Origin of the sequence: Tenacibaculum piscium (assembly GCF_021390715.1) — a bacterium.
Lineage (GTDB): Bacteria > Bacteroidota > Bacteroidia > Flavobacteriales > Flavobacteriaceae > Polaribacter > Polaribacter piscius.
Map to the genome: position 1 here is coordinate 57,672 of NZ_JAJGWT010000009.1, position 57,671 is coordinate 115,342.

Below are 57,671 nucleotides of genomic sequence, written 5' to 3' on the forward strand. Positions count from 1 at the left end.
AACCTTTGACTAATTGCGTATGATTTTGTGTGAGCATCGTTGGTACTTGATCCCATTTTGCGGAAAATTCTTTTAACGTAAAATAATCTACTTCTTTTTTGATTTTTCTTTTTCGAGTCATATCGATGGATGAAAATTCGTAGGTTGTTGGATTTCTGATTAATTCAAAATCTTTAAAAGCGAATGTTTTATCAAAATTTATTTTTGATTGATAATTAGGTTCTGACGCATCTCCATCAAACATTCCTTCGCAAATATCTACGCCATCGGCGGCTAAAGCAATATCAAAACTATCGGTTGCCGAACACATAGCGAACATAAATCCGCCACCGATTACATAATTTTTAATTTTTTTAGCAACAGCGCCTTTTTCTTCGGATACTTTTTTGTAGCCTAATTTTGTGGCTAATTTTTCGGCATCTTTTTTCTGTTGGATATACCAAGGAGCGGTTCTAAAGGCACCATAAAAGCGTCCGTATTGTCCTGTAAAATCTTCGTGATGCAAATGCAACCATTCGTATAATAAGAGTTTATCATTTAAAATTTCTTCATCATAAAGTACATCAAATGGAATTTCGGCATAGGTTAATACCATAGTTACGGCATCGTCCCAGGGCATTTTTCCTTTTGGAGAATAAACGGCTATTTTGGGTGCTTTTTCGAGCGTTACGGCTTCTTGATTTTTAGATGGTGATGAGATTTCTTCTAAAATTAATTGTGCTTTTGTATCTGAAATTATTTGATAGGAAACGCCTCGAATTTTACATTCTTGGGCGATTGTAGTATTATTTTCGAGTAAAAAAGCACCGCCATCATAATTTAATAACCATTTTGATTTTAAACCATTTTCTAAGGCGTGATAAACAATTCCGTAAGCTTTTAAATGATTTTTCTGATTTTCATAACTCATCGGAATATAGACAAAAGATGCCCAAAGTGAGTTTGAAATCAATAAAAATAATATGATATGTAGTGTTTTTTTCATCTTCTTTTTTATGAAATTTTTCATCAAAAACTAAAATACACAATTACGAAGTAGCAATTGTGTATTTTATATATTTTTATATTTTATTTAAAATTTAAAACGGTACATCATCATCGCTAGGTCCAAAGGCATCTTCTGCAGATGCGAAACTATTGGAAGCTATTTCGTTGTTAAAACCATCACTACCACCGTTCATACTCGATTCAAATTCACTACTAATTCCTTCATCTAAATCAGAAAACAAGGCTAAATGTCCTGTAAATTTCAAACGAATATTATCCATTCCACCGTTACGGTGTTTTGCTACGATAAACTCTCCCTGCCCTTCACATGGCGAGTGGTCGTCGTCGTCCCATTCGGTCATTCCGTAATATTCGGGACGAAAAATAAACGACACAATATCGGCATCTTGCTCAATTGCTCCAGATTCCCGTAAATCGGAAAGTAACGGACGTTTTGAACCTCCACGAGTTTCCACAGCACGTGACAACTGCGATAACGCAATTACAGGAATACTTAATTCCTTTGCCAATGCTTTTAAATTTCGTGAAATGGTCGATATTTCTTGTTCACGATTTCCTCCTGAACCTCCTGCGGTCATTAATTGTAAATAATCAATTACAATTATTTTCACATTATGTTGCGATACTAATCGTCGTGCTTTTGCTCGTAAATCAAAGATTGATAACGCTGGTGTATCATCAATAAAAATAGGCGCATCAGAGAGTTTTTTAACCTTTACATTTAGCTGTTCCCATTCATGAGGTTCTAAATTTCCTTTTCGTAATTTTTCTGATGTTAGGCCTGTTTCCGAAGAAATCATACGGGTAATTAATTGTACTGATGACATTTCTAATGAAAAAATAGCGACTCCGTGTCCAAAATCAATCGCCATATTTTTTGCCATCGATATTACAAATGCCGTTTTTCCCATACCAGGACGGGCGGCAATAATAATTAAATCGGAAGGTTGCCAACCTGATGTTAAGGCATCTAATTTTGTAAACCCTGTTTGCAAACCGCTCATTCCTTCTTTTCCAGAAATTTCTTGAATTCGGTTTATGGATTGTTGCACTAATGAATCGGCTTTTTCGGCTCCTTTTTTAAGATTTCCTTGTGTTACTTCAAATAATTTCCCCTCGGCTTCGTCTAATAAATCAAAAACATCTACGGTTTCGTTATAGGCATTTTCTATGATTTCCGAAGAAATAGTAATTAATTTTCTCTGGATATATTTCTCTAAAATAATACGAGAATGGAACTCAATATGTGCCGAAGAAGCTACTTTTTGCGTTAAACCGATTAAGAAAAAATCACCTCCAGCGAGGTCTAATTTCCCATCTTTTTTAAGTTGTGTTGATACTGAAAGTAAGTCAATCGGTTCGGAATTTTGGAAAAGCGTATAAATCGCTTGATACACTTGTTGATGTCTTTTATCATAAAAAGAATCAGGACTTAGAATATCAATAACCTCATCAATTCCTTTTTTATCAATCATCATTGCCCCCAAAACCGCCTCCTCTAGCTCTAAAGCTTGTGGTGGTAATTTTCCTTTCTCAAGGCTGATAACTCTAGCCTTCTCATTTTTTGTTCCTCTAAAAGATTGAGTTCGTTCCATGGTGCAAAGATAATTTTTTAAGCTGATATTTTTAGTAGCGTTTTGTAACTTTTCTTATGACTTAGCTTAAGATACAAATAAGCGCTAATTTTAACAAATAAATAAGGTTCTTAAATTATAAAAAAACAACGAACTTTCTTACTTTTGATGCGTATGCAAAATTATAAAAAAAAGTTATTTTTAGCATCAACCTTGCCTTTTCAAGTGATGTTTGTACAATTTTTAAGCCAAAATCCCGCATGGATAGAAGTTTTTTATAGCAACGGATTTTATATTTATATTGCTAATTTTTTGCGTATTATTTTAGGTTGGATTCCCTTTTCTGTGGGCGATATTTTAGGATTATTCTTAATTTTTTTACTGATAAAAGGAGTTTATCATTTTATTAAAAAGTTGTTTCACAATAATTTAAAAGAATATTTTAGTGATAATTTAAAAGAATATTTTAAAATTATAAGCTTACAATTTTTAAATTTGATTACGATTGTTTCAGTGCTTTATTTTTGCTTTTATGCCTTTTGGGGATTGAATTATTTTCGAGAACCTTTAGCTAAAAATTTAAACTTACAACAAGCAACCTATACGACAAATCAACTTGTTGAAACGACTCAAAAAATTGTTTATCAACTCAATAAAACACATTTTGAAATCACTAAAAATGATACGCTAAAAGTTCAAGTTCCGTACAATACAACAGAAATATATGATTTAGCAACAAACGGTTATCAAAATTTAGCTAAAAAATATCCGCAATTGGCGTATAAAAATCCTTCCATAAAAAGTTCTTTGATTAGTATATTGCAATCCTACAACGGAACGGCTGGATATTTAAATCCAATTACGGGCGAAGCTCAAATAAATAATCAAATTCCGAAAACAAGTTTCCCTGCAACAACTTGCCACGAAATGGCGCATCAAATTGGTTGGGCTGCCGAGAATGATGCTAATTTTGTCGGGTTTTTAGCATCGGTTGCCAATAATGATTTGTATTTTAAATATTCGGGATATCGAATGGCATACATATATTGTATCAACGAAATTTATAAACGAGATAAAAAATTATCAGAAAAAATAAAAAACACCGTACATAAAGGTATTTACAAAGATTTTCATGTCAGTTTTTTACATTGGAATCAGTTTAAAAATCCGATTGAACCCTATTTAAAAAAAGGATATAATTCCTATTTAAAGGCAAATAAACAAGAAAAAGGAATAAATTCGTATAGTTATGTAGTCGATTTACTTATTGCCTACTTTAATAAAATCGATAAAAACAACTAAAAAATTATCTTTAAATGAACTCTTTTTCAACTTTTTCAACACTTTTTATAAGTCTTATTTTAGGTCTTTTTATAATTACTTCTTGTGATTCTTCTTCCGAATTACAAAAAGATTTTACTTGTCAAAAAGAAACTTTCTACAACGAAAACATCCTTAAAAAACAACAAGATTTTCGAAAATATTTTACAACATATTTTCCTGAAAATTGGAAGGTAAATTTATATTATGATACTAAAAAAACATCTATTTATGCCGCAGACACGACTGTTTCACTAACAGAAACAACACTTATAGACGTAACATTAGTACACAAAACTATTTTTATTGATAATACATTTGCTCAAAAAATAACGGAAGACAACAAAAAAATGGGCTTCACAGAACTTAAAACAAAGCACTTACAATTCTTGAAAAAACCGTCTTATTACAGTTATGCCAAAGGAAAAAAAGGCAACCATTCTTATCATATTTTAAATACCTTTACAAAAATAAATACCGATAATTTTTTACACGTTAAAACCGAAGTTTATGGCGATTCATTAGTTGAAAAACGATTCTGTAAAGCCATCGAATTAATCGAGAAAATTAACATCAATTAAAATATCAAAAAAAAATAAATTAAATATAACATGAATAAACAACACATCATCAACAGATTTTTAAAATATGTAACCATTGATACCGAAAGTAATCCTGATAATCCTGCGTTTCCAAGTTCTGAAAATCAATGGGATTTAGCAAAAGTTCTTGAAAAAGAATTGAAAGAAATAGGTATGGAAGATGTCGAATTAGACGAAAACTGTTACATAATGGCAACTTTACCAAGTAATATCGATTACGAAGTGCCAACCATCGGTTTTGTAGCTCATATTGATACAAGCCCTGATTTTACAGGAAAAAATGTAAAACCGCAAATCCATGAAAATTACGATGGTAAAGATATTATCTTAAATAAAGAACAAAATATCGTTTTATCGCCAGATTATTTTGAAGATTTACTAATCTACAAAGGAGAAACACTCATTACAACCGACGGAACAACACTTTTAGGTGCCGACGATAAAGCAGGAGTTACTGAAATTGTTTCGGCAATGGAATATTTAATTCAACATCCTGAAGTAAAACATGGTAAAATTAGAATCTGTTTTACACCTGATGAAGAAGTTGGAAAAGGAGCACATAAATTTGACGTTGAAAAATTTGGTGCAAAATGGGCATACACCATGGACGGAAGTCGAATTGGAGAATTAGAATACGAAAGTTTTAACGCCGCAAGTGCCGTAATTACTGTAAACGGACGTATGGTACATCCTGGATATGCCAAAGGAAAAATGGTGAACAGTATGTATATTGCTCAAGAAGTAATCGGAGGATTTCCTGCGTTAGAAACGCCTGAAACAACAAGTAAAAGAGAAGGTTTCTATCATCTTTGCGACCTACATGGAGAAGTTGAAAAAACCGTTTTACAATATATTATCCGTGATTTTGACAAAGAAAAATTCGCCGATAGAAAAGAATTTGTTCGCAATTTAATTAAAGAATTAAATGAAAAACATGGAAATAGTATTACTCTTGAAATAAAAGACCAATATTATAATATGGGCGAAAAAATTAAGCCTGTAATGCATATTGTCGATATTGCCGAAGAAGTAATGAAAGAAATGAATATTACGCCAATTATTAAAGCAATTAGAGGAGGTACAGACGGTTCTCAATTATCATATAAAGGATTACCATGTCCTAATATTTTTGCGGGAGGTCATAATTTTCATGGTCGTTATGAATTTGTATCTGCGGAAACAATCGTAAAAGCATCGGAAGTTATTGTCGGTATCGCCCAAAAAGTAACCGTGAATTTTAAGTAAATTTTATCTTTAAAACAACTATAAACAAGTAAAATGACCTAAAGTTTTTTAAGCTTTTAAATCATTTTACTTGTTTCTTCTATTTTTTTATTGGTTAAGATTTCTTCACATTCTGAATTACAGAAAGCGCCACATACAATATAATTATTAAAGGAATCGCGACTAATTTTAGTACAATTAATAATAAAACACAAATTGCTAAAAACATATATTTTAACGCATTTTCTTTAAATCCGAAGGTTTTGAATTTCAACGCAAATAACGGAATTTCAGCATTCATTAAAAAAGTCAAAACAGCCGTTATCATCACTAAAAAATAAGGGTTATTAATTAAATCAACAAAAAAAACTTGATTTGAATATTCCGCAATTAATGGCAACGAAATTACAAATAACGCCATTGCAGGAGTTGGAAGTCCTATAAAAGAATCTGATTGGCGAGTATCAATATTAAAATTAGCCAAGCGATAACAAGCTCCCAACGTTAATAACAAACCGATATACGGCAAATTACTACCCGTTGCTCCGTAAATATCTACGCCAAAATAACCCACTGCATCAACATCTAAAGCCGTTACGAAAAGTTGTAACATCACAATTCCTGGCACTACGCCACTAGTCACCATATCTGCTAAACTATCTAATTGCTTACCCAATTCGCCCTGAACACCTAATAATCGAGCTAATAATCCATCAAAAAAATCAAAAACAATTCCCAAAATAACTAAAATAGCTACTCCAAAAAAATCACCTTTTATCGCAAAAATTGTTGCTATCGTACCACATAATAAATTCCCTAATGTTACTAAATTAGGAATATGTTTTTTAAAATTCATTTTCAAATATTTATAGCGAAAATAAGAAACTTATATCATTTTTGAGCTTTTAATTTTGATGCTGTTTTTATAAAATTTTTATATTATTTTTGATAAATTCCTTTATTTTAAACTATGCCCATTCTTTCTTCCCACTTTACGACTACTTTTACAAATAATTTTAATGATGCTGTTATTACTGATTTCAAACCTTCTTTTTTACTTAGAAATGCCCATTTTAACACCATATATCGTCCGCTATTTGCAAAAGATGCTATAACATATCAACGAAAAAGAATTACCACTTGGGATGCCGATTTTATCGATTTAGATTTCTCTATAATAAATTCTATAAACTCACAAAATTCAAAAACGCTAGTTTTATTGATTCACGGATTGGAAGGAAGTTCGCAATCTAATTATATAATTACGACTTCAAATCACTTAAATAAAGCAGGGTTTGATACCGTTTCCATGAATTTACGAAGTTGTAGCGGGGAAAATAATTTACTTTTAGAAACCTATCACAGCGGAAAAACCGATGATGTTCATTTTATAACAGAATATCTTGCTAGTAATTATGCTTATGAAAATATGATTATCGTTGGTTTTAGTTTGGGAGGAAATTTAACCCTAAAATATTTGGGTGAATATGAAAATATTTCATCAAAAATAAAAGGAGGAATTGCCGTTTCTACACCGATTGATTTAACAAGTTCACAAGCAGAATTATCAAAATTTAAAAACAGGCTCTATTTAAAGGAGTTTTTACGAACCTTAAAACCAAAAATACTCGCTAAATCTCGTCAATTTCCTGACTTTAAATTAGACAAAAAAAAAGTGCAAAATGCCACCAAACTTTGGCAATTAGAAGCACAATATACCGCACCAATATTCGGGTTTAAAAGCCCGCAAGATTATTGGACAAAAGCAAGTTCAAAACCGTATATTAAAAATATTACGCTTCCTACATTACTTCTAAATTCACTTGACGACCCTTTTTTATCCGAAGCATGTTTTGCTTTTGAGGAAGCCAAAAATATGACTAATTTTTATCTATCGACTCCAAAATATGGCGGACACGTAGGATTTATTTCTTCTTTTAAAACTTCAAAAAATAATAAAAACATCAAAAATAAATGGCTCGAAGAAACTATTCTGAAATTTATTCAACAAAAAATAGGCGTTTCTTCTTAAAATAATACCTCCACAAAAATGACATTTTTTTAATCTTAATTAAGATATTTGTAAAACTTGTGAAACATACAATTTACTCTATTTGCTTAATTTATGATGATGAAAAAAAACACACTTATTCGCTTTCTTCTTTTCTTTTTCCTTTTCTTTTTCGTTGGAATTACTTCTTTTTTCGGACAAATCAAACAAATTGAGAAAATTGAGCCAAAAAAAACGTTCAAATTATCAAATAACGCACAAATAAGTATCATCACTTCAGGACCTGGCGAAGCGTTATATGAAAAATTTGGACATACCGCAATTCGTGTAAAAGATCCTATTTTACAATTCGATTTAATTTACAATTACGGAATTTTTGATTTTGAAAATCCTACTTTTTATGCCGATTTCACCAAAGGATACATGAAATATAAATTGGCGAAATATCCATTTTATTTGGCTTTAAAAAATGCACAACATGATAAACGCTGGGTAAAAGAACAAATTTTAAATTTATCACAATCGCAAAAAAATGATTTTTTTACAATTCTAGAAATCAATATTTTACCCGAAAACGCAGGCTATTTATACGATCCATATTTTGATAATTGTGCTACAAAACCTCGAGACATTATCAAAAAAGTTTTAGGCAAAAATCTAATTTTCAAAGATGATTTTGTTACGCAAAAAGTGTCTTTACGTCAATTAATGAACAAAGAAATTCATCAAAATACTTGGGGAAGTGTAGGAATTAACATCGCTTTAGGAAGCCGATTGGATAAAATTACAACGCCAAGCGAATACCTATATTTACCCGATTATGTTTTTGAAGCCTTGGAAGTTTCCAAAATTTTAAAAGATGGAAAACAAGAAAATATCAGTTCAAAAACAACTATTTTATTAGATTTTGATGAAAAAGAATCAAAAGAAGATAAAATTAGCCCTTTTTTAATCTTTTTAATCATTGCCATATTAGGATTAATAATCACCTATAAAGATTATAAAAATGCTACAAGAAGCAAATGGCTCGATTTTATCATCTTTTTTATATCAGGAATAACAGGCGTTTTAATTGTCTATTTATGGTTTTTTACGAATCATTCAACCGCTCCGAATAACTTTAATTTCTTATGGGCTTTTGCACCAAACTTAATTATTTCTTTCTTTTTAATTCAAGAAAAATTACCAAAATGGCTTTCAAAATATATGCTACTTTTACTAGTCTTTTTAGTGATATTAGTTATTATTTGGATAACAAAAACGCAATTATTTGCACTTCCTTTGCTTCCTTTATTCATTTTATTAGCCGTACGTTATTGGTTTTTACAAAAAACTTTGAATCGCTAAATGATAACTTTTCAAACCAAAACCTAAAATTACACCTTTCGCATTTGCCGATAAATAACTTTTATGACGAAACGATTCACGAGCGTGTACATTTGAAATATGCACTTCAATAACAGGTGTTTCGATTCCTTTTACAGCATCGGCAATTGCAATTGAAGTGTGAGTGTAAGCTCCTGCATTTAGGATAATTCCATCATATTGAAAACCAACTTCATGTAATTTATTAATAAGTTCACCTTCAATATTCGATTGAAAATAATGTAATTCAATCGTTTTATAGGTTTCTTTTAATTCTTTAAAAAAATCTTCAAAAGAACTCGTTCCATAAATTTCTGGCTCCCTTTTTCCTAATAAATTTAAGTTTGGCCCATTTATGATTATAATTTTTTTCATCAGAATATATTTAACTATTTTATTCGGTAAAAATACTATTTTAACTTTTAAGCATAAAAAAAAGGAAGCTAATTGCTTCCCTTTTTAATATATAAAATTTTGTGCTATTTTATATTCCTATAAAGAAAAAGAATATGTTGCTCCAATTCCAAAAGAAGAAAGTGTTGCGTTATCAAGAACAACCGCTGAGTAATCAATGTGTGCTGTAATTTTTTCAGTTACTTTATAACCAACCATTGGTCTGTAGTAAAAACCACTTTCAGTGTTTTCAGATGGTCTAACCCCTATCCCATATCCTAAATCTAATCCTAAAGAAAATTTATCTGATACCGTAAAACGACCTGCTGCTGCTATTGGTAAAAAAGCTGCATCTGCACCATCTCCTAAGAAGTGTATGTGAGAAATAGCACCCCCTACTTTAAACTCTTCTGAAACTTTAAATAAATAATTAACTTCAATAGCACCTGTTACATCAGCTTTTGAATCACCAGAAGGAATACCAATAGTACCACCAACATTTAATTCGGTATCTGTAGTTCCAACTACTTTTGTTTCTTGTGCATTTGCTGTAAAACCTGCAGCAACAATAGCAATAACTAATAATACTTTTTTCATTATTTTTTATTTAAATTAAGTTTAATTTTGTTTTGCAAACGTAGTTTTTATTTTTGTAGTAAAATCATTTTATCAAAAAAAAAAAAATGAACTGGCAACAAGCAACAACAGATTATATCAATTATTTAAAAATAGAAAGAGGACTTTCTAAAAACTCTATTGATGGTTATTCAAGAGATATAAAAAAACTAGTATTATTTGTTGATACACTCGAAAATTATAGCACTCCAATTGATATTACTTCGGAAATAATTAAGCAATTTATATACGATAGTGGGAAAAATTTAAATGCAACAAGTCAAGCACGATTAATTTCAGGATTGCGAAGTTTTTTTGATTATTTAATTTTTGAAGATTATAGAAAAAACAATCCTACCGATTTAATTGAAAGCCCAAATACAACACGAAAACTGCCCGATACGCTCGAAAAAGAAGAAATTGACAACCTAATTAATGCTATTGATTTGAGTCATCCGCAAGGCGAACGCAATAAAACCATTATTGAAACCATTTTTAGTTGTGGTTTGCGAGTTAGTGAATTAATTAATTTACAATTATCTGATTTATTTTTCAATGAAGGTTATATTCGAGTATTAGGAAAAGGAAATAAATATCGTTTTGTACCGATTCACAGCACTACTATTTCCCGCTTAAATTTTTATATAAATGATATTCGTCCAGCAATAACCCCGAAGGAAAAAGAAGAAGATATTATTTTTTTAAACAGACGTGGAAGCCGATTAAGCCGTCAAATGATTTTTATGATTTTGAAAGAGTTAGCGGTAAAAACAAATCTTAAAAAAAGTATCGGACCACATACTTTGCGTCATTCTTTTGCGACTTATTTATTAAAAAATGGTGCTGACTTGCGTGTTATTCAACAACTATTAGGACATGAAAGTATTACAACCACCGAAATTTACGTACATTTAGATACCAGTTATTTAAAAGAAGTCGTTGACTTACATCATCCAAGAAGTGCTATGAATATTAATGATCAATAAAAATTTAAAACTGTCAGTTCGAGTGATTTTTTTCCTTCAAAAAAATTGTATCGAGAACTTTTATATAAATTAAAATTTAATCGAATTGATAAAAATAAAATATTGTAAAAAAAAACTCTAATAAGTTTTAGATAAATAATTTAGATGAAATAAAAAAATAAGGATAGTTAAAGAAAAGTAAAACGAGAATAGAAGGCACAAAAAATGGCAAGCTACCTACATCACACTGCTACAACCTAATACCCTTGCTGCGTTCCCGCCCTGGGGGATTCAAAGGGAGCTAGTTGTGTAGGACTTGCCGAGGCAAATTTACACTCTTTTTTGAAACTAACAATATAAAAAAGAACTTTTTTTTGTGAATTTTCTGTAAATTTACAGTAACTTTTTTAACTATCTGACTACTAATATATTGTTTAGAATCTTTTTTTTAATAATTAGAATCGAAAACAAAATAATATATTTGTAGCACTAATTACATAAATGAAATGGAAAATCAAGTACAAAGTAGGCGTATTATTTTAAATTACGGATTGGTTTATGGTGGTATTATCGTGTTTATCAACTTATTAATTTACGCTCTAGGTATGACTTTTGATACCCTTGGAGGAATTATTAATATGATTGCACTAGCCGTTTGTATTATAGCACTGCCTATTCTAGCGATTAAAAAATTTAAAAAAGAAAATAACGGTTTCTTAATTTGGGGACAAGCATTAAAAATAGGCGTTGGTATCGTTGCCGTTGGAGCAGTTATCAGTATTGTATATACGCATCTTTTTACAGGAATTATTGAGCCAGATTTTTACAATCAACTTACCGAATTTCAAACTGAAAAATTTTTAGAAGCAGGATTAACAGATGATCAAATTGAAAGCCAATTAGCGATGCAAGCCAAATTTCAAGGAACAATTATTGGCGATTCTTTAGGCTTATTATTTTATGTTTTCTTAGGATTTATTGTATCTGCAATTGCTGGTGCAGTTATGAAACACACACAAGAAGATGAATATTAATTGATTTTTTGTGTATATTTTCACAAGAAAAGATAGCATAAAACACCAATAATATGGATATATCGGTAGTTATACCACTTCTGAATGAAGAAGAATCTTTACTAGAATTACACAATTGGATTGCAAAAATTATGCAATCCAATGCTTATTTATATGAAATTATTTTTATTGATGATGGTAGCTCCGATACTTCTTGGCAAGTAATTGAGCAATTATCCGAAGAAAATAGCGCCGTAAAAGGAATTCGTTTTCAAAAAAACTACGGAAAATCGCAAGCTTTAGATGCTGGTTTTGGTTTATCAAAAGGAGACGTAGTGATTACTATGGATGCCGATTTACAAGACAGCCCCGATGAAATTCCTGGTTTATATGAAATGATAACAAGCCAAAATTTTGATTTAGTTTCTGGATGGAAAAAGAAACGCTACGACAATATTCTTACCAAAAATATTCCATCTAAATTATTTAATTGGGCGGCTCGAAAAACATCAGGATTAGAATTAAACGATTTTAACTGCGGATTAAAAGCCTATAAAAACGAAGTTATTAAAACCGTAAAAGTTAGCGGAGAAATGCACCGTTATATTCCTGTTTTAGCCAAAAATGAAGGTTTTAATAAAATTGGAGAGAAAATAGTACAACATCAGGCACGAAAATATGGCGTTACTAAATTTGGAATGGATCGGTTTGTGAATGGTTTTTTAGATTTAATTACGGTTTCTTTTTTATCTAAATTTGGAAAACGTCCAATGCATATTTTTGGATTCTGGGGAACATTAATGTTTTTATTTGGATTTCTAGCAGCGTTTTTTATCGGTTCTATGAAAATCTATTATTTATTTGCAGGCGTAAAAGCTATTTTAATCACCAATAATCCGTGGTTTTTTATCGCTCTAACTTCCATGATTTTAGGAACACTCTTGTTTTTAGCAGGATTTTTAGGAGAATTAATTATCAAAAGTAATCCGCAGCAAAAACACTACACAATTAAAGAAAAATTGAATTTTTAAAAGAATATTACACCGCTAACCATGTTAAAAGTGTTACTATTTTTTATATAACTTATTATTTTTATGCAAGAGATTTTAAACAATGCTAAAGTATGGCTTTCGGATATTTTTGATACCGAAACCAATAATGAAATTGAACAATTAATAAACGAAAAATCGGATGATTTAGCCGATAGGTTTTATAAAAATTTAGAATTCGGAACTGGTGGAATGCGTGGAATTGTTGGCGCAGGAACCAACCGAATTAATAAATATACTTTAGGAAAAGCAACCCAAGGATTGAGTAATTATTTACATCAAATACATCCGAAGAAAGAATTAAAAGTAGCGATTGGATACGACTGTCGTCATGACAGTAAATGGTTGGCAAAAGTTGTTGCCGATGTTTTTTCTGCAAATAATATTAAGGTTTTTCTTTTTGAAGACCTCCGCCCTACTCCTGAATTATCGTTTGCGGTAAATCATTTAGGTTGCGATGCTGGAATTGTATTAACGGCTTCTCATAATCCGCCAGAATATAATGGTTACAAAGTGTATTGGTCGGACGGAGGACAAATTGTGCCACCACAAGATACGGCAATTATAAATGAAGTAAATTCGTTGGATTTTACGGATATTAATTTTGAAGCGAAGGAAGAATTAATATCGAGTATCGGAAGTGAAATTGATGAAGCTTTTTGGCAAGCCTCTATTAAAAATGGAACTTTTAATGTAAAAAACCGTAAAGATTTAAAAATTGTTTTTACCAATTTACACGGAACTGCTATTAAATTAATTCCTGAAGTTTTAAAACGTGCTGGTTATACCCAAGTTCATATTGTAGAAGAACAAGCCGAACCAGATGGAAGTTTTCCAACTGTAAAATCTCCAAATCCTGAAGAACCTGAAGCTTTAAAAATGGCGGTTGATTTAGCCAATAAAGTAGGTGCTGATATTGTTTTAGGAACAGATCCTGATTCTGATAGAATTGGTATCGCGGTGCGTGATTTAGAAGGAAATATGAAATTATTAAACGGAAATCAGACGATGAGTATGATGACTGATTTTTTAATTAACGATTGGAAAAATAAAGGCAAATTAAACGGAAAACAATTTGTCGGTTCTACGATTGTTTCAACGAATTTAGTCAATGAAATTGCGAGTTCTTATGGCGTAGAAGCCAAGGTTGGTTTAACGGGTTTTAAGTGGATTGCAAAAATGATTAAAGACTTTCCTGAACTAGAATTTATTGGTGGTGGCGAAGAAAGTTTCGGTTATATGGTCGGCGATTTTGTGCGTGATAAAGATGCGGTAACCGCTGCTTTATTAGCTTGTGAAATTGCAACAAATGCCAAAGAAAATAACAGTTCTTTTTATCAAGAATTATTAGAATTATACACCCGTCATCATTTTTACAAAGAGCATTTAATTGCTATTGTTAAAAAAGGAATGGACGGTGCGCAACAAATCAAGCAAATGATGGCTGATTTACGCAACAATCCGTTTACAGAAATGGACAATGCTAAAGTGGAATTTTTATACGATTATCAATCATCAATAAAAAAGAATTTACTTACGGGTGAAGAAATACTTATGGATATTCCAAAATCGAATGTATTGATTTATCAAACTACCGACGGAACAAAAATGGCAGCCCGCCCAAGTGGAACAGAACCAAAAATAAAATTTTATTTCAGTGTAAGAACAGCATTAGATTCAATTGAAAATGCCGTTGAAATTGAACAAAAATTAGACACTAAAATTCAACGAATTATCAAAGAATTAAATTTATAAATGAATTATTTCAAACGCTTTTTTAACTATGCACGCCCCTATAAATCATTAGGGGTTTTAAGCATTATTCTTAATATTTTGTACGCTTTATTTACCACATTATCGTACGTAATTTTAATGCCTACTTTAAATATATTATTTGGAGAAACACCTAAAGAATGCGTAAAACCTATATACCCAGGCTTTATCGATTCTTTAGATAAAGACTATTTAAGTAATTTATTAAATTATTATGTTACCTACATCAATGAAACTTATGGACAGGAAAAAACCTTATTATATGTCGTACTATGTGTAATTATTGTCTTTTTATTGAAGAATTTATTTAGTTATTTAGGGCAATTAACCATGGTTTTTTTAAAAAACAATGTATTAAAAGACCTTCGAACTATTATTTATCAAAAAATAATAACATTACCGCTTTCTTTTTTTTCAAAACAGAATAAAGGCGATATTATAGCACGTAGTACCAATGATGTAAATACCATTAATAATTCGTATCTTAATTTGATTGTAACTTTTATTAGAGAGCCGTTAAATATTATTTTTACGCTTTTTGTGATGGTTAAAACAAGTTGGGAATTATCTATTTTTATCTTCACTTTTATTCCTGTTTCTGGTTTGGTAATTTCATTTATCAGTAAAAAAATAAAACAACAATCGGGTGAAATATCTGAAAAAATTGGTGGTCTTTTAGGAATTTTAGAAGAAAGTATTTCTGGTTTAAAAATAATCAAAGCTTTTAATGCGGAACAATTATTTTCATCAAAATTTAATAGGCAAACGGAAGAAATTAGGCTTTTATCAAACAAAATGAGCAAAAAAGAAACCTTAGCGAGCCCGATGAGTGAATTTCTTGGAATCGTTACGATTGCTGGGCTTCTTTGGTATGGTGGTAAAATGGTTTTAATTGATCATACTTTACTCGGTGGAACTTTTATCGGTTTTATGGCTGCTGCTTACAATATTCTTACGCCTGCCAAAGCAATAGCAAAGGCGAATAATCAGATTAAGATAGGAAATGCCGCTGCGCAAAGAATTTTTGAAGTTATTGACACGCAAAACAATGTGAAAGAACTCGATAATCCGAAAGAAATAACCGATTTTAAAAACGAAATTCAATTTAAAAATATCTCGTTTAAATATGATGAAAATTATGTGTTAAAAAACTTTTCATTAACCATTCCTAAAGGAAAAACAGTTGCTTTAGTCGGGCAATCTGGAAGTGGAAAATCTACTTTAGCAAACCTAATTACACGTTTTTATGATGTTAATGAAGGAGAAATTCTTATCGATGGAAATAATATTAAAAATATTTCTAAAAAATCATTACGAGGATTAACGGGAATTGTTGCACAAGATTCAACATTATTTAACGATACTGTTGCCAATAATATCAAATTAAGCAAACCTTCTGCGACTGATAAAGAAGTTGAAAAATCGGCAATTATAGCAAATGCTTCGGATTTCATCAATGATTTATCGCAAAAATACAACACCGTAATTGGCGATAGAGGAAGTTCATTATCGGGCGGGCAACAGCAACGAATTGCCATTGCAAGAGCGGTTTTAAAAAATCCGCCGATTATGGTTTTAGATGAAGCAACCTCAGCTTTAGATACCGAATCGGAACAATTAGTACAAGTTGCTTTAGAGAAAATGATGAAAAACAGAACTTCTTTGGTTATTGCACACCGATTATCGACCATTCAAAATGCCGATAAAATTGTTGTGATGAAAAAAGGCACAATCGTAGAGCAAGGAAAACATGAAGAATTATTAGCTAAAAAAGGCGAATATTATAAATTGGTTACGATGCAGTCATTAGCATAGATAATCACATAAAATAAAAGAGGGAAAGTTTTAAAAACTTTCCCTCTTTTATTTTATGTATATGTTTTAATTACGCTAATTCTAAGCCTATTTTTTTTCCTTTTGATATCATAAAATCGAAACAAGCTTTATGTTCATTAGGAATTTCACCTTCTAAAATGGCTTCTTTTATCGCTTCTTTTATCTGACCTATTTCTTTACAAGGTGTTAAATTAAACGCTTTCATAATTTCCTCTCCAGTAATTGGCGGTTGAAAATTACGCACTTTATCGCGCTCTTCAACTTCTTTAATTTTTTCACGAACAAGCTCGAAATTTTTATGATAACGGCTAAATTTCTTCGGATTTTTTGTGGTAATATCTGCTTCGCAAAGCGTCATTAATGAATCTACATCATCGCCAGCATCAAAAACCAACCTACGCACCGCAGAATCGGTAACATCGCTAGCCAACACAATTGGTCTAGAACTTAACATGACCATTTTCTGAACAAATTTCATTTTATTGTTCAATGGCATTTTTAAGCGTTTAAATAGTTTATAAACCATTTTAGACCCTACAAATTCATGTGCATGAAATGTCCAACCTTGTTTTTTATGATAACGTTTTGTTGGAGCTTTTCCAATATCGTGTAATAAAGCTGCCCAACGTAACCAAACATCTTCTGTGTTTTTGGCAATATTATCAACAACTTCTAAAGTATGATAAAAATTATCTTTATGTTTTTGACCTTCAACTTCCTCTACTCCTTTTAAAGCAATCAATTCAGGAATAATACGTTCTAATAAACCCGTTTCTTCTAACAATAAAAATCCAACAGAAGGTTTATCCGAAGCTAAAATTTTATTTAACTCAACAATTATTCGTTCTTTGGTGATAATATCGATACGCTTTGCATTTTTAGCAATGGCACTTAACGATTCTTGCTCAATAACAAAATTTAATTGAGACGCAAAACGGATAGCACGCATCATGCGCAACGGATCATCAGAATACGTAATATCAGGATCTAAAGGCGTTTTAATTATTTTAGCTTCTAAATCAGAAATACCATCAAAAGGATCTAATAATAATCCAAAAGTATCTTTATTTAAACTTAACGCTAATGCATTTATAGTAAAATCTCGTCTATTTTGATCGTCTTGTAAAGTACCTGATTCTACTTCTGGATTTCTACTATCTTCGGTATAAGATTCTTTACGTGCGCCTACAAACTCTATTTCAACATCTTTAAAACGTAACATGGCTGTTCCATAGGTTTTAAAAACTTGAACTTTTGGTTTATTTGGCAATAAAGAAGCTACTTTTTTTGCTAATTCGATACCGCTACCAACAGCCACTACATCGATGTCTTTTGCGGTGCCTCTTTTTAAAATAAAATCACGAACAAAGCCACCAATTACGTAGCTTTCTAGTTGTAATTCTTCGGATGCGTTGCTTATATATTGAAATATTTCGGCAGAAATTGCCTCTTTATAGTATTGATTTTGCATAAATTATTCTCTTATCACATTCACAGAAGTACCCACTACTTTTAATATTGTAGAAGATTTTTCGGTTGTCTTATCTTGGTGCAAAGCTACTACATAATCTACACTTTGTAAAATTGCGGTACTTATTTCTGAAAATGTTTTAGGAGTTGGTTCTCCACTAACATTAGCGGAGGTTGATACGATGGGTTTTCCAAAGGCTTTAATTAATTCTAAACAAAAATCATCTTTGGGTATTCTAATAGCAATGGTGTTATCGGAAGCAATGGTATTTTTTGCTAAGTTTTTAGGATTCGGATATATAATTGTTGTTGGTTTTTTAGCATTTTCAATAAGCTGAATTGCTAGTTTTGGAAGTACCTCAACATAATTTTTTAACATTTCTACGGAATCAACTAAAATAATTAAGCTTTTAGATTCAGCCCTATTTTTTAGTTGATATACTTTTTGAACAGCCTCAAAATTTGTGGCATCACAACCAATTCCCCAAACCGTATCGGTTGGATAGAGGATTGTTTTGCCTGTTTTTAACATATCAATTATTTCGTTCACTATTTTAATATTTTCAAAATTTATATTATTATTTTTAATTATATTTTTTATCTAGCCAATTTAAAATATACGTTAATTTTTCTTTGGGTGCTTGGTCTAAACTTTGCATATTTAGAAATAATTTATTTTCTTTTTTCGTGAAATTATTTAGTTTAAATTTCAGCCAAAAGAACGTTTTTTTATAATTTTGAAAGTATATTAATTGATAATCGCTTTTTAAAACGGCGGTTTTATTTTTTATTTCAATATGATTTGCCAATCCTTGTGGAGTATATTGGTCGGCATTTCTAAATTTATGTTTTATATTTAAAATTTCAATTGCTTTATTTTCTTTAAAAAAATTCAAAAAAGTTGATTTTCTTAACGCATACGGCACATGATGAAATTTATAATATTTTTCAAAACCAACTAATTTAGCACTTTTTTCTTGAGCTTTTTTATGTCCTGCTCGTTTTTTCTTTTTATCAGAATTAAACAAGCGTTTGTAAAAAATATTTTCATTAAACTTTAGCCATTTCCCTCTAATTACGGGTTTTCCATCTATAAAGAAATCTGAAATTTCAACTTTTCGAAGTAAAAACATATCGTCATTAAAATAAATAAAATGCTCTGATAAATTCGGGATATTATATAATTTTGTTTCTATCGGACGGCAATTAAATACGGGTAAAAATTCGGAATCTTCTTTAAAAATTTGCTCGTGATTTATGATAAAAACATTTTTATATTTCTCTTGGTTTTCTTGATTTTCATCTTGATTTTTCAGAAAATTCGGAATTTGATTATCGGTAACGATATAAATATTCCGAATAAAAGTAGCATATTTAAGTATCGAATTTACGGTATATTTTATTTCTTCAACTTGGTCGAATCTTGTTCGAAAACCTTTGTTTTTTACTTGTTTTTTATCTTCTAAAAAAGGTAGTATTTTTTGCTGATGAACCTCATCTTCTCCATCTACCCAAGTAATTACAGCGTCTATTTGCATGTTTTTAGTAAATTAGTTTTTAATAAATTCTGTAATTACTTTATTGTTTTTTAATTCAGGTAACTCGAACATATCACCAATAATTTTATTGTATTTTTCTGGATAAAAATCTTTTCGTCCATCCCCTGGGTAAAAAGTCATTTCGCCAAAAATTATATGATCTTTAATAGAATAAAAATCGACTCTAACAAAAGGCAAACCTGCCGATAATTTTTCAGAAAGTTGTATCATTTCTTGCAATGTATAGGGTTTTTCAAAATCTTCTGAAATAAGTGTTTCAACTGGCGAATCTGAAAAAGGTAATTTTTTAAAATCAAAATCATAAAAAGCACTCTTATGATTTTCTTCTCTATCTAAATGAACCTCAACAAAAGCAGGTTTTCCATTAAAACAATAAAATTTATAATCGGTTAAAGAATCTCTATTTTCATCTTTCATAAATTTTTCGGCAATAACACGAGGTTTTACGTCTTTATATGCCCATTCTTGCCCCGTTCTATAATATTGATTTGTCGATTGCCATTTTCTAATACTTTTTTTAACTTTTGCTAAATCTAAGTTATTTTTATCTTTACAGATTATGTTATAACTACTTGCATGTACGCCTTTTAGCACAAATTTCTTTGGCAATTTATCAAAATTAATTTCAGAAAATGAATTGTAAACACCGTAACATTCGTTTAAATATTTTGTGCCTATTTTTTCTTTTACAAATTCTCTTACGGCATATTTATCAACTAAAATATTTAAAATTTTAGGTTGATAATACATTTTATACCATTGAATTTTCTCATTAAATTCTATTGGGTTTTCTAAATTTAATTTCTTTTTTGTAAAATATTCATATAAAAAAGGCAAGAATATTTTTTGTGGTAAAAAAGTCATTTTTTTCAAAAAACGTAAAACTGTTCTATTCATACTTTTTATTTTTTAATAACTTTCATTTAAAGGTTGTTTTTTGATTAATTTTTCGCCAGCAGGTATTTTAGGTAATTCAAAATAATCGCCAATAATTTTATTGTATTTCTTCGGGTAAAAATCTCTTCTTCCATCACCTGGATAAAAAGTCATTTCACCAAAAATAATTGTATCGTTTACCGAATAAAAATCAACTCTAACAAAAGGAAAACTTTCAGATAATTTACCAGCAAGTTCTACCATTTTTGATAAGGTTTGCGGTTTTCGAGAATCTTCTTGAATCAGTTTATCTGCAGGTGAATCTGAGAAAGGTAATTTTTTAAAATCAAAATCGTAAAAAGCACTTTTATGATTTTTTTCTCTATCTAAGTGAACTTCCAAAAATTTAGGTATTCCATTAAAGCAATAAAATTTATAATCAGTTAATGAATCTCTATTTTCATTTTTGATGAATTTCTCAGCAATAATACGAGGTTTTACATCTTTATATGCCCATTCTTGCCCTGTTCGTTTATATTGATTTTTACGCAACCATTTAGCCATTAAACGCTTTGTTTTAGCTTTATTTAAAGTGGTTTTATCTTTAACAACCAAATTAATATTACATCCGTGCGTGCCTTTTAATACAAATTGATTTGGTAATTTATCAAAATTAACTTCCGATGGTTTATTAAAAACACCATAACATTCATTTAAATACTCTTCGCCTATTTTATCTTTTACAAAAGCTCTAACAGCATATTTATCAACAAGAGTATTTAAAATTTTAGGTCTAAAAAAAACTTTATACCACGACAATTTCTGATTAAATTCAATTAGATTATCATAATCAAGTTTTTTACCTGAATAATATTCATAATAATGTTTAATATAATAAGGAGCAGGTAAAAATTTTAATTTCTTAATAATTGTTAACCATAATTTTCTTAAAAACATAAAATGCAGTAATTATTTTGCTCAAAAATAATATAAATTAAAAGAATCATGATTATTTTTGATGCAAATATTTTTTATGAAAACTATTGAAATATCAATAATAATAACCACATACAACGCAACAGCTTGGTTAGAAAAAGTTATTTGGGGATACCATCGACAGACCTTTACTAATTTTGAATTAGTTATTGCTGATGATGGCTCAAAACAAGAAACCAAAGAACTTATTGATGCGTTACGCAAAGAAGTTTCTTTTCTGATAACGCACGTTTGGCATGATGATAATGGTTTTCAAAAGACAATCATTTTAAATAAAGGACTTTTAAAAAGCAAAGGCGAGTATCTTATTATTTCTGATGGAGATTGTATTCCTAAAAAAGATTTTGTAGCAACGCACCATAAAATGCGAGAAAAAGGACGTTTTTTATCTGCTGCTTATTTTAAATTACCTTTAAATATTTCTGAATTAATAACCAAAGAAGATATTATTACCCAACGATGTTTCGATATTAATTGGCTTACAAAACACGGTTTAAAAAAAAGTTTCAAAAATAATAAACTAACTGCCAAAGGATTAAAACAAAAATTATTAAACAAATTCACACCTACAAAACCCACTTGGAATGGTGCAAATTCATCAGCATGGAAAAAAGATATTATTGCGGTAAATGGTTTTGATGAACGTATGCAATATGGCGGTTTAGATGTTGAACTTGGTGAGCGATTATGCAACAATAACATCAAACCAAAACAAATACGATATAGTGCCGTTACGGTTCATTTAGACCATCCGAGAGGCTACGCAAATCCTGAAAGTTGGAAGCTAAATAATACAATCAGAGAAAATGTTAGAACCAAAAAAATAACATGGACTGATTACGGTATTATTAAAAAAAATCAATAAATATGAAAAGTTGCGTGTTGTTTTGCCCTACCGATACTTGGGGAGGAATTGAAAAAAATGTAGTGGTAAGAGCTAAATTTCTAATAAAAAAAGGCTACAAAGTTTATGTCGTCATTTTAAAAGAAAAATTTCGTGAAAAATATGAAGTAATTCCCAATATCAACATCATTAATATAAACGCTAGAGGTGGCGATATTAATGCTTTTGTTATTTTTAATTACACCAAAATATTAAAAAAAATAAAACCAGAAGTTGTTTTTGTTGCCTTAAAAAAAGATTGGTTTTTAGTTTCTTTTGCTTCAAAAATAGCGAAAGTTCCAAGAATCGTTTTATATTTAGGGATTTTACGAAAAATCAAAAATAATATTAAATATAAATTTGTTTTCAACACTCTAAAACCAATTGTTCTTGTTAATAGTAATTCTCTTAAAAATGATTTATTAAAAAATACACCGTTTTTTAATGATAAAAATTTATACAGAATTTATAACGGCTTTAATCTTCCAGAAATAAAAGGAGCTTCCTTAAATTTAAAAGAAAAATTTAATTTATCTGAAGATACAGTTATTATTGGCTGTGCAGGAAGATTAAGTAATATGAAAGGTTTTGATTTATTGCCTGAAATTTTAAGTAAATTGCCCGACAATGTTCATATTGTAATTGCAGGTGAAGGAGATGAAAAACAAGAAATTGAAGCTAAAATAAAAAATAAAGGTCTTGAAAATAGGATACACTTTTTAGGACAACTTTCTGATATTCATACTTTATTTAGAAGTATCGATTTATTTTTATTATGTTCAAGAAAAGAAGGTATGGCAAATGTTCTTAATGAAGCGCTTAGTCATGGTTTACCTACTGTTTCAACAAAAGTATCTGGTAGTGAAGAATTATTAGGATATGGTAAATACGGTATTTTAACAGAAATAGAAGATGTTGATGCCATTGCAAAAGGATTACAAAAAATCATCGCTAAAGAAATTACTTTTGATAAAAATGAATTACGAAAATGGATACAAGATTCTTTTTCTATGGAACTTTTAGAAACAAAAACCGAAGAATTATTTTTTGAAAAACTTTAAGTATACTCAAGTAAAAAACGCACAAATAACTAATGATTTGTGCGTTTTTCATTATAAATAAGCCCCTTCAAAAAATCTTACACCGCAACATCATACTCTCTCAAAGCATCATTTAACGACGTTTTTTTATTGGTACTTTCTTTACGTTTACCAATAATTAAAGCACAAGGAACTTGAAATTCACCAGCAGCAAACTTCTTAGTATAACTACCAGGAATAACTACTGAACGAGCAGGAACAACTCCTTTCGTTTCAACAGGTGTATCACCAGTAACATCTATAATTTTAGTACTCATTGTTAAAACAACATTAGCACCTAAAACCGCTTCTTTTTCTACTCTAACACCTTCAACAACAATACAACGAGAACCGATAAAAGCACCATCTTCAATAATTACGGGAGCAGCTTGTAATGGCTCTAAAACACCACCAATTCCTACACCACCTGATAAATGTACATTTTTACCAATCTGTGCACAAGAACCAACTGTAGCCCAAGTATCAACCATAGTACCTTCATCAACATACGCACCGATATTTACATAACTAGGCATTAAAATTGTTCCGGATGCAATGTACGCTCCATGACGTGCAACCGCATTTGGAACGACTCTAATTCCTTTTTCTGCAAAGTTTCTCTTTAATGGAATTTTATCATGATATTCAAAAATACCCGCCTCTAAAGTTTCCATTTTTTGAATCGGGAAATATAAAACAACCGCTTTTTTTACCCATTCATTTACTTGCCATCCAGAATCGGTTGGTTCTGCTACACGTAACGCACCAGAATCTAATAAATCAACCACTTTTCTAATAGCGTTAATAGTTGTTTCTTCTTGTAATAAAGCACGATTTTCCCACGCTTTTTCTATAATATCTTGTAATGCTGTCATCCTTTAATTATTAAAATTTTATGCAAATATAAAGCCTCTATAGCTATTGTATGCGAAGATACATTTTTTAAACAAATGCTTTTTTCTTGTTTAAATTATAGGGTTGCCTTTTTTATCCGAAGAAAAAAAATTGTAAAAAAATTATATCAGAATAATATTTTATAAAAAATTAAACTTTATGTTTGTGAAAAATAAAAACATTTGGGACGAGTTTTAGCCATCGATTTTGGTAAAAAAAGAACAGGAATTGCTGTTACTGACGAATTACAAATTATAGCATCAGGATTAACCACCGTTAATACAAAAGAACTAATTCCTTTTTTAAAAGACTATGTAAAAAAAGAAAATGTAAGCTTATTTATCATCGGAAAACCAAAGCAAATGGATAATTCCGACAGCCAAAGTGAAGCCTTAATTCTTCCATTTTTAGAAAAATTAACAAAAGCGATTCCAAATATCCCTGCAAAAAGAGAAGACGAACGTTTTACTTCAAAAATGGCGTTTCAAACTATGATTGATAGCGGACTCAACAAAAAACAACGTCAAAACAAGGCTTTAGTCGATGAAATAAGCGCTACAATCATCTTGCAGTCGTATTTATACAACAAATAATTTTATACATAAACGATTCTTTGTATTTTCGTACTCTTAAAATTTAAAAACACATGATTTTACCCATTGTTGCTTACGGAGATCCCGTATTACGTAAAGTAGGAACAGAAATCGATAAAGAGTATCCGCAGTTAGAAAAATTAATTGCCGATATGAAAGAAACAATGTACAACGCACAAGGTGTCGGATTAGCAGCACCACAAATCGGAAAAGATATTCGTTTATTTTTAATCGATGCCTCTCCTTTTGCTGATGATGAAGATTTATCCGAAGAAGATAGAAAAGCCTTAGAAAACTTTAATCATGTATTTATAAACGCTAAAATAATTAAAGAAGAAGGCGAAGAATGGGCTTTTAACGAAGGTTGTTTAAGTATCCCGAATGTTCGTGAAGATGTTTTTCGTCAAGAAAAAATTACCATCGAATATCAAGATGAAAATTTTGACAAACATACCAACGTTTTAACAGGTTTAGCGGCACGTGTTTTTCAACATGAATACGATCATATTGACGGAATTTTATTTACGGATAAATTATCAACGTTAAAAAAACGATTGATTAAAAAGAAATTAGAAAACATATCAAAAGGAAAGGTTGACGCAGGTTACAGAATGCGTTTTCCAAATGCTAAGAAAAAATAGTCTTTTATATAAAGACACTAAAAACACCATAATATGGAATTTAATAAAGTTATAGCAGTTACTGGGAAACCAGGATTATTTGAAATTATTTCTCAAACAAAAACAGGCGTAATCGTTCGTTCAATTGTAGATGGAAAACGTTTTCCTATTGCAGCAACTCACAACGTGAGTTTATTAGAAAATATTGCAATTTATACCTATGAAGAAGAAGTGCCTTTAGCAGTTATTCTTAAAAGTATGGCTGAGAAACAAGAAGGTAAAGAAGCGCTTTCTCATAAAGAAAGTAACGATACTTTAATGGCTTATTTTGAAGAGATTTTACCAGGTTTTGATAAAGAACGTGTGTATGCTTCTAACATTAAAAAGGTTATTCAATGGTATAATACTTTAGCAGCAGCTAATTTCGATTTTAATACCTTACAAAAAGTAGCAACTCCAGAAGAAACTAAATAAATTATGAATACTCGTAAGCAACAATTAGACGCTTTTAACCGTTTGTTAGATATTATGGACGAGCTTCGTGAGAAGTGTCCGTGGGATAAGAAACAAACTTTAGAGAGTTTGCGTCATTTAACAATTGAAGAAACTTACGAATTAGCAGATGCTATTCTAGACAATGATTTAGAAGAAGTTAAAAAAGAATTAGGCGATGTGTTATTACACATCGTCTTTTATGCTAAAATTGGTAGCGAAAAAAAAGCTTTCGATATTACTGATGTTGCAAATTCTATTTCTGATAAATTAATACATCGTCATCCGCATATTTATAGTGATGTTGTGGTTAAAGATGAAGAAGAAGTAAAACGAAATTGGGAAAAACTAAAGCTAAAAGAAGGTAAAACTTCTGTTTTAGAAGGTGTTCCTAAAAGTTTACCCGCTTTGGTAAAAGCAAGTAGAATTCAAGAAAAAGTTGCTGGCGTTGGTTTTAAATGGGATAAACCTCAAGAAGCTTGGGAAAAAGTGCAAGAAGAAATTCAGGAATTAAACCAAGAAATAAAAGCTGGAAACAAAGGCGATAATCAAGAACGTATCGAAAAAGAATTTGGCGATGTCTTATTTTCACTGATAAATTACGCACAATTTATAAAGGTAAATCCTGAAAATGCCTTAGAAAAAACGAATAAAAAGTTTATCAATCGTTTTCAATATTTAGAAAAACAAGCCAAAAAACAAGGCAAAGAAGTTTCTAATATAACTTTAAACGAAATGAATACTTATTGGGAAAAATCGAAGGAATTTTTTGAGTAAAATTCGCTAGTATTTTTTATTTATTTTATCTATTTTTCATGAATATCATCATAATTACAGGCGGAAGCAAAGGAATTGGAAAAGCATTGACTAAAAAATATGCTTCTGAAAATTATCAAGTAATTTCTCTAGCAAGAACTTCATCCGAAGTAAAAAACGTACAACATATTTCAGTTGATTTAACTGATAGTATTGCAACTCAAACTATTTTTAAGGCTCTTTTAGATAAAATTATCCATCAAAAATCAACTTCTAAAATAACATCAATAACTTTAGTTAACAACGCTGGAAGATTAGGTAAAATAGCCAATTTAGAAAATTTAGAAGCTTCTGATATTGCAAAATCTATGCAATTAAATATTACTACGCCGTTTATTTTATCAGGATTATTTATCAAAAAAACACAAGATTTAGCTTGTAAAAAACAAATTATCAATATTTCATCGGGCGCAGCCAAAAAACCATATCAAGGTTGGAGTGTTTATTGTTCTTCAAAAACGGCAATTGATATGCTAACAAAAACTATTGCTTCAGAACAATTAGAAATAGAAAATGGTGTAAAATGTGTGGCAATTTACCCTGGCGTTGTTGCTACCGATATGCAAATACAAATCAGAAACACCAACAAAACTGATTTTAAAAATGTACAGCGTTTTATCGATTTAATGAAAAATAAAGAATTATATACGCCTAAATTTGTTGCCGATACTATTTATAAAATTGATATTGAAAATCAGTTGAGTAATGGCGATGTTTTTGATATTCGGAATATTTAAGGGAATAATTCATGTAAAAAAGCACTCTTTCTTAATTATTAAAAAGCTTAACAGTGCACTCATAAACATTTCTACCATTCATGTCTTTAACTTCTTTATAATTAAACCCCTTTAAAGTGTTTTTTCTTTTAATTAAATGACTAACATCACCTCTATATTCAAATTTCTGAATAAAAGAAGAAGGTCTTAAATTCGTACCATAATACTTTGGTGTAACAGTATAATCTTTAATAAACTTAGAGTTATTTTTTATAAAATTCTCTGTTTTTTTAAAACTACCTAAGTTTAATTTTCCTAACTGCGGAACTATATTTAAAGAACCTGAGTTACCACCTAAAGAATGTGCGATTAAATGCCCTCCATGATCTTGACCTTTTATACCATTCTTTATAAGAGATTTAGCTTGTTCATTAGTATTATTTATCGTTTTTCTATTTATAATATTTTTAGGATTTACTCGACCTATAATAACCTTTATAGTTCTACCTAAATGATCTACTGTATAAATAACATTTCCATTTTTAACTATAGAATTTTTAGGGATTCTATTTAATAGAGGATTTACATAATTTATTCCATTTTTTTTGATAACATTTGAATGTACAATTATAGAACTTTTACTTCCTTTGTTAAATACCGAACCTAAAAACTCACCTGTTTCTTTATCTAGAACTCGTATTGATTTTCCATGTTTTTTAAAAATAAATTCAGGATTTGCCTTAACCCATTTATTTAAGTATGTTGTAGTAAAAAAGGGTTGAGCAATTATTTTAACTACCTTTTTTTGTACAAGAGACTTTCTTGTAATTTTTTTAGTTAAAATATTTACACTACTTTTTGTAGACGATTCTACTAATGTTTTTATGATATTTTTACTTCCTTTTTCTACATATTTACTAGAGATGTTTTTTACAACACCAGGTATCATTTTTTTTCTTATTAAACCACTTGCTTGACTTTTAACAGCTCTTTTTGCTGCTGTTTCTGCCGTTTCACCTACTAAATACTTAAGACCTGATTTAATAATTTTTGTCTGAGCTTGAACCTGTATATTAAATGTTAATAATAAACATATTATAAGTTTAAAGAATTTCATTTATTTTTTTGTATAAAGATGAATAATATAGTTCTTGACATTTTAAAAAATCATTACTGTACTGCTGTAATATTTTGTCCATTGATTTATGATATATTTCTTTGTATTGCTGCTCTGCTTTATCTTCATTTTTTACTGAAATTATCATTTCTGTTCCCATCGCAAGTCCTCTAGTTATAAGTAGCGAAGTTCCTACGGTAAAGAAAGCTGCAACACCTTCAACAGCAATAAATCCAGTTTCTGTTAGAGCTTCTTTAGCCGCTAAAGATTCTGATACTTCACCTCCTCCTTCAAATGAAACGAGAGTATTTTTAATTTTATCACTCCTTAATGTTTTATGCAATTTATTTTTTGTAAAATACTCAACATCAGCTAACATCAACATTCTAATTTTAGATATTCCTTCATTTAGTATTGTAATATCATTTAATATGATAGCGTCAATTTTTTTTGAATCAATTGCTTTATTCCAATCATTTTGAAAATCTTTAGCAATAAGTTTTTTTCCACTAATCCAATCAATTACAGAAGCTCCCGTTCTATATAAACCACTACCTATGTCAAAATATTCTTCTGTAAATTTTTTAAAAGCAGGGTTAAAATAATCATCAATATTACCTCGAAGATTTGTAACGAATGTAATAAATAATTTCTGTTCTTCTTCTTCCTGAAATTTATTGAAATAAATAGCTATTTCAGACATAATTTCGCTTCTTTTTTCACTACAAAATTCAACTATTATTTGATGATGTTTTGAAAATTTAAATTTATCTTTTACTATTTTTAAATCAAAATATGAATAATCTTTAATTACAGGAATTATATATTCTAAAATGTGATTTTCTATATAAATAGAAGCGTTATTTTTAGCTTTATAGTAATCAGGGAACTCTTCAAATGTTAATTCAGATATCTCTTGATAAAGATTACTTTCTAATTCAGATAATTTAAAATCTATTTCATCTAATGAAGAATATTTCATTAAATATTGATTTGCATTATATATTTGATTGTAAGAGTAATCATCAATATTAGGAACTAATCTAGTTTTTATTAAAAAAGAATATAATTTTTCTCGTTTAGGAAATGTCTTAATTGTAGTTTTTAAATCATAAAAATCAGTTGCTACCATCGCATCATAAATCGATTTTGTAATATATTCTTTCTGATTTAGTATTTGTTCCTCTAGCAACTGTAGTTTATTATTTTCTTCAAAATTGATTAAATTTTCATAATCAAATTTTTCTAGAATAGGAGTAAATTGTTGTTTTACAATACTATTTAGAATCAATTTATCTTTCTCCCAAAAAGAATATGATGCTATTAATGAATTGAATTTACCTATAGAATTATATTCTTTATTTTGAATATATTTAATTATTTGTGTTTCATATAGTAATGTTCTTATTGGTGTTATAGAAATACCAATACCTGTTATTATTAAACCTATTAGCAATAGCTTAAATAAAGGTTTAATTAAATATCTTTTTAGCATAGACATTTTTTTAGAATTATTTTATTTTAAATAGCTTTTTTGCTAAAATAATATTTTTTAGATAATCTTTTACCTGAAAAACCATAATTATTTTATTTACTCAAAATGATATAATTATAACAATCAGGAAGAGAAGCTGATGAAATAAGTTTAGCTTGAAGAACAAAATCAATACGCATCCACATCCATAATAAAACGAATCGACCTAAAATCTTTCACACTTTCAAAAGAATTTTTAACCCTAATAATTTGTTCTTTTGTTTTCGCTAAGGATTGTTTTGGCGGAATTTTAATCACTAAATTTTTAATATACAAATTTCGAACACGCGATACTGCTGGCGTTGTGGGTCCTAAAACATGTTCAGCAAACACATTTTGTAATGATTTTACCAGCCAATTTACACCCGTTTCTACACGAACAGGATCTTTGTGTTTTAGCGTAATTTTAATCAATTTAAAATATGGTGGATACTTAAAATTCCAACGTTCCTGCAATTGTTCTTTGTACATTTCGGCGTAATTAGTGGTCGAAACTTGCTGTAATATTTGATGATTCGGATTATAGGTTTGTATCGCAACATTTCCTTGTTTTTTGCTACGTCCTGCCCTACCCGACACCTGAACCATTAATTGATACGCTCTTTCGTGGGCTCTAAAATCAGGAAAATTTAACATAGAATCGGCACTTAAAATACCTACTAACGATACATTTTCAAAATCCAAGCCTTTCGATAACATTTGTGTTCCTACTAAAATATCAATTTCTTGCGCCTCAAAAGCACCAATTATTTTTTGATAGCCGTATTTTCCACGCGTAGTATCCAAATCCATTCTTCCGATGTTATAATCAGGAAATAAGGTTTTTAGTTCTAGCTCAATTTGCTCTGTTCCAAAGCCTTTTGTATCAAGCGTTGTACTTCCACAAGCACCGCAATTATTAGGCATCGCTCGTTGATAATTACAATAATGACATTTTAATTCTCGTCTAAATTTATGGAATGTTAAACTCACATCACAATTTGGACATTCTGGAGAAATACCACAGGTTTTACATTCGACAACGGGAGAAAAACCACGTCTATTTTGAAATAAAATAACTTGTTCTTTTTGCTCCAAAGCTTCGGTAATCATGGTTAATAACCTATCGGAAAAATGCCCTTTCATTTGCTTTTTCCGTTGCTTTTCTTTGATGTCAATCAGTTCGATTTTTGGCAGTTGAATATTTCCAAAACGTCTTTTTAATTCAACAAAACCATATTTATTTTGCTGGGCATTAAAATAACTCTCTAAAGATGGCGTTGCCGAACCTAACAATACTTTTGCCTTATGTAAATGTCCTAAAACAATTGCCGAATCTCGGGCATTATAACGTGGCGATGGTTCAAATTGTTTGTAAGAAGTTTCATGCTCTTCATCAACCACAATTAAACCTAAATTTGAAAAAGGCAAAAACCCTGATGAACGAGCGCCTAAAATAATTTGTGCTTTTGGTTTATTTTCCAACACGTTATTCCAAACTTCTACCCGCTCATTCATCGAATATTTTGAATGAAATACCGATATTAAATTACCAAAATAACGTTCTAATCGGCTAATTATTTGTGTTGTTAACGCGATTTCTGGCAATAAAAACAAAACTTGCTTGCCTTCTGCGATTACTTCTTTTATCAATTTTACATAAATTTCTGTTTTTCCAGAACCTGTAACGCCGTGTAATAAAGTTACATTTTGGGTTTCAAAAGATGTTTTAATTTCTTTAAAAGATTGCTGTTGAAACTCGTTTAATTCTTTTATTTGATTGGTTGTTCCTTCAAAATTAATTCTATCAGTTTGAATTTGATAAAACTCAAAAATATCTTTATCGACTAAGGCTTTTAAAATTGCCGAAGACACGCCTGATTTCTCTTCTAAATCTTTTACTTTGATGGGTTTTTTAGCACTTGCTAATTGAAAATAAGTTAGCAATGCTTCTCGCTGTTTTTTTGCTTTTGATAACTTTTCTAGTAATTCCTGAAGTCCTTTATTTGATTGATATATCGTATTTAAACGAACATATTTCACTAATTTCGGTTTGTAGGTTTGGTAAATTTCTTCTTTGATAAAAGCGACTTCTTTCTGAATTAAAGAATCAATAATTGGTAAAACTGTTTTTTTACTGATGATATTTGCAACTTCATGAATTGTCAATTCGGAGCTATTTTGTAGGGCTTCAAAAATTAAAAATTCGTCATCGGTTAAAACGGTTTCATCGGTAAAAATGTCATTTTTATAAATAATTGTTTCACTTTCCAACATAAATGCCGATGGCAACGCAGCTCTATAAACATCGCCTAACGAACACATATAATAGTTCGAAATCCATTGCCAATGCTTTAATTGACGCTCATTTACAATAGGCGTTTCATCTAAAATTTGATGAATATCTTTTGCTTTATACGATTCAGGTGCGTTTTGATGCATATCAAAAACAAGTGCCGTATAAATTTTACTTTTCCCAAAAGAAACCGCAACTCGCATTCCTTTTTTAAGGAATGAAAATTCAGCTTCATTTACAGCATAGGTAAATGTTTTTTTTAATGGAATCGGCAATATAACATCAATAAAATACATGTTTTTAAGTGATTTTATGATTGAAAATAATGAAAAAAGTGAAAAATTAACTTATAAATTTCAAGTAAAAATTCTCTACTTTGGTTCTAGCCCAAGGCGTTGTTCTCAAAAATTTCAAACTCGATTTTAATGTCGGATTATTTTTAAAACAGTTTAAATTTAAAATTTCTCCTAATTCTTGCCAACCATATTCTAAATATAGTTCTTCTAACATCGTGGCTAATTTTATTCCGTGAAGCGGATTATTTGGTTGTTCTTGGCTCATATTTTGCTCCTAATTTTATCTGAAAAAGCAAAAATAACGGTTCTAGTTGATTAATTACTTGATTAATTCATCTAATAATGTTCTTACTTTCTTACTATTCCAGTTTGATGCGCCTTTTTTATCGGCAATAATATGTCCTTTTTTATCGATTATAAAAGTCGCAGGAATCGAACTACTTTTTAATTCTGGTGGCGTATCGGTAATGCCCGTGTAGGTTGGTAAATTATAGTTTTTTTCAATGTAAAAATCTGAAATAGTATTCCAATTTTCATTATTTACAAAAATAAAAGTTACCTCATCTTTGTAATCATCATATAATTTTTGAATACTTGGCATTTCTGCGATGCACGGCGGACACCAAGTTGCCCAAAAATTAACGAAAATAACCTTGTTTTTTGTTTGATTAAAATCTAAATCCGAAGTATTTAACCCTTTTAAATTCCAATGATAATCTTTTAATTGTACGCTATTTTCAACCGAAATTACCGATGGTGAAAAAGAAATTAATCGAATAAAATAAACTTTTGTCGGCGGATATAATAACAAGCCAATCAGAATTGCAAATAAAATATTTGTACTGTTTTTTTTGATGAAATTCATTGTTGTTCTGTTTATTTATTTCGTATTTATTTTTACTTTGTCTTATTTATGATATTCTTTTTAAGCCTTTTTTAAAAAATAAAGATAAAAAATATTATATCTAAAATTAGATAATATAAAGCTATTTATTTTGTCATTTTTTCAATATTTTAGCAAGACTTTAAAATAAACAATTTTAGAATGAAAAATACTGCATTAACACATATTCACGAAGCTTTAGGAGCAAAAATAGTTCCTTTTGCTGGTTATAACATGCCTGTACAATACGATGGTATCAATATAGAACACGAAACGGTTAGAAAAGGCGTTGGTGTTTTTGATGTAAGTCATATGGGTGAATTTTTCTTAAAAGGAGAAAACGCCTTGGCTTTAATTCAAAAAATTGCTACTAATGATGCTTCAAAATTAGTTCCTGGTAAAGCGCAATATAGCTGTATGCCAAATGCTGATGGCGGAATTGTAGATGATTTAATTATTTACATGATTGCTGAAAATGAGTATATGTTGGTGGTAAACGCATCTAACATCGAAAAGGATTGGAATTGGATTTCTAGCCATAACGACTTAAATGTTGAAATGGAAAACCGCTCTGATGATTGGTCTTTATTAGCGATTCAAGGTCCTAAGGCTGTAGAAGCAATGCAATCGTTAACGGATGTAAATTTATCAACTATTAAGTTTTACACTTTTGAAATTGCTGATTTTGCAGGGATTCCTGACGTTGTTGTTTCGGCAACAGGTTACACGGGTTCTGGAGGATTTGAAATTTATGTAAAAAATAAAGATGTAGAAGCACTTTGGAAAAAGGTTTTTGAAGCTGGTGCAGATTGGGGAATTAAACCAATCGGTTTAGCGGCGCGTGATACCTTACGTTTAGAAATGGGATATTGTTTATATGGTAACGATATCGATGACACAACTTCTCCGTTAGAAGCTGGTTTAGGTTGGATTACAAAATTCACGAAAGATTTCGTAAATGCAGAAGCGTTAAAAGCTCAAAAAGAAGCGGGTGTTACTAAAAAATTAGTAGCTTTTGAATTAACAGAACGTGGGATTCCTCGTCATGATTATGAAATTGTTGATGCTGATGGAACTGTAATTGGTCGTGTAACTTCTGGAACGATGAGTCCTTCTTTAGGAAAAGGAATCGGTTTAGGATATGTTACTGTTGAAAATTCAAAAGTAGATACTGCTATTTTTATTCAAGTTCGTAAAAAACAAATTCCTGCGAAAGTGGTTAAATTACCTTTTTACAAAGGATAAAAAAATTTAAATTTCATACATTTTTTATAGTATCAAAAAGCAACTCTTTTAAGTAGGAGTTGCTTTTTTTTATGATTTTTTAGTCTTTGAAATCTTTTTCTTCTTTGGTTATTTTATTCCAGATTTTAAGTTCATCAGAAGCAGTTACACCGTCTAAAATTTCGACATTGATACCATCAGAAATTCCTAACGTAATATTTTTTCTTTCAAACTCTTGTTCGCCTATTTTTACTTCTACGTATGGTTTCTCCGTTTTTTCATCAAACTGTAACAATGCTTCTTTAATGGATAAAACACTATCTTTTTTAGCTAAAACAATTTCAGCATTTGCACTGTATCCTGCTCTAATAAAATACGTATCATCTAGGGTTACAGATGCTTTTATTTTAAATTGTACCGCACCTGCTTCATCGGTTCCTTTTGGGGCGATAAAATTCAATACAGCAGGGAATTTTTTATTTTCGATAGCTCCTAAAGCGATGTCAATTTTCGTTCCTTTGACTAATTTTCCAACTTCTGATTCATCTACTTTTCCTTCGAAAATCATTTTTGTCATATCGGCAATTCGAGCGATTGTCGTTCCTGCATTAAAATCGTTTGCTTGTGTAACTTGCGTTCCTTTTTTAACAGGGATTTCAATAATCATTCCTGAAGTTGTAGCTCTAACACTTGTATTTGCTTGTGTTCCTAAGCCTTTTGTTGTTCCTTTTTTGATAATATCTCTATCTGATTTTGCATTTGATAGCGACTGTTTTGCATTGTTATAATTTAGTATTGAATTTTCAAATTCTTGACGAGCAATCACTCCTTTTTGCAATAGATTTTTATTTCTATCGAATTGAATTTTGGCATTATTAAAGGAAATTTGAGCATTTTTGATGCGACCATTTGCACTATTCAGCGCAGATAAATTTGGCACAACGCTCACAGTTGCGATTAAATCTCCTGTTTTTACAATCGTACCTTCTTGGACTAGTATTTCTGATAAAATTCCTGCAATTTGCGGTTTTATTTCTACTTCATCTAAAGGTACAACGTTTCCTGTTGCCACTGTTTTTTTGATAATGGTTGCTTTAAAAGGTTTTTCGGTTTCGTACTTTATAGGAGATTCGCTATTTTTTTTACCAAACCATATGAGTACGATAACCAATGCAACAGCTATTGAGCCAAAAATGAGTATTTTTTTCATTTGAATTTATTATTTTTAAAGATTGCTAAATTTAGTATTGATTTATTATTTATTCTTCTCTTAACGCTTCAATAGGTTGAATTATAGTCGCCATATACGCTGGAATAAAACCGATACACGTACCTAAAATAATCAGAACGGCATAGGCGATTAGTACAATTGGAATATCAACCGTTGGATTTGTTAATAAATCTAAGGCGTCAATAATCATCAAAATTACACCGCCTGCAATAATTCCTAATGAACCTGCTAAAAGTGTCAAAAAAACCGATTCTAAAACGATTTGTTGGCGTATTTTCAAGGGTGTTGCTCCTAATGCTCTACGGATTCCTATTTCTTTGGTACGTTCTTTCACGGTAATCAACAAAATATTTCCGATTGCAAAAACACCTGCAATTAACGTTGCGATTCCTACAAACCACGTTAAAAATTGCATTCCAGTTAAAAAACCTGTTACTTTTGCTATTTCTTTTCCTAAATTAAAACCATTAAATGCGCTAGTATCTTCAGGATGAATTTTATGAATAGTTCGTAATAATCCTTTTACATCCGCTTCGACTTGTTCAATATCTGCTGTTTTCTTTGCGGTAACGACCATCCATTCAAATTTATTTCCTTTATTATAGACCAATTTAAAAGTACTAAAAGGAAGATGAACATTATTGGTTCCTTCAAATCGACTTGGTTTATAAATACCGATTACTTTATAATTTATATTATTTATTTTCAGATAATTACCAACAGATTCTTCATTTTTATCATATAATTGTTTGTAAACTTCGGAACTAATCACGCATACTTTTCTATTTTCATCAATATCATTTTGATTGATAAAACGTCCTTGTGTTAGGTTTTTCTTTTGAATTTTATCTAATAATGGAAAATCGCCATAAATAGTAAGTGTTGCTTTTTTTAATCCATTGATAACCAATCCTGCGGTTACATTTCTAGGTACAACAATTTCAATTCCTTTAATTGCTGTTCTAATTTTTTGAACATCGTTGGTCGTTAGGGTGATTTGTCTTCCTTTTTGAAATCCTTTAAATGCTTTGGATGTTTTTCCGCCTGTCATAAAAAAACTATTGGTAGCAAAATCTCCAAATAGATTATTAAAACCATTTTCAATTCCTTTGGCTGCGCCTAGTAAACCGACTAATAATAAAATCCCCCAGAAAGCACCAAAAATAGTAATTACGGTACGTGTTTTATTTTTACGAATACTTTCGTATATTTCTTGCCAACTATCTTTATCAAATAAAAATTTCATTTTTTCGGGGCTTTTTTAGCTAGCATTTAAAGCGATTATTGGTTTAATTCTAGCGGCTTTTTTTGCGGGTAAATACCCTGCAATAACGCCTGATATAATTAGCGTAATGGTTGCTCCAATAACAACGGGCGTTGAAACTCCAGGGTTTACAATAAAATATTTTTCTAAACTTGGCGATGCTATTTTTAAGATTCCAATTCCCAGAATTAATCCTAAATATCCCGATAGCGTTGTTATAAAAACGGCTTCTAGCATAATCATCGAAATAATTGCTTTTGGCGTTGCTCCTACTGCCTTTCGAATCCCTAATTCCTTAGTGCGTTCCTTTACAATATACACCATAATATTACTAATTCCGACCACACCAGCAATGAGCGTTCCCAAACCGATAATCAAAATTAAAATACTTAAAACAACCATCATCGTGGCTACTTTCTTGTTGCTTTCTGCATAATTATTTACTGAAATTCCTCTTTGATCATTGGGAGAAACGCCGTGTTTCTTTTTTAATTCTTTGTGCATTTTTGTACTAAAAGCAATCGCTTGTTCAACGCTTAATGAAGGATTATAGGTCATTCCAAACATATCTACGTTATCATTATTACCATAAATTTGTTGCATTGTTGAAAAAGGCAGATAAATAAAACGTTCATCAGTATCGCCTCCTGCATCAGTAAAAACGCCGATTATTTTATACATAACGCCATCAATATTGAGTAATTTTGTGTAGGCTGGTATTTCTCCAAATAAATCTTTTGCGACCATACGCCCAATAACGGCTACTTTTGTTTTTTGATGAATATCTTTTAAATTCAAAAAACGTCCTGCTGTAATGGTTGCAGATTCTAAGAAATCATACTTCGGATAGACTCCTCGAATGGCGTAATTATTTTCAGTTGTTTTATACACTACCGATGCGGTTCTTTGCAAACGAGGGCTTATCATTTGAATTTTATCGGCATATTTTTCTTTTAAAAAATCAAAATCATCATTTTTAAATTGAATTTTGCGTCCTATTTGGTTTCCTTTAAATGCTTTTGTTGTTTTATTGGAAGTGATATAAATAGAATTAATTGCATCTTTAGCAAACTGATTTTTAAAGGTATTTTCAAGTCCGTTACCGATTCCGAAGAGCAAGGTAAAAAGTAGAATCGCAAAAGCCACGGTAAATCCAGAGAGTATCGACCTTAATTTATTTTTACGGATGCTTTGTAATATTTCTTGCCAACGGTCTAAATCAAACATATTTAAATTGCTTTAGATTTAACGTTATTTTCCGATTTTCCCGTTAATTCATCGCTGATAATAACGCCATCTTTTAAACGTACGATTCTTTTAGTTTCTGCTGCAACTTCTTCTTCGTGCGTAATTACAAAAACGGTCATTCCTTCTTGATTTATTTCTTTTAATAATGCAATAACGGCATCGGTTGTTGTCGAATCTAAAGCTCCTGTGGGTTCATCAGCCAATATCACTTTTGGTTTTGTAACCAAGGCTCTAGCGATTGCCACTCGTTGTTTTTGTCCTCCAGAGAGTTCATTAGGCAAATGATTTGCCCATTTTTTCAAGCCTACTTTATCTAAATATTCCAAGGCAATTTTGGCTCTTTCTTTTCTTCCAATTCCTTTGTAATATAAAGGCAACGCTACGTTTTCTAAGGCGGTTTTATAAGATATTAAATTAAAAGACTGAAAAATAAAACCTAAGAATTTATTGCGTAAAAGTGCGGCTTTTGTTTCGTTTAAATTTTCGATTAACTCACCATTTAGATAATACGTTCCTTGGTCATGCGTATCTAACAAGCCTACGATATTTAATAACGTTGATTTTCCTGAACCAGAAGATCCCATAATTGATACAAATTCACCTTCTTTAATATGTAAATTTAATCCTTTTAAAACATGGAGGGATTCTTTACCAATTGGATACGATTTATGTAAGTTTTCTATTCGAATCATTCGAGGAATATTAGTAGTTGATTTTTACTAAACAACAAGACGTTGAATTTTGATGAATGTTACAAAATATTCTTGTAATTTTACATAAATCTTGCATAAGATTCTTTAATTTCTTAAAGATTCTTAAATTTTATTTAATATTCATCTAATTTACTAAAAATGTTTCGTGATTATAAAAATCATAAAAAAATAATTTTGTTTGATGGCATTTGTAATTTTTGCAATTCTTGGGTTTTAAAAGTCATCAAATTAGATAAGAAAAATCAGTTTGTTTTTGTGTCTTTACAGTCTGAAATTGGCAAAAAAATAACCACGCATTTAGGAATTGATGCTACAAAAATTGATTCGATTATTTTGTACGAACCGAATATTTCGTATGACATAAAATCGACAGCGGTTTTAAAAATCATGGTTTCTTTTGGTGGTTTTTGGCGATTATTTTCAATTTTGACTTTTCTTCCTGAAGGTTTTCGAAATTATTGTTATGATTTTATTGCCAAAAATCGTTATAGATGGTTTGGAAAAAGGGAAAAATGTATTCTTCCTAGTGAAGAATTCAAAACCGAAATAAAGCAAAAATTTTTATAAAAAACAACCCCACTTAAAAAGCAAGCGGGGTTGTTTAAATCGGGGGATTAACTTGTAAAAAAATGGGGGACTTCTTACACTCTTTTTCTTTTATTCGCTTTTTTCTTCTTCCCTCTCTTCTTCTTTTATTTTTTTAGCTTCTTGATTTTTATAAAAAAAAGAACTTTTTTTAGTTATTAAAATAAATTTTTGAAGCTCCTAAACCAACAGGAGAAGTATATATTTCTGATTTCGTGTTTACATCAAATACTTTTAATTTACTTAATTTCGTAAATGCGTATTCCACGGTAAATAATTGATTTTGTTTTACATTCATTCCATAAATTGCTCCAACATTGATACCTTCTGTTGCTAATTTTGTAGCAGTTTCATTTATTGAATGTACTTTTTTATCTTTTCCAGTATAATAATATACATTTCCATTTTGATACGTCATTAAACTCGCATTTTCCATTTTCGGGAATGCTAATTCTTTAACTACCTTTTTAGTTGATACATTAATAAACGAAATTGCAGCAGTTGTTCTGTCAATAACTTTTGACCAATCGGCATTATAAACAGGTTTTCCTTCTGATAAAACAATTAAATTTCCAGCGTTATCAAAAGCCATTTCATCTGGATTATCTTTTACGATAATTTTTGAAACACTATTTTTAGCATTTAAATCAACTACAGAAATAATATTACTTGACGACCAAGCTCCTTTGTGAGAAACATATAATTTATTATCTTTATTTAAAATTTGTTCTACACCATTTTCTAACGAAATAGTTGTTGGTTCAATTTTATTTGTTTTTAAATTGATAATTGCGATATAATCATCTTTGGTATTTCCACCATCACCCCAATTGGTAACATATCCTTTATCGCCTACAACCGTCATATATCTAGGATTTTTTAATCCTGATTTAATTTCGGCTTTTTTCTTAAAAGTTGTTTTATCAGCAATAATAATCGTATTTACATCATTTAAAATAATATAAGCTTCTGTATCCGTAAATGTAATTGACTGAATTAACCCACCTAATTGTGCATTATTTTCGCCAGTATAAATAAAATTTGTGGCAACGTTTGACAAGGCATTATCTACGTAAGCAATCGAGCCGTCTTTATCTCCAAAGTTCCCTTCCGAACTTATAATAATCCCTTTTTTATATTCAACAAGAAATTCTTTTTCGTCTTCATCTTTAGCACAAGAAGTAAGCAGTAAATTTGCTAAAAAAAGGGCTAAAAGTAGTTTTGTAATTTTCATTTTTTTTTAAAATTTATAGTTAATATTGATGTTAAAATTTGTTCCAGGCATCGGGCGTAAGTTTGAGAAATAATACACTTTATTAAAGATATTATTTACGGTAATCCCAAGTATTGGAAGTTTTGTTGTTTTTGTTGTTTTTGTTGATAAGTTAAAATTAAGTCCTATATTTTGCACATTTACTTTTTTGAGTGCATAAAAATCTAAATTTATTTCGTTGGTATACACTTTTGTTTGATATAAACTTTGTAGAAAAACGCTAATTTTCTTATAGGAATAATCGGCTGTAAAATTCCATAAATGCTTGGGGGCGTAGGGCAAAATTTTATTATTTTCGATATTTTTAGCAGTTGTAAACGTGTAATTTGATGAAATAGCAAATCGATGGTCTGCTATTTTTTTTTGAAAACTGATAAAAGATTCTATTCCTTTATGAACTACGTCGTTTACATTTTTTGGTCGCCATAAATTACTACCTCCAGCGGGCAACCAAAGAATTTTATCATTAATATGAATATAAAATAAGGTTGATTTTAACTCGATATTTTTATTTTTATAAGAGATTCCTGTTTCTCCCTGAACCGAATTTTCTGGTACTAAGTGTAAGTTTCCTACTATCGGCCAATACATTTCGTTATACGTTGGCACTCTGTAATTGGTGGAGAAATTAGCTAGTATTTTCAATTCTGAAACTATTTGATATTCACTTGCAATAAATACAGAAAATGGCACATTAAAATCAGTGTTAAGTTCTTTTCTTAGTTGTAAACTTGTTTTTATTTTTTTGATAGGTTGATATTTTACGCTTCCGATAAAGGCTAGTGAATTTCTTTTTTTAGTTATTTTTGAATTATTTGCTGAATTATTTCCAATAATATTTTCAAAAACAGTTTTATAATTGAAGGATAGAATATTTGATGATTTATAGGTTACATCATAATTAATATGCGTTGTTTTTGATTTTCCATAACTAAAATCGGTAGCATTTTTATTGGTATAATATCGATATTCTTGGGTTAAATAGGCGATATTTAGTAGCTGTTTAAACTGTGAAGAATACTTATAATTCCATTGTAATAAATTACGTTGATTAAAATCTTCATTTCGTTCACTTCCTGCTGATGGATTTGGTAAACCATCGGAAAATAAACGATTTCCGTAATATTTTGTAGTATAAAAAGCGAGTTTATTTTTTGAATTAAATTGATGTGCGATATTAAAATTAACGCCATAATTTTTATAATTTCCATTTTGATTTTTCAACAAATCACCATTTATATCTTTATATCGTTTATCGATAAATGTATAATCGTTTTGAGAATAATTAAAGGTTGATGCTAATTTTACGCTCCATTTTTGATCACCAAAAGAACTTTTAAAAAAATTAGAAGTCGTATTAAAACTTCCATAAGAAGAGAATAAATGAAATTTCTTGTGTTTCTTAAAATTTATTTCATCGTTTAAATGGACTGTTCCACCGATAGCTCCCGAGCCAAATTCGGTACTATTTCCGCCACTTTGCACAATTATATTATCACTGACATTCGCTGATAAAGCATTAAAATCGGTTTGACCGCTACCAATTGAATTAATAGGAATACCATTCCATAAAACTAATGTATTAGAAGCTGATGTTCCTCTAAAGCGAGCTGTACTAACTCCTCCATTTCCATAATCTCTAAAAGCAATTGGGCTATTATAACGTAAAAGATTGGTTAAATTAAGTGGATTTTTAACACGTTGTTTATCCGTAATTTTTATTGATTTTACGCTTATTCGATTACTATTATTACTTTTAATTTTTCCTTTATCGGCAAGCACGACCACCTCAGCTAAAACATTCGATATTGAATCTTTTTGAGCAAAAGAATAAAATGTAATAAAAAATAATATAAAAAGTGCGTATTTTTTCATAAATATATTAAAAACCTTTATCCCGAAAGTTTGAATTATTTAAAATATAGGCAGGTCTCCTGGCTTGCGTCTTGTAATTGGTCTTCCCATTTAAAAATAAACAGTGACTTAAAGAGTAATTACAAGCTTAATAGCTTACAGTTGCGGGAACAGCTTCGGTATTTAACCGAATTCCCTTTTAATTTGATGTTACTGATGAAACATCAAAACCTAAAATTTTGCACAAATTTATGCTATTTTATTAAGAATCTAGCATCAATAAATCATTATAGTTCGAAAACTTAACAGTAAGCTCACTTGATACCTCAAAATAATTCGGATGAATCATTGCTGATAAACACGCAATACCATCGACTAAAGTACTTGCTGATGATTGTGTAAACATGGCAAAATCAGCAATAAAAACCTGTTTATTTTTAACAGCTTTTAAAGAACTCCATTCTGGTTTATCCTCTAAAAACTGCATATCTTCCATTGTTCGTGAAATTCCGTAGCCACACGGAGCAATTATTAATATCTCTGGATTATATTTTACAATTTTATCCCAAGAAATAACAATACTATCTCCTGACGGATGCGATAACAAATCGATACCACCAGCATATCCTATTTGATGAGGAATCCAATGTCCGCAATTAAACAACGGATCAATCCATTCTAACAACATTACACTTTTAGATTGTATTCTGTTTGCTCGTTGTGTATCGACTATATTGTAAATACGATTTTTAAGTTTTTGTACATATTTAATTCCTATTTCTTCTTTTCCCATTGCTTTTGCTATGGTTAACGCATTCTCAAAAACATCGTCTAAAGAATTTGGAGTTATAGAAATTAAAGTTGGTTGTTTCGCTAATTTACAAGCAGATTTTGCAACAGATTCTGTATCTATTTGACAAACATCACATACATCTTGTGTAAAAATAATATCTGGAGCAATACTTTCCAAAACAGGTTCATCAACATAATACAACGTACCTCCTTCAGCTTTTGTTTTTGAAAAAATGGTATTAATTTCATCACTAGTTAAAGTTTGCCCTTCTAACTTATATTTAACAGCAACTTGTTTTTCTGCAAGCGCAATTGCAGGACATTCAAAAGTAATACCGTCTAAGTATTCTTCTAATCCCATATCATAAATCATTTGGGTTACTGCTGGCATAAATGAGGAAACTTTCATGAAAATATATTTTAAGCGGCTAAATTACATAGTTATCAAGTATTATTCTCTTTTTCTAAAAAATCTTTACAATCTTTGCCGTCAATTTATTTCTTTACTATGATGTATTATATCTCTGGCGGAGAACGTTCAGGAAAAAGTAGCTATGCGCAACAATTAGCAGAATCATTATCTAACAATCCTTATTATTTAGCAACTTCAAGAATTTGGGATGCCGATTTTAAAAAACGTGTAGACAGACATATTTCTGATAGAGATGAACGTTGGACTACTATTGAAGAAGAAAAAAACATTAGCAATGTTATTCCTAAAAATGCCACCGTCGTTATTGATTGCGTTACTTTATGGCTGACTAATTTTTATTTAGATACTAAAAATGATGTTCAAAAAAGTTTAACATTAGCAACTGATGAAATTGACAAACTAGTTGAAATTGATGCAACTATTATTATCATATCTAATGAAATAGGAATGGGTTTACATGCTGATACTCAAATTGGCAGAAAATTTACCGAATTACAAGGATGGGTAAATCAATATATTGCTAAAAAAGCTGATAAAGCTACTTTTATAGTATCTGGTTTACCACTAAATTTAAAATAAAAACACATGTACGCTACTAATATAACCCCACTTTCAGACACGCTAAAAATAGCACTTAAAGATAAAATTGATTTTAAAACAAAACCGATTGGTTCATTAGGAGTTTTAGAAGAAATTGCCCTACAAATAGGACAAATTCAAAACAGCCTTACTCCTACTTTATCAAAACCAAGTATTGTTGTTTTTGCTGGCGATCATGGAATTGTAAAATCGAAAGTTGTAAGTCCTTATCCGCAGGAAGTAACCCAACAAATGGTGTTAAACTTCTTGAATAACGGAGCTGCAATTAACGTTTTTTGTAATCAGAATGATATCAATTTAAAAATTGTTGATGCAGGTGTAAATGCTGATTTTGAATCAAACATCAATTTAATATCAGCAAAAATAGCTAAAGGAACAAAAGATTATAGTATTGAAAAAGCAATGACCACAGCCGAGTGTTTATCAGCTTTAGATAAAGGAAAAAAACTAGTTACAGAATTACATAAACAAGGAACAAATACTATTGGTTTTGGTGAAATGGGAATTGGAAACACTTCTGCTGCTTCTTTATTAATGAGTTATTTTACAAATACATCGATTGAAAATTGTGTTGGAAAAGGAACTGGTTTAGATGATTCTGGAGTTCTTAAAAAAGCTGACATTCTTAAAAATGCACTTAATTTACATCAAAAAAATATTAAAAACCCAATAGATGCTTTAGCTACTTTTGGTGGTTTTGAAATTGTAATGATGTGCGGAGCTATGTTAGAAGCGGCATCTTTAAAAATGACCATTTTAGTAGATGGATTTATTGTTACTTCGGCTTTATTAGCTGCACAGGCTATCAATAAAAATGTTTTAGATTACTGTATTTTTTGTCATACATCAGGCGAACAAGGTCATGAAAAAATGTTGCAATTTTTAAATGCAAAACCACTCTTAAATATTGGTTTACGTTTAGGCGAAGGAACTGGTAGTGCTATTGCTTTTCCTATTGTAAAAGCTGCGATTAGTTTTTTAAATGAAATGGCAACTTTTAAAAGTGCAAATATATCTGAAGGGTAGTTTATGAAAAATCAAATTCATTATTTTTTAACTGCTGTCTTATTTTTCACGAGAATTCCTTGTCCTAAATGGGTAAATCATTCTCCTGAAATTTTAAATAAAAGCAGTCGTTATTTCTCGTTAGTTGGTATTGTTATTGGCGCAATTTCTGCCGCTGTATACCTTGGAGCTTCGTTTCTTTTTAGCCCAAGTATTGCTATTGTACTTAGCATTGTTGCTTCTGTTTGGACAACAGGTGCTTTTCATGAAGATGGTTTTGCTGATGTATGCGACGGTTTTGGTGGCGGATGGACGAAAGATAAAATTTTAACCATCATGAAAGATTCTAGATTAGGAACTTATGGTGTTGTGGGAATTGTTGCGCTTTTATCAATAAAAACATTAAGTTTATACGAGTTATTACAATTCAATAATTCGATTAAAACAATTCCTTTATTATTGATTTCAGGACATGCTATTAGCCGATTTATCGCAACTATTTTATTATACACACACGAATATGTAAGAGATATTGACACGGCTAAAGTAAAACCTACTACTCAAAAAATGAGTACAAAAGCACTAATTATTTCTGGTTTCTTCGGGATAGTACCACTTGTATTTTTTCAAGATATTAGAGTATTTGCAGTACTAATTCCTTTATTTTTAACGTATTTATACATGGGAAGTTTTTTCAAAAAATGGATTGGCGGACAAACTGGCGATTGTGCTGGTGCATTGCAACAAGTATCCGAAGTTATTTTTTATTTATCAATAATAATTATATGGAAATTATTTTAGTCAGACATACGACTCCAAATATTGAAAAAGGAGTTTGCTACGGACAAGCAGATATTGGCGTTATCGATACTTTTTTAGAAGAAATACGCCCAATTTTAAAAGAAGTTCCTGTAAAGGATTCCGAAACCGTTTATTATTCAAGTCCTTTACAGCGATGTAAATTATTAGCAGAACAATTATCTGATACTATTATTTTTGATGATAGATTAAAAGAACTAGATTTTGGAGATTGGGAACTAAAAAAATGGGATGATATCAATAAGCCCGAGTTAGATATTTGGATGAACGATTTTGTAAATATTACAGTTACTAATGGCGAATCTTACATTGATTTACATACCAGAACGGTTCAATTTTTAAATGATATTAAAAAGCTAAAAAAACAACGTGTTGTTATTGTTACCCACGCTGGAGTAATCAGAAGTTTGTGGGCTTATGTAAACAATATTTCTTTAGAAAATTCTTTCGATTTAAAGTTAAAGTACGGAGATATTATAAAATTCACACTATAATTCAATCATCAAAATGAAACATTTTTTAATACTTGTTACTCTTTCATTGTTTTTTATTCAATGTAAAACATCAGAAGAAAAAGACAGCACAAAAATAATAACAAACCAAAGCACTATTAAATATGCAAAAGGCTTTGATATTATTACGAATAATAATCAGAAAAAATTAATCATTAAAAAAGTATTTCAAAACTCTAAAAAACAATTTGAATTTACATTGACCAATAAAACATATATTTCTAAAAATCAACTAAAAATTCCTGTTGAAAAATTAGTCGTTACTAGCACCACACACATCCCGATGCTAGAACTTTTAAATAGTGAAAATAAATTAGTCGGATTTCCACACGCTAAATATATTTCATCAGAAAAAACAAGAAAAAGAATTGAAAACGGAAAAATAGTTGAACTTGGTATGGAACAAAGTATGAATACCGAAAAACTAATGGATTTACAACCCGAATTAGTTGTTGGTTTTTCTTTACATCCAAATAGTAAATTATACAAAAACATCAAAAAAGCAGGTATTCCTGTTGTTTTTAATGGCGATTGGCTAGAAGAAACACCTTTAGGAAGAGCAGAATGGATTAAATTTTTCGGAGTACTTTTAGATAAAGAAAAACAAGCAGATAGTGTTTTTAATGCGATTGAAAGAAATTACTTAGACGCTAAAAAAACAGCTAAAAAAAGCACTAATTATCCAACAATTTTATCTGGAAGTATGTTTAAAGAAGTTTGGAATGTTCCTGGAGGAAATAGTTTTATCGCTACTTTTTTTAAGGATGCACATTTAAATTATCTTTGGAAAGAAACCAAAAGCACAGGAAGTTTACAATTAAGTTTTGAAAGTGCTTTAGATAAAGGAAAAAAAGCTGATTATTGGATTGGTTGCGGCTTATACGAAACAACAGCACAATTATTAAATGCTAATAAACATTATAAAGAATTCGATGCTTTAAAAAACGAAAGCACTTATACTATCGGTACAAAAAAAGGAAAAACAGGTGGACTTATCTATTTTGAATTAGCGCCAATCAGACCTGATTTAGTTTTAAAAGATATCATCAAAATTACAAATCCAAAAGCTTTACCTAATTATAAATTAACATTTTTTGAGAAAATGAAATAAATTTTATCTGAAAAAAATATAGTGGCAAAAAATGGTGGCAAGGGGTTAAAACCCCTTGTTAAAAGGAGCTGAAAAAAGCTAAAAGCTGTGGCAAATCAGGATGAGAAACTGAACTAAAATCCCTTTGACGCATTTTTATTTTAAAACAAGGGGTTTTAACCCCTTGCCCTTGCCATGCTACTTTGAGATTACAAAAATTTTTAGAATAAAATTTAAACAAGCTCTTATTATTACTATTTTAATTATTGATTTTATTTCTTGTAATAATATGCTTAAATTTCTTTTTCAAATCATTTCCTGTGTCGTAAATCATTTGTTCATTTGATGGAAAATTTACAGATTTCAATACCGTTAAATTAAAAAAAGATTCCTCTAAAGCTCTTCTATCGCCATTATAATCGGCGTAAGTATGCTCAAAAATAAATTCACTTTCGATAGGGAAACGCTCTAGTAATTGATTTGTTTGATTATCAAAATATTTTACAATTCCTGAAACTTTACAACTTTTAAACTGCGTAAAATGATATAATTGACAACGAATTGTTCTAAAATTAGCGACTTTTATTTTAACACCTAAACTATCTTTTACATAACCGCCATTATTATTTTTCAAATATTTAAAGCCGTCTTGAACTTGTTTTTCTTTGGTAATTTCTTTTTCGTGAATTTGTTCGGGAGAAATATCGATATTTCTTAAATTTAATTCCAAATCAAAATCATAGTTTACCAAATTATTTTTTTTAGCATGATAAACCGTCCATAAGTTGTTTAATCCATACGTATCTATTGCTAACAAATCATCTTCAAGCCTTCTTGGTATCACCTGATTTGTTTGGTTATTTAAGGATACAAAAATGTAATCTGTTCCTTTTAAATGCGCTTGTTTTTGTAAATCGTTGGTGTTTTTATAATTTGGTGATATTTTATTTAACTGCGTAAAAGTATCAAATGCTTTTCTATAATTCATTTTATTTTGATAGCCTTTATTTAACAAATTAACGGCATTTTCATATAAATAATTAGCATAATTTTCTTTGGCCTGAATAATTTGAGCATCATAATTTTGTAAATTAAAATTTACATTTTTATTTGTTTTGATATTTCTAAGAGGCAAGAGTGGTTTTATTTTTTCTTGTCTATTTTTCAAGCGATTATATAGGGTATAAATAGTTTCTAAATTTGCCGAATTTGCTTCTTTTTTCAGATACGCTATTTTAGCTAAATCACTATCGGTTGCTTTTTTAAAAGCATTTTTAAGTATTAGAACGTAGGGTTGATTTTTCGCTTTAAATTTATTTTTCGCTAATTTTTTAATTGATAAGGCCATTGCTTTTTCATAATCTCCAGAGTTAAGTGCTTTGGCTGTATTTTTGACGCTATTACAAGAAATCGTTAAAAATATTGTTAGAAACAATGTTACAATTATGTTTGTAAAAAATAGCTTTGTTGTCTTTTTTTTCATCAGTTTTATAGGTTGATTTTTAATTACTGTAACAATTTAGCCATGGCTATTTTAGCAATTTCAATATTTTTAAGTTTGGTTGGTTGCTTTGCTATTTTTTGTTTCTGAACTACTTGACGCAATAAATTCACGCCAACTTTATCAAAATTATATTGTTTGTATTGTGTTCCTTTCGCGACAATATCATCAGCTAAATTTCTGATTGCTTCGGTATTGTTACTACTAGCAATTTTATCGTATGCTTTTTTGTAGAGCGATTGTATTTTTTTATCCTGACTTAAAAACATTCCTTCGATTACATTTCCAGCGATAAACGGGAGTTCTTCCTGATTATTTTCATCTAAATAAATACGTGTTAAGGGCGTTGCGATAATTTTTTTAACATCGACAGGGAGTGTTTTTGATTTTTGAATTGCCAATTTTTTATCTATATAATAGATGGCAACTAATGATTTTCCTAAAACGGCATAGGATTCACTTTGCAAACCTTTTTGAAAAACGGGTTTTAATTCAGGATTTGTTAATTTCCCTAACGTTTCGATGGCACTTGCTTTTACTAATGTTTTCGGGTCATTTGTGGCGATTTTTTTAATATTTTCGATTACATTTTTTTTAGTATTTTTATTTGCCAGATTGATATTTTCTAAGGCTAAAATTCTAATTTTATAGAAATCATCATTTAAAGCATCTGCGATTGCATTAAACGCTTTTTTATCATCTTGATATTTAGCAACCTCCACTAAAGCTTCTTTTTTATGTTGATAATTCTCAGCGTATTTTAATTGATTGATATAATCGCTTAACACTTTATTTTCGGTGATATCGCATAGTAAAACGCCATCGGCATTTACTTGAATAAAAGTTGGTTGCGTTACAAACGGAAATGTAAATGAAGCGTCTTTACTTTCTACAAAAACAGTATGGCGTGTTATTTTTTGTGATTTTTGTGATTTTCCTTCTTCAAGAATATCAATAACAAAAGGAAATTTAAAGGTATTTTCTTGCTCTTGTTTAATATTTACGGTTACTGTTTTTCGTAATTTATTATAGTCGTAGGAAACGGCTAATTTCGGATGTCCGCTATTAAAATACCATTGATTAAAAAACCAATTTAAGTCTTTTCCGCTTACTTTTTCGAAAGCCAAACGCAACTGATGTGCCTCTGCAGTACTGTATTTATTGGTAGTTAAATACGTATTTAAACCTGCGTAAAAAGCGTCATCGCCTAGATAATTACGCAACATATGTAAAATCGCACCGCCTTTGTTATAGCTAACGGCATCAAACATATCTTCTTTATCATGGTAGTTAAATCGCACTAAATGTTTATCAAAATTCTGCCCATTTTTATAGGCTTCAATATCTTCTAATAAATGTGCATCGGCATCATTTTTTCCATATTTGTACTCACGCCATAAATACTCGCTATAATTGGCAAAACTTTCGTTGACGGTTAAATTACTCCAACTCTCTGCCGTTACTAAATTCCCAAACCAATGATGAAAAGCTTCATGAGCAATGGTATTTTCATGGATATTTTCATCAATTAATTGCCCTGGCATTTGATACGCTTTTTCGCCATGAATTACCGCCGTTGTGTTTTCCATTGCACCACTTACGTAATCTCTTCCTACGATTTGTGCATATTTATTCCACGGATATTCGATTCCTGTAATTTTCGAGAAAAAAGCTAACATTTCAGGTGTATTTCCAAAAATTGCTTTTGCGTGTGGAGCATATTTTTTTTCTACATAATAATCAACGGGAATATTTTTGTAATTGTCTTTGATAATTTCATATTCCCCTACGCCCATAAAAAATAAATACGGTGCGTGTTTTTGTTTGAAATTCCAATAATCGGTTCTTGTTCCGTTGTTATTTTTTTGTTGATTTTCTAATTTCCCATTGGATAATGTTACGTATTTATTAGGAACGGTTATATAAATTTCTTGGGAAGTTTTTTGATTTGGCGCATCAATTGTGGGAAACCAGCAACTACTTGCTTCGGTTTCTCCTTGTGTCCAGATTTGTGTTGGTTTATTTTTATCCAAGCCTGTTGGGTTTATAAAATACAATCCTTTTGCCGATGTAATTGCATTACTTCCTTTTTGTTGAACTTTTTCAGGACGTGCCGTATATTTTATATAAATCGTAAATTCTTCGGATTTTTTATAGGTTCGAGGCAAGTCGATAATCAATTTAGAGTCATCATAATTATAGGCTAATTTCTGATTATTCATACTTATTTGATGAATAATCATGGCTTTTGCATCTAAGGTAATTTTATCGGTTTGATAAAAATGTGGTTTTACCGTTAGCCATTCTTCGCCGTTTAATTGTTTTTCTTTAAAATTAAAATCGACCTTTAATTTTGTATGAATTAAATCGTGAATTTTAGCTGTTTCGGCTTTATAAATTGTCGCAGATTGCGAAAATAAGGCACTACTTAAAAAAGATATTAGGACTATAGAAATTGATGTAAAAGCTTTTTGAAACTTCATAAAACTAGGCTATTTTATTTATTTTTATTTAGAAAAAGTATCGGCTATTTTAGACATTTTATTCATATCAATAATTCCTGTTAAAGAAACAATAATAGATTCTGGTGTTCCTTTTTCGGTATTTTTATCTTTGATAAATAATAATACTTCGCTTACAAAATTTTTATTTTCTGTTGATTTGACATAAATTTTAACACGAGAATTTTGGTCATTTGCTCGCATAAGTGCTACCAATTTATTTTTAACGACGGTTTGCTGCACCATTTTTTCCATTTGGGTAGCGATGCTGGTATTTTTTGTTGAAAACATTTTTAATTCTTCCAACTCTTTAATCATCGTAAAGATTTCGATAGCTTCATTATCATCAGCATCGACTTTAAATTTTGATAGAATTTCGAAGGCATCTTTATTAACAATTACGGATGAAACTTCTTCAATATTTTCTAATTCATCAAAGATTGATTGTCCAAAACTGGTTATGGAGATGCTTATAAAAGCAAGTAAAACGAGTGTATTTTTTATATATTTTTTCATAATTAATTTAGTATTATTTTGATGTTATTTTATTTTTTTAGTTGTTTTTTGTATCTTTTTTTTTGATTATTTGACAGCATTTATCACTTTCTGAACTGTTTTTTCGTAGGTATTTAAGTATTGTAATGCTTGATTTCCTTTATTTAAATTGACGGCAACTAACTTGAGTGCTTCTGTTATTTCTGCTATTTTTTTTCGTTGTTGATACTCCTTATATTTTTGATTTCCTATCGATAAAACACCTAATATTACAACTGATACTAAGACTGATACTCTCATTTTTATATATTTTTTCATCATTATTTAGTATTTTTTGAGTGTTTTTAATATTTTATTTTTTGATAGAAAGGAATCATAAGTACGAAAATCGACACCTAATATTCATTCAAATTCAATGCCATGTTGATACATAAATTAATATTTTAGTATTGGGGCTAAATTATTTCAAAAATATTTAAAAATATACTATTATTGATTAAATTGCGTTTATCTTATACGTTAATATATTCCTTATGAAATTACTAAAAGCATGTATCATTCCATTTTTTGAATCTTTTTTCGGACGATTTTCCGCTCGATTTCCCTTCCGATTTCTTTCCTTATTTTTAGTTAGTTTCTCACTGATAACCCTAGTATCTTGTAGTGAAAAAGAAAGTACGCCTGAGAATATCGAAATTCAACATTTTGTATGGCGTGGTTTAAATGCCTTTTATTTATGGCAAGATAAAATTCCCGATTTATCGGATACACGTTTTAAAAACGATGTTGAATTAAACACTTATTTAGCTGGTTTTGAGAATCCTACAGATTTATTTTACAGTTCTTTATCGATGAATGATGAATATCCGAAGAATCCGAATAGTACTTATTCTTGGATTGTTGAGGATTATATTGCGTTAGAAAATTCATTTCAAAGTATCCGATTAACCACAGGAATGAAAATAAAAGCGATAAATTATGCTGATGGTTCGGCAAAATATTACGTCTATGTATATGATGTTTCCAAAGGTTCAGATGCCGATACTAAAGGTATCAAACGAGGCATGCTTATAAATCAAGTGAATGGCACGGAAATCACGAAAGATAATATTAATGATTTATTTAATGAAGCGTCATTTACAGTACATTTAGCTGATTATCAACAAGGAAATCCTGTTAGTAATGGCAGAACTGTTTTATTAACAACAAGTCAAGTTACAGAAAATCCGATACAACAAGCCAAAGTAATTACACAGGGAAGTAACAGAATTGGGTATTTATTATACAATCAATTTTCGAGTTCTTTTGATGAAGCTTTAAACGCCGAATTTTTAAATTTTAAAAATGAAGCAATTACCGATTTAATTGTTGATTTGCGTTACAACGGCGGAGGTTCTGTACAATCTGCGAGTTATTTAGCTCAAATGATTACAGGTCAATTTACAGGTGAATTATTTTCAAAACAAGTTTGGAATCATAAAGTAAATGCCAATTTCAGCCCTGATTTTTTCAACAATAATTTTACGGATAAAATCATCAATAAAGATAATCAAGGAACTATTGTTTCAGAAAAAAACATCGAAGGATTACATTTAAATAGGGTTTATTTTATTGTTTCTGGAAATTCTGCTTCTGCTTCTGAGCTTGTTATCAATGGATTAAAACCTTATATTGATGTCAAATTAGTTGGAACACAAACCTACGGAAAACATGTCGGTTCAATAACTTTGTACGATTCGGATAATTTTATGCGTACTGGCGAAAATTTAAAAACCAGTCATACTTGGGCAATGCAACCGATTGTTTTGGAGATTCAAAATAAAAAGGGCGAAAACAAACCTAATGGATTTATTCCAGAAGTTATCATACAAGAAACTCCGAATGCGTTAGGTATTTTGGGCGATTCGAGCGAGCCTTTATTAGCAAAAACAATTGAATATATTACCAAAGGAGCTAGAGAAAGTGTGCCATCAAAAAGAATTTTTCCAAAATCTTTTGTTTGGGATTCATCAATGAAAAATCCTGATTATAATACAATGTATGTTGATTTTAAGTAAAAAAATCTAGCATTTACAATATAAAATCCAGCTTTATCGCTGGATTTTTAGTTTTAGAGCCTGTTTAAAAATTAAATTATCGTCATGCTGAATTTATTTCAGCATCGCACAAGGCTAATAACTGTGGCAAATTAGGATGCGAAACTGAAATAAATTCAGTTTGACGGATTCGATTTTCTATTTTTATACTATAAAATTTTTTTAAATGAAATTTAAATAGGCTCTTCGTTTTTTATTGAGTTATTGAGTTTTTTTATGCTGATTGATACTTAATTAAAATTATTTTCGATGTTTTCAATATTTTCTAAGCCTTCTTCAATTTCTTGATTTTCAATCATTTCAGGTCTAAAAGGAATCATTTTTTCTTCGTCTAATTTTTTGGCGTATAAATAACCTGATTTCCACCATTTGGTCATTAATTTTTTATCAAAAACTAAGGTATTTGTGGTTAAAACCGTGGGCGTATAATATAAATTTAGTTGCACATCGTGATGTTTTGCTGATAATTTACCAATCGTAATATTATGACGTTCAACATTTTCGAGCATAAAATCAAAAACATCGAGCATTAACGAAAACGGATTTTTAGCAGGAATTCGATTAATTTGTGTTACTTCAGTTTCTAAAATAATGGCATCAATTTCTTTTGCCCCACGTAAAATTGCTTCTCGAATCGGTATTAAACTTCCAAAACCGCCATCGGCATATTGACAATTATTTTTTTCTAGCAAGCTCATAAAAGGCACGTAATTGCACGAACCCCAAATCCAATCGCAAAAATCTTCGTAGGTACATGCAGAAATCGCTTTGTATTCAATTTGATTTGCTGTTAAATTCGATAAAGTAACTACGACTTCTTTATTATCATTTCGAATTTGATGGTACATTTCTCTAGTAACATTTTTTTTAATCAGTTTTCGTAAATTTTTGCTTTCGCCAAAAGTTTTTCTGCCATTTAAAAAGTTCCAAAATGTATTTATATGCCGAATAGAAATGACTTTTTCGCCATGCACGGTTTTTATTTTAAAAGGACTGTTGCTAAAAATTGCTTTTTGATCAACATTGGTATATAATTCCTTTAAGCCATCAACATCATTGAGCGCCAAGTGCGATACCATTAAACTTCCTGTTGATGTTCCTAAAAACAGATCGTAATCTTTCTTTTTATCTTTGATTAAAAACTCTGCAACACCGCCTGCAAAGGCTCCTTTACTTCCACCTCCAGAAATTACCAATGCTTTTTTCATGTATTTTTTTACTATTTTTTTTGATATTTTCTTGCTGTTTCTATGCTGATAATCAACTTGGTTTTGTTAATTTTAGCCTTGTAAAAATATCAAAAAAATGAAACATTTCACTATTTTAATTTTAATCTTATTTAGTTATTTTTCTTGTAAAGAAACTTCTGAAAAAACAGGAATTATCAGAAATTTTAAAACGATTCAAATTAATGAATTTGAACAAAAAAGCACGAGTATTCGGGCGATAAAATCGATTAGTGAAAAAGAGGTGATTTATGCAGGGTCGAACGGAATTATCGGTACGACTAAAAATGGTGGTATTTCTTGGGAGTACAAAAAACTACGTTATCAGGACACGATTATTCCTAATTTTAGAAGTATTGCCTTAAATAATAAAAATATTTTTGCTTTATCGATTGAAAACCCTGCATTGTTGTATCAAATAAATTCAGATACTACAAAGATTGTGTATTCTGAAAAACATCCGAAGGTCTTTTATAATAGTTTACATTTTTTTGCTGATAAAAAACACGGAATTGCCGTGGGCGATCCAACAGAAAATCGTGCTTCTATCCTTTTAACTTCTGATGGTGGAAATTCTTGGCAAAAATTATCCTATGAAAAATCACCAAAACTAGCAGAAGGAGAAGCTTTTTTTGCCGCAAGTAATACCAATATTGCAATTGTTAAAAATACCGTTTGGATTGGTACAGGTGGTAAAAAAGCACGTGTTTTAAAATCTACGGATTTTGGAAATTCTTGGCATATTTTTGATACGCCAATTATCCAAGGAAATATAGGTGATGGCATTTATTCTATTGCTTTTTATGATAAAAATAACGGTATTATTATGGGTGGAAATTACACAAAACCAACCGATAATTGTGCCAATAAAGCCATTACTATTGATGGTGGAAAAACATGGAAATTAGTAGCTAAAAATCAAAATCCTAGCTTTAAAAGTTGTGTGCAATATGTACCAAATTCCGATGGAAAAGAAATTTTTGCAGTAGGAAAAACAGGAATTTCATTTTCTAATGATGGCGGAATTTCTTGGCAAAAAGTAAGTGAAGAAAATTATTATGCCATCGATTTTATTGATAAAAATACGGCTTGGTTATCTGGTGATAAAAAAATAGGAAAACTAATTTTAAAATAAGTATAATTAGGTATTTTTGTTTCTATGAAACAAATCAGCAGTATCCAAAATCCTTATATTAAAGAGTTATTAAAACTTCAAGATAAATCTCGGGAGCGAAAAAAGAAAGGCTTATTTTTAGTCGAAGGACAACGTGAAATTTCGTTAGTTATCAAAGGAAATTATCAAATAGAAACGCTTTTATTTGTCCCTGAAATGTTTTCTTCTGATGCTTTAAAAACTATTAA

At 30.0% G+C, this 57,671-nt stretch carries 55 protein-coding genes, 1 other RNA gene and 1 riboswitch (2 of these 57 cut by a window edge); of the genes, 27 read left to right on the forward strand and 29 right to left on the reverse strand.

The genetic code is table 11. The features are described 5' to 3' along the window. Together L0U77_RS09325 and dnaB are read right to left on the reverse strand one after the other, a co-directional pair. Window positions 1-985, reverse strand: the 5' portion of a protein-coding gene (locus tag L0U77_RS09325; RefSeq protein WP_233901062.1) for an asparagine synthetase B. Its footprint begins 275 nt before the window's first position; only the first 985 of its 1,260 coding nucleotides appear in the window; its start codon is at window positions 983-985; the stop codon falls past the left edge of the window. A 94-nt stretch (window positions 986-1,079) separates the two neighbouring features. Then, entirely contained in the window at window positions 1,080-2,603 is a 1,524-nt protein-coding gene (dnaB, locus tag L0U77_RS09330) for a replicative DNA helicase (protein ID WP_233901063.1), read from the reverse strand. A 153-nt stretch (window positions 2,604-2,756) separates the two neighbouring features. Here dnaB and L0U77_RS09335 point away from each other — a divergent pair, with 153 nt between their 5' ends. Genes L0U77_RS09335 through pepT form a run of 3 tightly spaced genes read left to right on the forward strand, consistent with a single transcriptional unit; the run spans window position 2,757 to window position 5,749 of the window. Further along, the gene (locus tag L0U77_RS09335; protein WP_233901064.1) at window positions 2,757-3,884 is read left to right on the forward strand and encodes a DUF3810 domain-containing protein; all 1,128 of its coding nucleotides are present in this window, start codon (window positions 2,757-2,759) and stop codon (window positions 3,882-3,884) included. Window positions 3,885-3,898: 14 nt separating this feature from the next. After that, on the forward strand, window positions 3,899-4,483 hold the full coding sequence (locus tag L0U77_RS09340) for a hypothetical protein (protein ID WP_233884834.1): 585 nt from the start codon (window positions 3,899-3,901) through the stop codon (window positions 4,481-4,483). Between the two features lie 30 nt (window positions 4,484-4,513). Then, on the forward strand, window positions 4,514-5,749 hold the full coding sequence (gene pepT, locus L0U77_RS09345; RefSeq protein WP_233901065.1) for a peptidase T: 1,236 nt from the start codon (window positions 4,514-4,516) through the stop codon (window positions 5,747-5,749). A 94-nt stretch (window positions 5,750-5,843) separates the two neighbouring features. On the opposite strand, the gene L0U77_RS09350 is transcribed toward pepT, so the two are convergent. Continuing rightward, window positions 5,844-6,584 (reverse strand): CDP-alcohol phosphatidyltransferase family protein, encoded by a 741-nt coding sequence (locus L0U77_RS09350; RefSeq protein WP_233901066.1) that lies wholly within the window; start codon window positions 6,582-6,584, stop codon window positions 5,844-5,846. 114 nt (window positions 6,585-6,698) lie between these two features. Between L0U77_RS09350 and L0U77_RS09355 the strand changes: the two genes are divergently transcribed. Further along, the gene (locus L0U77_RS09355) at window positions 6,699-7,760 is read left to right on the forward strand and encodes a YheT family hydrolase (RefSeq protein WP_233901067.1); all 1,062 of its coding nucleotides are present in this window, start codon (window positions 6,699-6,701) and stop codon (window positions 7,758-7,760) included. A 99-nt stretch (window positions 7,761-7,859) separates the two neighbouring features. Then, window positions 7,860-9,086 (forward strand): lipoprotein N-acyltransferase Lnb domain-containing protein, encoded by a 1,227-nt coding sequence (locus L0U77_RS09360; protein ID WP_233901068.1) that lies wholly within the window; start codon window positions 7,860-7,862, stop codon window positions 9,084-9,086. Here the strand turns inward: L0U77_RS09360 and aroQ are convergent. Together aroQ and L0U77_RS09370 are read right to left on the reverse strand one after the other, a co-directional pair. After that, window positions 9,063-9,479: a type II 3-dehydroquinate dehydratase gene (gene aroQ / locus L0U77_RS09365; protein ID WP_233901069.1), complete on the reverse strand. Its 417-nt coding sequence runs from the start codon at window positions 9,477-9,479 to the stop codon at window positions 9,063-9,065. The genes L0U77_RS09360 and aroQ overlap by 24 nt on opposite strands. A gap of 117 nt (window positions 9,480-9,596) precedes the next feature. Further along, on the reverse strand, window positions 9,597-10,094 hold the full coding sequence (locus L0U77_RS09370; protein WP_233884826.1) for an outer membrane beta-barrel protein: 498 nt from the start codon (window positions 10,092-10,094) through the stop codon (window positions 9,597-9,599). An 86-nt stretch (window positions 10,095-10,180) separates the two neighbouring features. On the opposite strand from L0U77_RS09370, the gene xerA reads away from it, so the two are divergent. Beyond that, window positions 10,181-11,098, forward strand: coding sequence for a site-specific tyrosine recombinase/integron integrase (xerA, locus tag L0U77_RS09375; RefSeq protein WP_233901070.1), 918 nt, complete (start codon window positions 10,181-10,183; stop codon window positions 11,096-11,098). Window positions 11,099-11,300: 202 nt separating this feature from the next. Here xerA and ffs read toward each other — a convergent pair. After that, window positions 11,301-11,399: signal recognition particle sRNA small type (gene ffs, locus L0U77_RS09380), an RNA gene on the reverse strand. Window positions 11,400-11,583: 184 nt separating this feature from the next. Here ffs and L0U77_RS09385 point away from each other — a divergent pair. The 4 genes from L0U77_RS09385 to L0U77_RS09400 all read left to right on the forward strand — a co-directional run bounded on the left by L0U77_RS09385 (window position 11,584) and on the right by L0U77_RS09400 (window position 16,727). Further along, window positions 11,584-12,111 (forward strand): DUF4199 domain-containing protein, encoded by a 528-nt coding sequence (locus L0U77_RS09385; protein WP_101917195.1) that lies wholly within the window; start codon window positions 11,584-11,586, stop codon window positions 12,109-12,111. 53 nt (window positions 12,112-12,164) lie between these two features. Then, entirely contained in the window at window positions 12,165-13,121 is a 957-nt protein-coding gene (locus L0U77_RS09390) for a glycosyltransferase family 2 protein (protein WP_233861966.1), read from the forward strand. Window positions 13,122-13,184: 63 nt separating this feature from the next. Then, complete coding sequence (locus L0U77_RS09395) at window positions 13,185-14,894, forward strand: phospho-sugar mutase (protein ID WP_233901071.1); 1,710 nt, start codon at window positions 13,185-13,187, stop codon at window positions 14,892-14,894. Then, window positions 14,895-16,727: an ABC transporter ATP-binding protein gene (locus L0U77_RS09400; RefSeq protein ID WP_233901072.1), complete on the forward strand. Its 1,833-nt coding sequence runs from the start codon at window positions 14,895-14,897 to the stop codon at window positions 16,725-16,727. It begins immediately after the preceding gene. 70 nt (window positions 16,728-16,797) lie between these two features. Here the strand turns inward: L0U77_RS09400 and L0U77_RS09405 are convergent, their stop codons facing one another. Genes L0U77_RS09405 through L0U77_RS09425 form a run of 5 tightly spaced genes read right to left on the reverse strand, consistent with a single transcriptional unit; the run spans window position 16,798 to window position 21,610 of the window. Continuing rightward, window positions 16,798-18,219 (reverse strand): CCA tRNA nucleotidyltransferase, encoded by a 1,422-nt coding sequence (locus L0U77_RS09405; RefSeq protein ID WP_233901073.1) that lies wholly within the window; start codon window positions 18,217-18,219, stop codon window positions 16,798-16,800. A gap of 3 nt (window positions 18,220-18,222) precedes the next feature. Continuing rightward, the gene (locus tag L0U77_RS09410; protein WP_338126519.1) at window positions 18,223-18,768 is read right to left on the reverse strand and encodes an L-threonylcarbamoyladenylate synthase; all 546 of its coding nucleotides are present in this window, start codon (window positions 18,766-18,768) and stop codon (window positions 18,223-18,225) included. A gap of 34 nt (window positions 18,769-18,802) precedes the next feature. Beyond that, window positions 18,803-19,756, reverse strand: coding sequence for a Stealth CR1 domain-containing protein (locus L0U77_RS09415; protein WP_233901074.1), 954 nt, complete (start codon window positions 19,754-19,756; stop codon window positions 18,803-18,805). 12 nt (window positions 19,757-19,768) lie between these two features. Next, the gene (locus L0U77_RS09420) at window positions 19,769-20,674 is read right to left on the reverse strand and encodes an ATP-grasp fold amidoligase family protein (protein WP_233901075.1); all 906 of its coding nucleotides are present in this window, start codon (window positions 20,672-20,674) and stop codon (window positions 19,769-19,771) included. A gap of 12 nt (window positions 20,675-20,686) precedes the next feature. Continuing rightward, window positions 20,687-21,610 carry an ATP-grasp fold amidoligase family protein gene (locus L0U77_RS09425; RefSeq protein WP_233901076.1) on the reverse strand — a complete coding sequence of 308 codons (924 nt, stop codon included), beginning with the start codon at window positions 21,608-21,610 and terminating at the stop codon, window positions 20,687-20,689. A gap of 76 nt (window positions 21,611-21,686) precedes the next feature. On the opposite strand from L0U77_RS09425, the gene L0U77_RS09430 reads away from it, so the two are divergent. Continuing rightward, the gene (locus L0U77_RS09430) at window positions 21,687-22,514 is read left to right on the forward strand and encodes a glycosyltransferase (RefSeq protein ID WP_233901077.1); all 828 of its coding nucleotides are present in this window, start codon (window positions 21,687-21,689) and stop codon (window positions 22,512-22,514) included. A gap of 2 nt (window positions 22,515-22,516) precedes the next feature. Further along, complete coding sequence (locus L0U77_RS09435) at window positions 22,517-23,593, forward strand: glycosyltransferase (RefSeq protein WP_233901078.1); 1,077 nt, start codon at window positions 22,517-22,519, stop codon at window positions 23,591-23,593. Between the two features lie 77 nt (window positions 23,594-23,670). Here L0U77_RS09435 and L0U77_RS09440 read toward each other — a convergent pair whose 3' ends face one another. Beyond that, entirely contained in the window at window positions 23,671-24,486 is an 816-nt protein-coding gene (locus L0U77_RS09440) for a 2,3,4,5-tetrahydropyridine-2,6-dicarboxylate N-succinyltransferase (RefSeq protein WP_233901079.1), read from the reverse strand. A gap of 201 nt (window positions 24,487-24,687) precedes the next feature. Here L0U77_RS09440 and ruvX point away from each other — a divergent pair, with 201 nt between their 5' ends. Genes ruvX through L0U77_RS09465 form a run of 5 tightly spaced genes read left to right on the forward strand, consistent with a single transcriptional unit; the run spans window position 24,688 to window position 27,763 of the window. Then, window positions 24,688-25,098, forward strand: a complete 411-nt coding sequence (gene ruvX / locus L0U77_RS09445; RefSeq protein ID WP_101917204.1) for a Holliday junction resolvase RuvX — start codon at window positions 24,688-24,690, stop codon at window positions 25,096-25,098. A gap of 53 nt (window positions 25,099-25,151) precedes the next feature. Beyond that, window positions 25,152-25,739 carry a peptide deformylase gene (def, locus tag L0U77_RS09450; protein ID WP_233901080.1) on the forward strand — a complete coding sequence of 196 codons (588 nt, stop codon included), beginning with the start codon at window positions 25,152-25,154 and terminating at the stop codon, window positions 25,737-25,739. A gap of 33 nt (window positions 25,740-25,772) precedes the next feature. Then, a complete protein-coding gene (locus L0U77_RS09455) occupies window positions 25,773-26,192 on the forward strand; it encodes a DUF5606 family protein (RefSeq protein ID WP_101917206.1) in 420 nt (139 codons plus the stop codon). A 3-nt stretch (window positions 26,193-26,195) separates the two neighbouring features. Continuing rightward, entirely contained in the window at window positions 26,196-26,987 is a 792-nt protein-coding gene (gene mazG, locus L0U77_RS09460; RefSeq protein WP_233897141.1) for a nucleoside triphosphate pyrophosphohydrolase, read from the forward strand. A 38-nt stretch (window positions 26,988-27,025) separates the two neighbouring features. After that, entirely contained in the window at window positions 27,026-27,763 is a 738-nt protein-coding gene (locus tag L0U77_RS09465; RefSeq protein WP_233897140.1) for an SDR family NAD(P)-dependent oxidoreductase, read from the forward strand. A 31-nt stretch (window positions 27,764-27,794) separates the two neighbouring features. Here L0U77_RS09465 and L0U77_RS09470 read toward each other — a convergent pair whose 3' ends face one another. The 5 genes from L0U77_RS09470 to L0U77_RS09490 form a co-directional block, all read right to left on the reverse strand. Continuing rightward, window positions 27,795-28,859 carry a DNA/RNA non-specific endonuclease gene (locus tag L0U77_RS09470; RefSeq protein WP_233897139.1) on the reverse strand — a complete coding sequence of 355 codons (1,065 nt, stop codon included), beginning with the start codon at window positions 28,857-28,859 and terminating at the stop codon, window positions 27,795-27,797. Further along, window positions 28,846-30,354, reverse strand: coding sequence for a hypothetical protein (locus L0U77_RS09475; protein ID WP_233901081.1), 1,509 nt, complete (start codon window positions 30,352-30,354; stop codon window positions 28,846-28,848). The genes L0U77_RS09470 and L0U77_RS09475 overlap by 14 nt, the downstream gene beginning before the upstream one ends. Before the next feature lie 168 nt (window positions 30,355-30,522). Beyond that, entirely contained in the window at window positions 30,523-32,964 is a 2,442-nt protein-coding gene (gene priA / locus L0U77_RS09480; protein ID WP_233897137.1) for a replication restart helicase PriA, read from the reverse strand. Window positions 32,965-33,010: 46 nt separating this feature from the next. Further along, window positions 33,011-33,229, reverse strand: a complete 219-nt coding sequence (locus L0U77_RS09485) for a VF530 family protein (RefSeq protein WP_101917210.1) — start codon at window positions 33,227-33,229, stop codon at window positions 33,011-33,013. Between the two features lie 54 nt (window positions 33,230-33,283). Further along, entirely contained in the window at window positions 33,284-33,829 is a 546-nt protein-coding gene (locus tag L0U77_RS09490; RefSeq protein WP_233897136.1) for a TlpA family protein disulfide reductase, read from the reverse strand. Between the two features lie 180 nt (window positions 33,830-34,009). On the opposite strand from L0U77_RS09490, the gene gcvT reads away from it, so the two are divergent. Further along, window positions 34,010-35,092: a glycine cleavage system aminomethyltransferase GcvT gene (gene gcvT / locus L0U77_RS09495; protein ID WP_233897135.1), complete on the forward strand. Its 1,083-nt coding sequence runs from the start codon at window positions 34,010-34,012 to the stop codon at window positions 35,090-35,092. A gap of 79 nt (window positions 35,093-35,171) precedes the next feature. On the opposite strand, the gene L0U77_RS09500 is transcribed toward gcvT, so the two are convergent. Genes L0U77_RS09500 through L0U77_RS09515 form a run of 4 tightly spaced genes read right to left on the reverse strand, consistent with a single transcriptional unit; the run spans window position 35,172 to window position 39,506 of the window. After that, window positions 35,172-36,281 (reverse strand): efflux RND transporter periplasmic adaptor subunit, encoded by a 1,110-nt coding sequence (locus L0U77_RS09500; RefSeq protein WP_233897134.1) that lies wholly within the window; start codon window positions 36,279-36,281, stop codon window positions 35,172-35,174. 49 nt (window positions 36,282-36,330) lie between these two features. Further along, on the reverse strand, window positions 36,331-37,548 hold the full coding sequence (locus tag L0U77_RS09505; protein WP_101917214.1) for an ABC transporter permease: 1,218 nt from the start codon (window positions 37,546-37,548) through the stop codon (window positions 36,331-36,333). Between the two features lie 15 nt (window positions 37,549-37,563). Then, window positions 37,564-38,793 (reverse strand): ABC transporter permease, encoded by a 1,230-nt coding sequence (locus L0U77_RS09510; protein ID WP_233897133.1) that lies wholly within the window; start codon window positions 38,791-38,793, stop codon window positions 37,564-37,566. A 2-nt stretch (window positions 38,794-38,795) separates the two neighbouring features. Continuing rightward, window positions 38,796-39,506 (reverse strand): ABC transporter ATP-binding protein, encoded by a 711-nt coding sequence (locus L0U77_RS09515; RefSeq protein WP_233897132.1) that lies wholly within the window; start codon window positions 39,504-39,506, stop codon window positions 38,796-38,798. 159 nt (window positions 39,507-39,665) lie between these two features. Here L0U77_RS09515 and L0U77_RS09520 point away from each other — a divergent pair, with 159 nt between their 5' ends. Next, window positions 39,666-40,094: a thiol-disulfide oxidoreductase DCC family protein gene (locus L0U77_RS09520; protein ID WP_233897131.1), complete on the forward strand. Its 429-nt coding sequence runs from the start codon at window positions 39,666-39,668 to the stop codon at window positions 40,092-40,094. Between the two features lie 169 nt (window positions 40,095-40,263). Here L0U77_RS09520 and L0U77_RS09525 read toward each other — a convergent pair whose 3' ends face one another. The 3 genes from L0U77_RS09525 to L0U77_RS09535 form a co-directional block, all read right to left on the reverse strand. Then, window positions 40,264-41,346: a YncE family protein gene (locus L0U77_RS09525; RefSeq protein ID WP_101917218.1), complete on the reverse strand. Its 1,083-nt coding sequence runs from the start codon at window positions 41,344-41,346 to the stop codon at window positions 40,264-40,266. 6 nt (window positions 41,347-41,352) lie between these two features. Beyond that, the gene (locus tag L0U77_RS09530; protein ID WP_233901082.1) at window positions 41,353-43,260 is read right to left on the reverse strand and encodes a TonB-dependent receptor plug domain-containing protein; all 1,908 of its coding nucleotides are present in this window, start codon (window positions 43,258-43,260) and stop codon (window positions 41,353-41,355) included. A gap of 32 nt (window positions 43,261-43,292) precedes the next feature. Continuing rightward, a riboswitch (cobalamin riboswitch) is annotated at window positions 43,293-43,489 on the reverse strand. A gap of 12 nt (window positions 43,490-43,501) precedes the next feature. Then, entirely contained in the window at window positions 43,502-44,440 is a 939-nt protein-coding gene (locus L0U77_RS09535; RefSeq protein ID WP_233901083.1) for an ABC transporter substrate-binding protein, read from the reverse strand. A gap of 99 nt (window positions 44,441-44,539) precedes the next feature. On the opposite strand from L0U77_RS09535, the gene L0U77_RS09540 reads away from it, so the two are divergent. Genes L0U77_RS09540 through L0U77_RS09560 form a run of 5 tightly spaced genes read left to right on the forward strand, consistent with a single transcriptional unit; the run spans window position 44,540 to window position 48,511 of the window. Beyond that, window positions 44,540-45,043 (forward strand): bifunctional adenosylcobinamide kinase/adenosylcobinamide-phosphate guanylyltransferase, encoded by a 504-nt coding sequence (locus tag L0U77_RS09540; protein WP_233901084.1) that lies wholly within the window; start codon window positions 44,540-44,542, stop codon window positions 45,041-45,043. A 6-nt stretch (window positions 45,044-45,049) separates the two neighbouring features. Next, window positions 45,050-46,090, forward strand: coding sequence for a nicotinate-nucleotide--dimethylbenzimidazole phosphoribosyltransferase (gene cobT / locus L0U77_RS09545; protein ID WP_233901085.1), 1,041 nt, complete (start codon window positions 45,050-45,052; stop codon window positions 46,088-46,090). A 3-nt stretch (window positions 46,091-46,093) separates the two neighbouring features. Continuing rightward, window positions 46,094-46,870: an adenosylcobinamide-GDP ribazoletransferase gene (locus tag L0U77_RS09550; RefSeq protein WP_233901086.1), complete on the forward strand. Its 777-nt coding sequence runs from the start codon at window positions 46,094-46,096 to the stop codon at window positions 46,868-46,870. Next, window positions 46,855-47,382 (forward strand): alpha-ribazole phosphatase, encoded by a 528-nt coding sequence (cobC, locus tag L0U77_RS09555; RefSeq protein ID WP_233899050.1) that lies wholly within the window; start codon window positions 46,855-46,857, stop codon window positions 47,380-47,382. The genes L0U77_RS09550 and cobC overlap by 16 nt, the downstream gene beginning before the upstream one ends. Window positions 47,383-47,395: 13 nt before the next feature. After that, window positions 47,396-48,511 (forward strand): ABC transporter substrate-binding protein, encoded by a 1,116-nt coding sequence (locus L0U77_RS09560; protein WP_233901087.1) that lies wholly within the window; start codon window positions 47,396-47,398, stop codon window positions 48,509-48,511. A gap of 238 nt (window positions 48,512-48,749) precedes the next feature. On the opposite strand, the gene L0U77_RS09565 is transcribed toward L0U77_RS09560, so the two are convergent. From L0U77_RS09565 to L0U77_RS09580, 4 genes are all read right to left on the reverse strand, one after another. Then, entirely contained in the window at window positions 48,750-49,973 is a 1,224-nt protein-coding gene (locus L0U77_RS09565) for a hypothetical protein (protein ID WP_233901088.1), read from the reverse strand. Between the two features lie 23 nt (window positions 49,974-49,996). Then, entirely contained in the window at window positions 49,997-52,474 is a 2,478-nt protein-coding gene (locus L0U77_RS09570; RefSeq protein ID WP_233901089.1) for a M1 family metallopeptidase, read from the reverse strand. 24 nt (window positions 52,475-52,498) lie between these two features. Beyond that, the gene (locus L0U77_RS09575; protein ID WP_233862001.1) at window positions 52,499-53,008 is read right to left on the reverse strand and encodes a DUF4252 domain-containing protein; all 510 of its coding nucleotides are present in this window, start codon (window positions 53,006-53,008) and stop codon (window positions 52,499-52,501) included. Between the two features lie 66 nt (window positions 53,009-53,074). After that, complete coding sequence (locus L0U77_RS09580) at window positions 53,075-53,287, reverse strand: hypothetical protein (protein WP_145993212.1); 213 nt, start codon at window positions 53,285-53,287, stop codon at window positions 53,075-53,077. A 233-nt stretch (window positions 53,288-53,520) separates the two neighbouring features. On the opposite strand from L0U77_RS09580, the gene L0U77_RS09585 reads away from it, so the two are divergent. After that, window positions 53,521-55,044 (forward strand): S41 family peptidase, encoded by a 1,524-nt coding sequence (locus L0U77_RS09585; RefSeq protein ID WP_233901090.1) that lies wholly within the window; start codon window positions 53,521-53,523, stop codon window positions 55,042-55,044. Window positions 55,045-55,313: 269 nt separating this feature from the next. On the opposite strand, the gene L0U77_RS09590 is transcribed toward L0U77_RS09585, so the two are convergent. Then, window positions 55,314-56,291, reverse strand: coding sequence for a patatin-like phospholipase family protein (locus L0U77_RS09590; RefSeq protein WP_233901091.1), 978 nt, complete (start codon window positions 56,289-56,291; stop codon window positions 55,314-55,316). Between the two features lie 97 nt (window positions 56,292-56,388). Here L0U77_RS09590 and L0U77_RS09595 point away from each other — a divergent pair, with 97 nt between their 5' ends. Together L0U77_RS09595 and L0U77_RS09600 are read left to right on the forward strand one after the other, a co-directional pair. Beyond that, window positions 56,389-57,444, forward strand: coding sequence for a WD40/YVTN/BNR-like repeat-containing protein (locus L0U77_RS09595; RefSeq protein ID WP_233897119.1), 1,056 nt, complete (start codon window positions 56,389-56,391; stop codon window positions 57,442-57,444). 24 nt (window positions 57,445-57,468) lie between these two features. Further along, a protein-coding gene (locus L0U77_RS09600; RefSeq protein WP_233897118.1) for a TrmH family RNA methyltransferase crosses the window boundary here: on the forward strand, window positions 57,469-57,671 show its beginning. Its footprint extends 595 nt past the window's final position; 203 of the gene's 798 nt are visible here — the first part of the coding sequence; it begins with the start codon at window positions 57,469-57,471; its stop codon lies off the right edge, out of view.

Coding starts and splice junctions, on each gene's coding strand:
- L0U77_RS09420 (WP_233901075.1), bottom strand. CDS start 20,674: ATGAATAGAACAGTTTTACGTTTTTTGAAAAAAATGACTTTTTTACCA.
- L0U77_RS09500 (WP_233897134.1), bottom strand. CDS start 36,281: ATGAAAAAAATACTCATTTTTGGCTCAATAGCTGTTGCATTGGTTATC.
- L0U77_RS09510 (WP_233897133.1), bottom strand. CDS start 38,793: ATGTTTGATTTAGACCGTTGGCAAGAAATATTACAAAGCATCCGTAAA.
- L0U77_RS09530 (WP_233901082.1), bottom strand. CDS start 43,260: ATGAAAAAATACGCACTTTTTATATTATTTTTTATTACATTTTATTCT.
- L0U77_RS09360 (WP_233901068.1), top strand. CDS start 7,860: ATGAAAAAAAACACACTTATTCGCTTTCTTCTTTTCTTTTTCCTTTTC.
- L0U77_RS09540 (WP_233901084.1), top strand. CDS start 44,540: ATGATGTATTATATCTCTGGCGGAGAACGTTCAGGAAAAAGTAGCTAT.
- L0U77_RS09475 (WP_233901081.1), bottom strand. CDS start 30,354: ATGCTAAAAAGATATTTAATTAAACCTTTATTTAAGCTATTGCTAATA.
- L0U77_RS09425 (WP_233901076.1), bottom strand. CDS start 21,610: ATGTTTTTAAGAAAATTATGGTTAACAATTATTAAGAAATTAAAATTT.
- L0U77_RS09390 (WP_233861966.1), top strand. CDS start 12,165: ATGGATATATCGGTAGTTATACCACTTCTGAATGAAGAAGAATCTTTA.
- priA (WP_233897137.1), bottom strand. CDS start 32,964: ATGTATTTTATTGATGTTATATTGCCGATTCCATTAAAAAAAACATTT.
- L0U77_RS09350 (WP_233901066.1), bottom strand. CDS start 6,584: ATGAATTTTAAAAAACATATTCCTAATTTAGTAACATTAGGGAATTTA.
- L0U77_RS09560 (WP_233901087.1), top strand. CDS start 47,396: ATGAAACATTTTTTAATACTTGTTACTCTTTCATTGTTTTTTATTCAA.
- L0U77_RS09395 (WP_233901071.1), top strand. CDS start 13,185: ATGCAAGAGATTTTAAACAATGCTAAAGTATGGCTTTCGGATATTTTT.
- def (WP_233901080.1), top strand. CDS start 25,152: ATGATTTTACCCATTGTTGCTTACGGAGATCCCGTATTACGTAAAGTA.
- L0U77_RS09520 (WP_233897131.1), top strand. CDS start 39,666: ATGTTTCGTGATTATAAAAATCATAAAAAAATAATTTTGTTTGATGGC.
- L0U77_RS09335 (WP_233901064.1), top strand. CDS start 2,757: ATGCAAAATTATAAAAAAAAGTTATTTTTAGCATCAACCTTGCCTTTT.
- L0U77_RS09595 (WP_233897119.1), top strand. CDS start 56,389: ATGAAACATTTCACTATTTTAATTTTAATCTTATTTAGTTATTTTTCT.
- L0U77_RS09490 (WP_233897136.1), bottom strand. CDS start 33,829: ATGAATTTCATCAAAAAAAACAGTACAAATATTTTATTTGCAATTCTG.
- L0U77_RS09370 (WP_233884826.1), bottom strand. CDS start 10,094: ATGAAAAAAGTATTATTAGTTATTGCTATTGTTGCTGCAGGTTTTACA.
- mazG (WP_233897141.1), top strand. CDS start 26,196: ATGAATACTCGTAAGCAACAATTAGACGCTTTTAACCGTTTGTTAGAT.
- L0U77_RS09485 (WP_101917210.1), bottom strand. CDS start 33,229: ATGAGCCAAGAACAACCAAATAATCCGCTTCACGGAATAAAATTAGCC.
- dnaB (WP_233901063.1), bottom strand. CDS start 2,603: ATGGAACGAACTCAATCTTTTAGAGGAACAAAAAATGAGAAGGCTAGA.
- L0U77_RS09505 (WP_101917214.1), bottom strand. CDS start 37,548: ATGAAATTTTTATTTGATAAAGATAGTTGGCAAGAAATATACGAAAGT.
- L0U77_RS09580 (WP_145993212.1), bottom strand. CDS start 53,287: ATGAGAGTATCAGTCTTAGTATCAGTTGTAATATTAGGTGTTTTATCG.
- L0U77_RS09355 (WP_233901067.1), top strand. CDS start 6,699: ATGCCCATTCTTTCTTCCCACTTTACGACTACTTTTACAAATAATTTT.
- aroQ (WP_233901069.1), bottom strand. CDS start 9,479: ATGAAAAAAATTATAATCATAAATGGGCCAAACTTAAATTTATTAGGA.
- pepT (WP_233901065.1), top strand. CDS start 4,514: ATGAATAAACAACACATCATCAACAGATTTTTAAAATATGTAACCATT.
- L0U77_RS09535 (WP_233901083.1), bottom strand. CDS start 44,440: ATGAAAGTTTCCTCATTTATGCCAGCAGTAACCCAAATGATTTATGAT.
- L0U77_RS09440 (WP_233901079.1), bottom strand. CDS start 24,486: ATGACAGCATTACAAGATATTATAGAAAAAGCGTGGGAAAATCGTGCT.
- cobT (WP_233901085.1), top strand. CDS start 45,050: ATGTACGCTACTAATATAACCCCACTTTCAGACACGCTAAAAATAGCA.
- gcvT (WP_233897135.1), top strand. CDS start 34,010: ATGAAAAATACTGCATTAACACATATTCACGAAGCTTTAGGAGCAAAA.
- L0U77_RS09515 (WP_233897132.1), bottom strand. CDS start 39,506: ATGATTCGAATAGAAAACTTACATAAATCGTATCCAATTGGTAAAGAA.
- L0U77_RS09455 (WP_101917206.1), top strand. CDS start 25,773: ATGGAATTTAATAAAGTTATAGCAGTTACTGGGAAACCAGGATTATTT.
- L0U77_RS09340 (WP_233884834.1), top strand. CDS start 3,899: ATGAACTCTTTTTCAACTTTTTCAACACTTTTTATAAGTCTTATTTTA.
- L0U77_RS09570 (WP_233901089.1), bottom strand. CDS start 52,474: ATGAAGTTTCAAAAAGCTTTTACATCAATTTCTATAGTCCTAATATCT.
- xerA (WP_233901070.1), top strand. CDS start 10,181: ATGAACTGGCAACAAGCAACAACAGATTATATCAATTATTTAAAAATA.
- L0U77_RS09405 (WP_233901073.1), bottom strand. CDS start 18,219: ATGCAAAATCAATACTATAAAGAGGCAATTTCTGCCGAAATATTTCAA.
- L0U77_RS09590 (WP_233901091.1), bottom strand. CDS start 56,291: ATGAAAAAAGCATTGGTAATTTCTGGAGGTGGAAGTAAAGGAGCCTTT.
- L0U77_RS09575 (WP_233862001.1), bottom strand. CDS start 53,008: ATGAAAAAATATATAAAAAATACACTCGTTTTACTTGCTTTTATAAGC.
- L0U77_RS09525 (WP_101917218.1), bottom strand. CDS start 41,346: ATGAAAATTACAAAACTACTTTTAGCCCTTTTTTTAGCAAATTTACTG.
- L0U77_RS09585 (WP_233901090.1), top strand. CDS start 53,521: ATGAAATTACTAAAAGCATGTATCATTCCATTTTTTGAATCTTTTTTC.
- L0U77_RS09430 (WP_233901077.1), top strand. CDS start 21,687: ATGAAAACTATTGAAATATCAATAATAATAACCACATACAACGCAACA.
- L0U77_RS09415 (WP_233901074.1), bottom strand. CDS start 19,756: ATGCAAATAGACGCTGTAATTACTTGGGTAGATGGAGAAGATGAGGTT.
- L0U77_RS09470 (WP_233897139.1), bottom strand. CDS start 28,859: ATGAAATTCTTTAAACTTATAATATGTTTATTATTAACATTTAATATA.
- L0U77_RS09550 (WP_233901086.1), top strand. CDS start 46,094: ATGAAAAATCAAATTCATTATTTTTTAACTGCTGTCTTATTTTTCACG.
- L0U77_RS09465 (WP_233897140.1), top strand. CDS start 27,026: ATGAATATCATCATAATTACAGGCGGAAGCAAAGGAATTGGAAAAGCA.
- L0U77_RS09385 (WP_101917195.1), top strand. CDS start 11,584: ATGGAAAATCAAGTACAAAGTAGGCGTATTATTTTAAATTACGGATTG.
- L0U77_RS09565 (WP_233901088.1), bottom strand. CDS start 49,973: ATGAAAAAAAAGACAACAAAGCTATTTTTTACAAACATAATTGTAACA.
- cobC (WP_233899050.1), top strand. CDS start 46,855: ATGGAAATTATTTTAGTCAGACATACGACTCCAAATATTGAAAAAGGA.
- L0U77_RS09435 (WP_233901078.1), top strand. CDS start 22,517: ATGAAAAGTTGCGTGTTGTTTTGCCCTACCGATACTTGGGGAGGAATT.
- L0U77_RS09400 (WP_233901072.1), top strand. CDS start 14,895: ATGAATTATTTCAAACGCTTTTTTAACTATGCACGCCCCTATAAATCA.